Raw genomic sequence first — 57,671 nt, forward strand, 5'->3', positions numbered from 1 at the left:
ACCCCCACCCCCACGGGCCCACGGTTGGCATAGCAGGTCCCTTCCCGCGCATTACGAACAATCCGTTTTTTGGAGGACATAATGACACCCAGAAAGCCTGTTTCGGCAGGTCGCAAGCTCCGCAGGGAGCTCGACAAGACCCTCAGAGAGGCCTCGAAAGACGGCGAAAAGTGGGAATGGGACAGCCGAGAAGTGGCATTACTGGCCCTGATCGAGTCCCAGGCGGACACCATCGAGAAACTCGATCAGACCATCACCGAAGACGGATTGACCGCCACAGGCTCGACCGGACAGACCAGACTGCACCCCGCAGTGACCGAAGTCCGACTTGCCCGCTCCGCCCTGGCGAAGCTCCTCGCGCAGCTGCAGCTCCCCGAGGATGCAGCGGCCGGCGGATCCCAACTGTCGGCGAAATCCCGCCAACACCAGAAGGCCGCCGACTCACGGTGGAATCGGCAGCGCTGGCAAGCTAAGAAGTCGTGATGGCACGCGCAAAGTCTGTCGGCCCTCGCACCGGCACCGAGTATGCAAGGCTTCTTGCGCGGCGCTAGTCGCGGCACGTCAAGTATGACGACAAGCGTCCGGACTCACCCCGCGGATACGCTCGTCTCGTATCAGCGTTTACTCCTTAGCTTCGCAGCGAAGGCACTGACGACCAGGTCACCACCACTCGCGCCGCACTCGGGACAGCTAACCTCCCGGCGTGTCGGAGCTCGGGCCGGGCGTGCATCGATCCCTAGAAAGTCATTGCGAAAATCGCAAGTACAACCTATCGTGACTACATGCTCTCCAATGATGTGTCCGCACGCGTGCGTGAACTGATTGCACGGAGCAATCTGTCAGATGCTGACTTTGCAAGTCGGGTCGGCTTGGACGGCCCGAAACTCTCAAAGTCTTTGTCCGGCGATCGCAGGTTCACGTCTGTCAATTTGGCCAGGATTGCCCAGTTCACCAACACAACTGTCGATTGGATCCTCGGTCGTGATGACGAATCGCCTGCACTGGCGGCTCGCCACGATTCCGGCGGCGTTACCTCCGAGGAAGAAACCCAGGTCGCAATCGAGAAGGCGACAGAGTGGGCGAAAGTTCGCGCTGACCTGAAACGACTGGGCTACCCGCAATCGGAATGCGCGTTTCAGTCTGAGAGCCGAGGCAGGAGCTATATCACCGATGGTGAGAAGCTGGCAGCGGACGCTGTCTCATACCTCAGATCGAAGAACATTGACCACACCAGCGATCGGAACCTAATCGACATCGTCGAGGATTGGTTCGGCGTAGATATCGCAGTTGTCCCGGCAGGCTCCAAGTTTGAAGGTTTGACATGGAGGGACGGTTCATGCCGTCTGATAGTTATTGGAACCTCGAGCGTTCCAGGTCGACGACGCTTCACACTTGCACATGAGCTTGCGCACCTACTGGCCGAGGACAATCAGAAGCTGACCTTGGACAAGGTGGGGGGCGAGCGTGACTCCTCCGAGATTCGGGCCAATACTTTCGCCGCTTGTTTCCTCATGCCGGAAAAGGTCATTAGGGAGAAGCTCGCTAACGAATCGGTGGATAAGGACCAGTTTGCTGCGCTGTCATGCGAGATGTTCGTGACACCCACGACACTGGCGTGGCGATTGTTCAATCTCAAATTGATCGATGGTCAAAAGCGCCGAAATTTGTCCCAGCTGACCGCGATGGAGGCCGCAGTCATCGCCGGACAAACCGCCGAGTTTTCCTCCTGGATCAAGAATAGTTTGACACCCAGGCTTCCGAGGAAACTTGTCGAAGACGCAGGTCGGGCCTACTTGGACGGGCGGACCACACTCAGGCCGTTTGCGAATCTAGTTGGTGTCGACACAAAGGAGCTTCGCTCCGCTCTCGAAGCGGAGAGAAGTGAGCTCGACATGGAGATGGACAACGAGAAAGTCACTGTCCTCGCGTGAGTCAGTGTTGGTTTCCGGACAACACGGTGCTATGCAACTTCGGTGCCGTTGGGCAACTCGAACTCCTTGAGAAGATCCTTGACACCCGTGGCCGATGGACAGAAGCAGTGGAATACGAGGCACAGCAGTCGAGTAGATATCTGCCGGCACTTGGCGGCTCTGGGCTCTCATTCATGGGCGATTCCATCGCCATCGAAGAAGTGTCGGACATCGAGCGGGTTTCGCACTTGAGACGAGCAGTGTTCGGCGGCACTGATGCGAACCCACTCCAGCACCTCGGTGAGGCGGAAACGTGCTTCCTCATTTTGAACCGAGATCAGTACGCTGGATCGAGATGGATCACTGACGATCGGGATGCGCTCGAATTCGCGAAGGCAAATGGCATCCTGACGTGGGAATCATGGCATCTCATGAGCGAAGGCGTGGCAAACTGCTACGTCGACGAACATGAGGCGTTTGATCTGCTCGGTGACATGCGAGCGAAAGGCCGGGGGCTGTGGATTCCCCCTCGCCCGGTAGATCTACGTCGGTGATTGCAGTGAAAATTCCCCAATCGCCTTTGCTGGCAAAGGTTGATTTCCTGTCGATTCAGCCCCATCTCGACCTACCTTCGAGTTCAATTAACTCGGCCGCATCGACGGAGCGCCCGATACAGGTTCGCTGAATAAAGCCTTGGGGCGAGTAAGTAGCCACTACAAGTCTGGATGAGTACCTTTTCCCAGACGCTTCGTTCAATACAATCAAGACCATATTGCCGATCACAGTGCAGAATTGGAGAGTAACGTCATGGATTTTGCGACATGGATCCCAGTATTCACAGCCCTGATCGGCGGTTTAGCTGCTGGAGTGATCGCTTATTTCACTAACCGTCAAACCTCGCGCGATGTGAGAACAAATCTTCGAACGGATGCCGAGTTGATGCAATTGCTTCCCGAGGGAAACCTGGGACGCGCTGCTCTGAATGACCATATAAACAATAGAATCACAGCCTTATGTCAGTATGAATCCAATGCTCGTAGAGACTTCGGCAAGTTTATTGCCGGAATGTTCTTCGTAATCGTGGGTGCACTCTTCGCCATGCCAATTGTTTACAACGATGGAGGATGGACCTGGATGTTCGCTCTACCGGCTGCGATGTTCGTCATCGTGGGCGTTATCGGCGGCACGCCTGGTTTGCGAAAAACAGTCCGAGAGCAGCCAACGCCTACGTCCTAGCAGAAATATGATTGCTGTTCTCATCGTCATTGGGGTGACGTTCAGGCGAGCGCGCTTCGGATCTGCGAACAAGGCCAGAGCTCCGCGCACGCGACGCACGGGACGTCTCGCTCCTCACTGGCAGTTGTGTGCTCACGCAGAATGCCAAGGTTCACCCTGACGACTCCCTCGTACCCTGGACCCTTCTTTGCGAGGTCATTGGCGCGCTCGCGAACACCCTCCCGAACGTACTCATAGGGACCGTCGATGTTGTAATGAGCCATAGGCGGCAGGATACCGACACGGCAGTGACGCGCGTACAGACCCGGTGCCAGCGCGTTCAACCGTGGTCATTTGACCACGGTTGAACAGCAAGTCTGGAGCTCACTGATGACTCCCAGACTCGAAACGCCGTCCGTATTCAGCGCCCACCGGGACGGTATCGACAAGCATTGGATTTCTCCGATACAGCGCGATAAAGCCCGATAAATCGGCATTTCTGAACCAACTGTGACGGTATTCGTCACGGTTGGCGCACCTGAGGTAAGTACTACTGACCCCAGGTCGTCGTCTGCCGAGCTGGTGTGAGCCAGACTCACAGCGGATGATCATCGGTGTTCAACACTGATCAGGTCCGGCGCTCTGGCTGGTGTCGATACTGCCGACCCCAGACCTGATCATTGTTAGACACCCATCAGGTACGCGAAACGACGCAGGGTTGTACGACTGGTATGAATTGCCAATGGGATTGACGCTTGTAATCATCGGCTCGGGTCTCCAATTTCTCGCCCTCGCCTTCACTCTGTCCCAGATCATGGGCGTGATAGGCATCCGCCGCACCTTGATCCAAACAGTGGCCGACGGATATCGACGCCTCCGTGGCACGCGATCCGCGGAGGTGCATGTTGTGGCAGCGCGTGCGTATGGACACGGCACGGACCATGCGAAGGTCATCGTCGCGGGGGAAACCGATATTGACCGGCTGAACCGAGTCGTCAATGGTCTCGAAAGCAGGGTCTCTGATATGGACGCTCGAATCGTTGACCTCGGCATCCGAACAAAGTGGGAGCTCGATGATCGTTTGTCCCAACTGCAGATCGACAGGCGCAAACAGGCTGAGAAAGACGCGACATTGGCATGGTGGGGCGTCGTCTGCGTCGGATTGGGAATCGTTTTCCAGGTAATCGGCTCCGTACTTCAGTGATCAACAGATACCGGACCGTATTTCAACTACGCTCAGCCTGAGAATGGGGTATGCCAGACAGACCCCATCCGCGACCTGCCCTCATCAGCAATGAGGGCAGCCGTCTATCGGGCGGACACCAGATGCAAGGGTGTCCGTACTACTTACACCCTTTTCCGAGCCTCCTCGGGAAACTTCCCGGCGCCGGGAAATTCTCCCGGCCCGAAACTTTGCCCGATCCCGCAAAGTTTCGGGCTCTCGGAAGACTTTCGCCGCGTCGCGAAATTTTTTCGGTGACCGCCGATGAACCCTCGCCAACGCTTCCCAACCCCGGGAAGCGATACGGGATCCCGTAAAAGATTACCGGCCCCGGGGACCTTCTTAGGCGGCCGCATGGAAAGGGTGTACACGCACTGGACACCCTTTTTCCTGGAGCCACGAAAAAGGGTCGTAATCAGATAACTACCCTCGACCTGATCGGTGTTGAACACCGATCAGGTGTCTGCCCGTTGGGCGCCAGGAAACTGGGGTGTGTCTGACATGCCCCATCGGCCGGCCACTTCCTGGCACTGGGAAGTGGGCACGCAGCCTTCCGCCCGCCCAGTGGTACTCACTTCTGAGTACCCCTCTCCTTGGCGATGTCACAGCGATGTCACTAAAGGGTTGAATTCGGCCCGGATCACTACGTACTGCAACGGACCATATCCGCACTTCGACGGCATGATCGCAAACGTGCGCGGACTAGTGAAACCGGGTCAGGCCGACTTCCCAAGCTGAATACGCGGGTTCGATTCCCGTCATCGGCTCCACAGATTCTCCGCAGTTCAGAGTCCTTTTTGGGGCAGACGAACTTCGCTTGTTTGGGTCCCAAATCCTGTGACAGGTACACGGCAGGTACACAACCTCCTCCATTCAGTGATCAGTTAACGAGTATCCAACGCAAATGGGGGTGCTAGAGGACCGGATCTCGGAATTCTGCAGTTCATCGATGCCGTCCGACTGGTCGTGCCCCGGCCTAAATCGGTGTCCATTGCGCGCACTGTCAGGAGAGTGCTGTCGACCTCGAAGCCGATGGTCGCCGGTACCTCGGTTCGTTTGCCGTCCATCAGTGATTCGAGCGCGACTACCAACCGATGGGGTTGGAAACTGTCTCTGCTCGGGCACCGCGCGCTTATCAGTTTTTAAAACCGATCTGCCGTAGCGCACCCGGACACCGGGGACCACAACTCACGCAAGAATGCAGGTCTTCTCACAATCACAACTGTGAAAATACCCAAGTCCGTCAAAAATCACCTTCGAAAAGCATCAAGTACGTATTCTTCCTCAGTACCGGACAGCCCTAACCGTAAGCCCCAATGCACGACCATCGGTCTGCACATTAAAAACCCTCACCAACCTACATCTTGTGCATGCTCGGATCATCCGTGGATCGACTCATACACTCCGGATCCGGAAGAGCCGGATAAATCTCGAAGAAATACCCCAGTTTGGAGGACTGTCACATTAGCGCCACGCTACCTTCCCGAAGATCTTAAAAAACCGGCAGGTTGGCCCCAATTCGATAGAAGGCCGTAGGTGTCCAGAGTCGAAACCTTATTACTCGCAAGCATTGCAGCGTCTTCCCTGGTTATGACGTTCGGAGCTACGGCTTCTCACGCAACTCCCAAACCGGGCAACTTAGGTGGAGGCAATTTTGGTGGACCTTGGTTGGTGGACTAAAACTCCTCGAACGGCCTCGGATATCAGGACAGTCACCTCATTCGGTCCAGGCTCGCCCGCTTACATTGCAGGTCCCAATTTCGATAGCATGGCCTCTGCCCTGTATGCAGTAGCGAATGCTGCCGGGTTCTAGGCGGAGAGAGGAGGTGAATTTGAAATGAATAGCGTTCTCTTTGCTATCGTCAACGTGATCGTGGCGATGGCGAACGGTTCCACGATCCCCTTCTCATTAGAAGGCGCAGGGCCACTAACCGCCCCCGACTTGTAGGAAGATCGGCCGACCGCATGTGAATGACAGTTTCAGCTCTGCCTGAAACCTGCATATCAGCAGATGCGTGGATCGTGCGGTGGTCACAAACACAATCTCCCCTACCTGTCCGGGAAGGGGAGATTGTGTTTGACAGGTCCCATGCCACGGTGAGGCAGCTACCGATCTCGGACGCGAGCGGGAGCTGTCTCCGATGTTGACCACGATGGACCTGTACCTAGTTGGCACAGAACCTAGTTGGCACAGACCACTTTAAGTCGTCGACCAGGTAGCCGGTGGAAGCGCTTCGGTCTTCGGCCTGATCACGGGCGGCCGCACTATTTGGTGAGAATCGGTCGGTCGCCTCTTGAAATGTAATTGGCGAATCGCTCAATTCCTGCTTGTGAGAAGCTCCCTCGGCCTGCGCGTTTCAGTGCGGCTTCGACGAATGGGAGCGGTTTCCTGCGGTATGTGCGGTAGATGCTGTCGAGTACTGGTTGCAGTGCCCGGCGTGCGAGGTCTGCTGTTTCCGGGTCTGAACCCCCGAACTTCACTGTCACATTCGGCATTGATACCCCTGTTGGTCGAGTGTCCGATTCCCTGGCCGGAAGCGTACGTATCGGGATCGCGAATCAGTACAGAAACACCAAAACGAGGCGCTAAGTCCCTACTTGCGGTGGATGCGATTCCGTCTTTGGGTTGACGAAAAACAGCCCGACCGCGGCGTGCGGTCCGGCTTCTGTTCTACGACTCCGGGTTACGCCCCGAAGCCGAGGCCGCGGGTTTCGTCTGTTCACGTTGGGTGGCGAATTGCCGATGCTGACGGGTGTTTCGGTCAACCCCGTCCCGTGGTCGACCACCTAGATCGGCGGTTCCACGGTTCCGCAGAAGCTCAATGCCTGTGCGCAGCGCCCCCGGGATCTGGAAGTCGTAGCTGGTCTGCATCCAAGCTGTTCCATCAGCCTCTGCGATGAATATCCCGATGGGTAGCGCTCGGAGACCCAAGGCATCGGTGCCAGATTCCGCGATCTCATTGCCAACATGCCCCACGACGTTCTATGGTTCATTACATGAGTAATGAACCAGTGAACACCGGGCGTCGATCATCGTGATCGACGACGGACGACCACTGTTCCAGCAGATCGCCGAGCAGATCGAAGGCTCGATCATCGACGGCTCACTGCCGGAAGACGGGCAGGTGCCCTCAACCAACGAACTGGCGGCGTTCCACCGAATCAATCCGGCGACGGCAGCCAAGGGCCTCAATCAACTCGTAGGCGAGGGGCTCCTCTACAAGAAACGGGGAATCGGAATGTTCGTCACCGTCGGCGCCCGCGACGCACTCAGGTTCAGACGACGAGAAGCGTTCGCGCGCCAATACATCGAGCCGTTGGTCATGGAGGCCGACCGCCTTCAGATTTCCCTCGACGAACTCAAATCCATGCTGGACGACAGGAAGGCGGACCGATGAACTCAAGCACGACAACGACCAAGTCGCACGTCAGGCGTTTCGACGAAACTGAACTCGTCGCCTCGATGCGAGCAGTGAACAGAAGCTACGGGGACGTCGATGCGCTCTCGGACGTCTCGTTCGAGATCGGCCAGAACAAAATCTACGGCCTGCTCGGACGTAACGGCGCAGGCAAGACCACGATCATGCAGATACTGACCGGACAGGACCTGCACACCAGCGGCGACGTCGAGGTATTCGGCGCTGCCCCTTTCGAAAATGCCGACGTCCTGGCGAACGTGTGCTTCGTCAAGGAAAGCCAGACGTACCCCGAGGACCTCAAGGTCAAGCATGTACTCGTCGCCGCCGGCCATCTGCTCCCGAATTGGGACCACGCGTTCGCCGAGACACTGCTCGACGATTTCCAACTTCCACTGTGCCGCAAGGTGAAGAAGCTCTCGCGCGGCATGCGGTCAGCGTTGGGAGTGATCATCGGACTTGCCTCCCGTGCACCGCTCACGCTCTTCGACGAGCCGTATCTCGGCCTCGATGCCGTTGCACGCCAACTCTTCTACGATCGCCTGCTTGCAGATTATGCCGAACATCCTCGCACTGTAGTGCTTTCGACTCACCTTATCGACGAGGTAGCCAATCTGCTCGAGCACGTGATCGTCGTAGACAGCGGCCGGATTGTCGTCGACGAGGACGCAGACGCACTGCGAGGTCCCGCCGTAGTGGTATCCGGCCCCCTTGATGCGGTGGATGCTGTTGCCGCGTCCGGCAGGGTCCTGCGCCGGGAGACACTAGGCTCCCACAGCCGAATCATGTTGCAGGCCGATGTGACCGAGACCGAGCGAATCCGACTGCGGGAGGCCGGAGTCCAAGTGGAACCGGCATCTTTGCAGGAACTTGTCATCGCGACTTCGACGCAGCGCAAGGAGATCACCGCATGAGCATCGCAACGACAGCGCCACGGACGGTCCCGAAGGCGCCCACCCGGTCCAGGATCGGTTCCGTCCTCCAACTGCACACGGTCGCGTGGCCGTTGCTGATCGCCTGGCCGGTGGGCATCCTTTTGATCTCTTTCCTCGTCAGCTTCACCATCTACGCGATCGTCCGGAACGATGAGGGTGAGGGATTCACCGGCAGTGTGTTCTCCGTTTACGGTTTCGTGCTGGCGTTCTACCTCCAGTCGATGACCCAGACGTTCCCGTTTGCACTCGGACTCAGCGTGACTCGCCGCGAGTTCTTCACTGCCACCACGATAATGGCGTTGGCACAGTCCGCAATCTTCGCAATCGCCCTACAACTGCTGTCAGTGGTGGAGTCCGCCACCAACGGCTGGGGCGTGCACATGCGCATGTTCGGCATCGCACGCTATTTCACCGACAGCGCAGCCGTTCAGTTGCTCGCGCTGTTCGCGACGCTGCTGCTGACCAGTTCGATCGCAATGCTGACAGGTGCGATCTACCAGCGATGGAGGACCACCGGTCTGCTCGCCTCTCTCACCGGTCTCTTCGGTGTGCTCGGCCTGTCAGCGATCGTAATCACCTGGGCCAACTGGTGGCCGGCGATCGGTTCGTGGTTTGCCGATACTTCCCGAGTGGTGCCGATGGCACTACTTCCATTGGCCCTGGCCATCGCCTGCATAGCCGGAGCCTGGGTCACTTTACGTCGAGCAACGCCCTGACCGAGTAATCATGTGCGACGCCAGATGTCGCACCGTCTCCGAGTGCCCCTCGGATCGACACCGTCCAGGCAGTTCGACCCCCTCCCTATGGCAGGAAGGGGGTCGAACTTCGCAACAGTACGCGACTCGCTCCCGATTGGATGGCCCTCGCTACTGCCGAGCCACTCGCTCGACAAAACTCGAAGCACGCAGCACCAGTTCATCTTTCCGGTCCCGGCGCGCAGCGGCGGCATCGTAGCCGGCATACGGGAGCGGGGGGTCGTTACGAACATTGGCCGAGCACTGGAAGTCTCGGCAGATCAGTGTTCCGACTGTGCTGCCGCGTCGACCAGCTGGCCCGGCCAACTTGGCGCCGTAGAAGACGACCTCGTTGGGAAGGCGCGTGTCACGGCACCAGGAACACTGGGCACGCGACCGCGGAGTGGCTTGCGCTTGAACGAGCAAGACTCCGATGATCTCCCCGTCGAGTGTCGGGACGATCGCGTAGGCGCGTCGGCCCATTTTGGGATCTCGCCAGCCCAGATAGTCGAGAGCGTCGAAGTCGATGGTGTCGAAGCCATCCGGCAACGTGAGATCAGTCTTCTCCTTACGGCTCGCGTTGACGAGGCTGGAACGAACAGATGTATCGGTCAAAATGATCATGGGTGTATGCCAATCGTGGATCGGTGAAGGTGGGTACAGCTCATGGCCCGACCAGCACCTAGTGCTGTCGGGTCCGAAATGCGCTATCTGCTGCCGGCGAAGACGACGCCGACAACCCCCTCACGCCCATGGGGCATCACGATGTCCACACCCCGATGGTAGCCACAGGTCCTCGACACGGGCCACTCGATTTAGCATCGAGCTTTCACACGGATCTGTCCGAGCCACAAATGTTCAGTACGTCGGGAGCGTCGTGTCGATCTGCTGCGCCCAGGCGATAACGCCTCCCTGCAAGTGCATTGCATCCGAGAATCCTGCGTTCTTGAGCAACGCCAGAACTTCAGCTGACCGGACGCCGGTCTTGCAATGCAACACGATTGGACGGTTTTGCGGAAGGTCGGCCAGAGCTTGACCGGACAGGAATCTATCCTTCGGTATCAATGTGGCTCCCTCGATCCGCACGATGTCCCACTCGACCGGCTCGCGGACGTCGATCAATTCGATGTCCCCACCACCATCCATCAACTTCTTGAGTTCGTGCACGGTTATCGTGGATCCCACTGCTGCGCTTTGTGTTTCCTCCGACACCGTGCCACAGAACTGTACGTAGTCGACGAGTTCGGTGATCGGCTCTCGGCTCGGGTTGCGACACAAGGCAATTGTCCGGTAACTCAGTTCCAGAGCGTCGTACACCACAAGTCGGCCCAGCAAAGAGTCACCCATACCTGTGATGAGTTTGACAGCTTCCGTCACCATGATCGAACCGATCGATGCACAGAGGACGCCAAGAACTCCGCCTTCGGAACACGACGGCACCATTCCAGGCGGCGGCGGCTTCGGGTACAGGTCACGATAGTTCAGACCACGGCCGTCTGGCGCATCCTCCCAGAAAACCGAAACCTGCCCCTGGAAACGATAAATCGAACCCCACACGTACGGTTTGTGCGCCAGCACCGCCGCGTCGTTGACCAGGTACCGCGTGGCGAAATTGTCTGTGCCGTCGACGATCAGGTCGTAACCGGCGAACAGTTCCACAGCGTTCTCAGGTTCCAGCCGAAACGTATGTAATTTGACGACGATTCCGGAGTTGATCTCGGCGATCGAATCTCTCGCACTCTCGGCCTTGGGCCGACCCACGTCGGATTCTCCGTGGATGATCTGCCGCTGCAAATTCGAAAGATCGACGTCGTCGAACTCGACAATTCCCAGCGTACCTACGCCGGCTGCAGCGAGGTAAACCAAGGCCGGCGAACCGAGACCACCGGCACCGACCACCAACACCTTGGCATTCTTCAGTCGGCGCTGACCTTCAACGCCAAGATCAGGGATGATGAGATGGCGACTGTAGCGCGCGATCTCCTCCGTGGTCAGTGTCGCGGCCGGTTCGACCAGCGGCGGCAAGGAATGCGGCAGAGTCATGCCCGTTCTCCCTACATCGTTTGCGATACCACGCAACTCTCCCGGCAAGACACAGAGATCAGCTATTGCGCCTGTATGGCGGATGACTATTAGACGCCTACTGACTTCATGTTTCCACAGCTACCGCGATGGCGTCACCGTTTCGATACTTTGATTTAGTGAACCAACTTCCAATAATTCGCCCGTCGGTAGCTGGTGAAAATCAAGTCCAAACTATTGATCACCCAAGATGCAAGATATACGCTTACGGTGATTGCAATTGATTCCGATACGTGAAAACAACCACGGAAAATGGAGTGCAACCGTGATCGATGTCGACGCTCGCCGTGCAGAAGTCGCAGAACTTGTCCAGAGGCGTTGGGGAACTCTCCTGACAGAGATCAGCAGCACGATAGTCGAGCGAGATGATGCGAGAAAGCCTCCACCTGCAGATTTGATGGCTGCAACCGGACAGACGGGACTACAGGCGTTGTCACTGCCACCCGAGGTTGGCGGGGAGGGTGTCGACGCGTTGACCTGGGGAATGGTCCTGGAGCAAATCGGCTACTTCTGCAAAGATTCTGCACTTCCGTTGATCATCAATCATCAAGTCGATATCGCACGTCTCATTTGCGAGTCAGGACGCAACGATTTGATCGAAAGGTATGCGCGTCCTGTCGCCGAGGGCCACTGCGGCGCCGGAATCGCATACACGGAGAATGCCGATGCCTTCTCATTTCGAACTGTGCTCCACCAAAAGGAGGACGGATACCTACTTAATGGCTACAAGTCGTATATAACCGGCGGCCAGATGAGTGACTATTTCTTGACTTACGCACTGGACCAAACCGGAGATATGCTGGCGTGCCTGGTACAAAGCGATGATCCAGGTGTCACCGTTACCCCAGCTGTTCCGATGGGAATGAAGACAGCGGGTGCTTCCTCCATCTCCTTTGACAATGTCATGCTTCCGACCGAGCGAATTCTCGAAGCGAGCGACGGGCTGACACACGCCCAGCGGTTCCTCGGAAATCAACGGCTGTGGATCGCCTGTGCGCCCCTAGGTCGAGCACAAGCAGTGCTGGACGAGTGCGCAGTGCAATTAGCGGGAACGACTCGCTATGGAGAACCGGTTACGGACTTGAAGAACGTGCAGGCGTCGCTGGGTCGGATGTACATAGCAATCGAGTCAGCCCGCGCCATGCTCTATCAAGCGCTGATCCGCGTTTCAGAGGGCAACACCGAGCCGGTTTTCGATCCGATGGTCTCAGCCGCCAAAGTCTTTGCCGTCGAGCAAATCCGATTCGTACTCGAACGCGCGCTCGGAATCCTCGGCGGCTTCGCGTTTTACGAATCGCCTCATCTCGGCAGATACATGCGTGATTTCGCTGGTCTGTCTCTGGCAGCCGGCACACAGGATATCTTGGAAGTCAACCTCGGCGCGGGGGTGGTGGCGCGCGCTGGTGGTATCCCAAACCTGTTCGCAGCCAACCACGGCCAGGCTTCTCCTGAGCCACGGGTGGGCGCAGACGTTGCATGACAACTCGCGCGCTCGGACTTCCAATCGGCAACTGCCACAGGAAACTCGGACCTGAGCAAGTCACTGGGAACGGAGAACAAAAGTGATATTCGAATTCAGCGGCATTCTGCAACGTGCGGCCTCGACTCGCACAGTGTCCATACCCGCGACCACTCTCGAGAGTGCACTGGCAGAGCTGACATCCCAAATGCCAGAGGTCAAGCGAATCCTCCTTGACAATCGAGGAAAACTGCGTCAAGCACACCGTATTGTCCTGAACGACAATCTCATCCAGGAACCAGAGGCGACCATGGCTCTGTGCTCGGATGATCGGGTCGCTTTCTACACCGCTGTGGCCGGCGGATAGAACCCGACGGGCAGGCGTTGTCCTCTCAATGTATGGCAGAGCGGGGTAGTTGTGGGTGAGGCAGTAGCAAACGACGGTTGGTGGGGTGTCCGCGCGGCTGATTGGGCGGAAGTCCAACAAAAAACGATCAGACCAGCGTCTCTAGCGGTGCTCGAGCAACTGAGACTGCGACCCGACGATCCGATCCTGGACATCGGTTGTGGCGAAGGTAATTTCAGCCACCTTGCCAGGGAGCGAGGTGCCAGGGTGACCGGGGTGGATGCTTGTCCGGAACTTGTCGAAATCGCGCAACAGAACACTCCGAGCGGGGACTTCCGCGTCGGCAACATGGAAAATCTCCCCTTCCCTGATAGCTCTTTCAGTAGTGTCACGGCCTTCAACAGCCTGCACTTTGCAGGTGATCCGATTCGCGCAATCGCAGAAGCGGTCAGGGTGATGCGCCCCGACGGCGCTATGGCTCTCGCGGCGTGGGGTCCACCGCACGAGTGCGACTCCATCACCTACCTGGTCGATCTCGGTGGACTGATGCCACCTCCTCTGTCGATCCCGCAGGTCGATTTCGACATGACAGATATCGAAACGCTCGGCGATCTCGTGGTCAGGGCCGGGTTAAGTCGCTCCAAAACTTATGTGGTGGAATGTCCTTGGGAGTATAGCGACATCGACACGGCCCTACGCGGATTGCTCTCGACGGGGCCAGCGGCGCAGGCGATCAACTACTCAGGGTTGGCCGAGGTCGTCGACACGATCACGGAATCGATTGCGCCATTTCGACGCGATGACGGGTCGTATCTTATGGAGAACACCTGTCACTATCTCTTCGCGCACTCCAAGCCCGGAGTTGGTTAAGCACCGAGACCGCTTCGAGCCGAGATCGACTCTTCTTCGCGGTGGAGTGCAGCGATCTGTCGAAGCCTACGAACATGCGTGCATGACAATCTCTCGAGCGCTCCGAGCACCTCCCAATGTGTGGCTGTACCGCAATGGACACAGATGGACAAACCTCACAATCCGCAGATTCAACGTGCCGATCATGCGACAATCGGACGGTGAACGAGACCGCGAGTGGAGTTTCGCACCCGTACCGATCGCGACTGTCGACCGTCGGCATCCTCTTCGCCGCCGGCCTGCTGTGGTCCACTCCCCTCTCCGCAGCCACGCCGACCGAAACCGGGCCGGCCAGGTGCGTACCATTCGGAACCGCCCAACTGCCACCCGGCGCACCCTCGGGAGGCGGACGAGTCGGGTTGGAAAACCTTCCGTTGTTCAACGGCACGGCCACCCCCTCTTCCATCGAGATTCGCACGCCAACAACCCAATTCAATCGATTCTGGGACTTTATACTGGTCGACCACGACTTACTCACTCGTCCGCGGGCGCCCGGCGAACCAACGACCGAGCCATGGCGTTTCGTACCGATGCCCGAATGCCTACGTGGACGACTGGTCGGGATATCACTGGACGACGACGAACTCGTCGCAGTCGACGACAACGGCTGGATTTACACGATGGACAACGCCTCCCAGGACCCGCTCGTGTGGAACTGGACTTCCGCGTGGGGTGCGCCCCTGTGGAGCGGCACAGGCCGACAACTTCCGGGAGACCGGCCGAACGGGTGGGCACTGAGCGTCTCGTCGCCTTGGGATAATCAAACTTTCACCGACATCGCAGGACGGATTCACTTCGTCGGACTCGCCAAGATGACGATGATCCCCACGCTGACCGCGGACGGCAGCCGAATAACCTACGCAGACCCGTGGCTGCCCAACGACGACAGCTACGAGATCGGCGGCCCGCTCGGCGGGCGATTCCAGGCGGACTCGCTGTCGGCGGCCGGATCAACCACTTTCGTGATGAACACGTACGGCGACATGTACACCCGCACATTTGATTTCGATTCTTCGGGATCGGACTCGATCTTCTTCCGCTACAGCTGGGAAGATCAGTCGGACAAGCCGTCGGCACCCAACCTCGTGGCCGAAACACTGGACCGCAGCACCGCCGCGATCCAACTTCCGGCACCGGACTGGGTGCACCAGCCCAAGATTCCCGGTGAAGTCACATCCGCGATCAGTGTGCACTCACTCGGCCCCGGCCCGAACCGACGGGAGTTGCGTGTCGAGGGCCGCCGCGGCGCCGAATCCGGTTTCTGGCACAAGGATCTCGTCGGGGATGCTTGGGAGTTCACGCCGACTGGCGCGTCCCTCCTCGGCACACTGATCGAAAACGCGCCGACAGACCGGTCGACGGATACCCTGTCCCCCGCTGCCCCCTGGCACTTGTCCACGACCTTGCCCGCCCGCGACGGCGCCATCGACGGTCAGACTCTGATCGACATCGGGTTTCCGTACTCTGTGGTGGATCCGCGCATGCTGGACGCGATCGGCCAGTACGCACAACCGTCCGGATACCGACTGGACGTGGACCATTTCGACCCGGTCGCCACCACCCGGACCGCGACCGTGACTGCACCGGATGGCACGGTTCTTCCGGTCGTCCTGCACACCGCCGACGGACTACGGATGACTCCCCGCGCATCCGGCCTCGATGCCGATCCGCGCCACCTCGTCGGGGCAATCGAGATCCCGTCGGACGCGTACGCGGATCGGGCATCGAACCCCGCTCTGAACGCGTTCGTGCAGGACTGGATGCGCGGAAACCACATTGCCGCGATCACGCTCAGCGCCACCGACCGTGACTTGGTGATCCGCTAGCCGAAACCAGCGTCGTCCACCGTGTCGCCTCGATTAGGCTCAGCAGATGGTCGACACCACACCCGACGTGCCGATATCACCCGTCGACGCTGCGAGCTTCCAGCTCGGTGTGGATGTCCAGCCGTACCTTGTCACGATTGCCGGTCTGCTCTCTCCGGGCGGCTTTGTCGACAGCGACGGTCGACCGGATCTAGCGCATCTTCACCGAACACTCGCCGCGCAGATCGCGCAGGAACCGTTGTTGCGGCAACGACCGATTATGCGGAATGGGTCATGGTGGTGGACGGAAAGCAACATAGAGGTCGACCTCCATGTCTCACTGGAGGAACGCGGCCCCACCGAACCCGACTTCGAAGCAGTTTGTGGTCGACTTGTGATGCAACCCCTTGACACCACCCGACCGTTGTGGCACATCGCATTGATTCCTGTAGCTCGAACTGGTCAGTGCGGCATCGTCATTCGAGTGCATCATGCGGTTCTCGACGGCGCCAGGGCCAGCGACCTTTTCGAGCGCTTGTTCGCCTCGCCTGATTCGAAAAAACCCGACCCAGGGGCGCCACCAACGGCGAAAACCGGCCACTCCCCCGAGCCACACATCCCCCAGAAGGCCAGTTCCCTGGACCTCCTCCGATTTCGAATCGGGACGTTCCTACATCGGCCGATCCGATCACGGGTACTGCTCGGCACAATCGGCACCACGAGATCCATCGCTTCCGTCAGCACCCGGACCGCTCCGGTCGTGCGCGGTGCGCAAAGTGCGGGAGGCACATTGAACGATGCCTACCTCGTTGCAGCGGGCACCGGACTGCGATTCATCCTCGAAGATCGTGGCGAGTCCATTCCGAAAACGATCGCCGTATCGGTCCCCGTCGCAGTCACAGCAATCGGAGACGCACGCAACGCCGTCGGATTCATGATCATCGACCTCCCACTTCAAGAAACAGACCTGGAACGTGCCGTCGCAATCGTCGCGAAGCAAACTGCGGCCGCAAAACCGTCCGCACGTGCGGCAGGAACAACATTTCGGTCGCCGCGTGTAGCCGGCATCTTCGACAAATTCGCGAAGCGACAGCACATGATCGGTGCAGTGGTGTCCAATGTTCACGGACCACGCGGTCCGCTCACGCTCGACGGGGCAGCGCTCGTCCAACTCTGGCCGCTCGGCCCGTTGGCGGGCAATGTTCGAATCGGCTTCACAGCAGCGTCCTACAACGACAAATTCTGGATCGGAATCCAGACCGATGCCGAGCATCTCCCTCCGGCAAGCAAGATCGCGCAAGCCGTAGAACGAGCTCTCGACGAAATAGCCAGCACCACAAGCTGACTGGCACTTCATCACACTCGTTCGAGGCGGATCGAACCGAGGCATCTGCGGATTCTTGAACCCAGGTGTCCTGATCCAGCAGGACTCGAGTGATCGCGTGATCACCGAACAGCCACGCCCCCCAGATGCTCCCGAAAATCTAGCCGAAGTTCAGTCGAAGAATCTGGCACTCAAGGTTGCAGAGTGCCAGATCGGTTGGTTATCATGTTCTCGCACAGTGAGTTCGGTCGCCGTCGAGGTGACGGTGGCCTTTCTTAGACGATACGGGAGGTGTGTTGCTGTGCTTCGTTTCGATCCCTTCACCGACATCGACGCGATCACCAAGTCCTTGCTTGCTACCGGAACCGGCAGCAACCGAAGTCCACGTTTCATGCCGATGGACCTCTACAAGATCGATGATCACTACGTCCTTCACGCCGATCTTCCCGGCGTCGACCCGGGATCGGTGGACGTACAGGTAGATGGCTCGACCCTGACCTTGACCGCGCACCGCAGTGCTCTCTCCGAAGATGGAGTGACGTGGCTGGCCAGTGAGCGTTTCACGGGAACGTATAGAAGGCAGCTGTCCATCAGTGAGGACATCGACTCCGAGCGGATCGTCGCCTCGTACGACAACGGCGTGTTGACCGTGAGCTTGCCGATCACAGAGAAGGCGAAACCGCGGCGGATCGAAATCGCGTCGGGGCCGCCGTCCAGCACTGCCAACTCCGAGGCAGAAACTCAGGGACAGATCGAAGCCTGACCTGAACGGCTTGGCACGAAATCGACTGTACAAGAACCTTTCATCCAGGAGGTCCACTATGCCCGCGCCAATCATGGCCCCCGCCGCAGCTCTGGCTGAACCGGTCGTCTGGAACGAAGATCCGCAGCGACAAAGGTGGTGGACGCGCATACTCGCGGCCGGCTCGCCGGAGAATTCATCCAACGACGAATTTCAACCCTGACAAGACCCGACCGCGATCGCCGAGTGCGTTCACCCGCAACTGAATTGAGGTCTTCCGTCCGTCTATTCGGGCGGACGGAAGGCCGTATTCAGTCGTCAAGCCCGGGCGAAGCCTGAGGATCGTTCCACGACGCAAGCCGAAGATTCACCAACCTCAGCTAGATGAAGAATCGCCCGAAATGGGCGGAGCGGGACGAAACACTCACACAACAAGGACGAAGCGCGCCGACACCGGCCACCCGTGACACGTACGGTTACAACGTATATACACATCGTATAGCCGGAATGTCCGGATTCATTGGGCCCACCGCAGTGTTTGATGCCAGAGAGCGACAACAGCCTGACGAATTTGGGAGCGCAGCATTTGTCATTGCCATCACAGCTTTGATTCGCGCTCGCCACTGTCATCGAGGATCAAGAACTCGATCTTCGCCCGCTCCCCGTCCGCATCGAAGTCGTTGTCGCGGTCTGAGACACGCGCGATCAGTTCCGTCAGTGCCACATGGATCGTCGTGTACAGAAATGCACGCGGGTCGGACACCCCCATCACGTCGTCAGTGTTCATCTGTACCTGCGCCGTAGCGGTGCGCCGGCCCAGAAACACACGTGGAAGCCGGATCCCGGTCGGATCGGTCACCACGGTGATGTCGCCACCAACGACAACAAACAGATCGAAGTCGTACTGCATCGCGATGCGCCTCAGCCGGTGTCTGAGCCGAGTCAACTCCTCGATGAAGTCGAGCGGCACCGACGGTCCACCGAACACTGTTCTGAACGTGACCCCGCGAGTCATCGATCTCCCCCTTTACGAATCATCCATTTCAGGATCGAGGGCCATACCCTCTGTGTCGCCCATGCCAAGTGCTCGGGCATATCGACCGGCATACCGCTCCAGTGCGACTGCTGAATCGGCCTCACCTGCCCATTGATCCGGAATCGCGGCGCCGTCACCCGTTGTTCGCGACACTCGCGCCTCGGAGAACTCGACAGCGGTCCGGGTGAAGGAACACCGCACAAAACTCGTGGCCGCCGAGAATCGTGAGCCGCCGAAAGTGCACTCCACGAAAGAGGTATCGGCGAACTGCGCACCAGGCAGGTCTGTGTCGTCGAATGCACATCGTTCGAACACAGTATTGGGCACGGAGCGGAGCCCGCGTGCTTTGGCTCCAGTGAAATCGCAATCGACCACCCTCGGTCCGAGCGCCAGACGCGAGAGCGTGGCACCCCGGAAACTGCACCGTTCGAATCGGCGATTGAAACGGGGCTGTCCGGTCAGTGCCACGAAATCGAAACGGCAGTCGAATAATTCGGATTCGAAGGCGGAGATCGCACCCCGAGCGAAACTCAGATCAATCCGTTCCAACGTGAGATACCGGATGTCCAATCCACCGCTACCCGCTGTCAGGCCACGCACATCGATCAGCCCGTCATCGGTCTCCGCCCATGGGGAGACGAGAGTGTGGGGCGGCTTGACGATCCGCGACTGATCGAGCAGCTGCGCCCGTAAATTGTCGACGCCCTCATCTGACCAACGTCGACGTAGGGAGGTGATCGCGGACCGGTTCACGGGCTCAATAGTATCGGCAAGATCCCCCGCGATTGGCCGTGGCTGCCCAAGAAGCGAACCGCCACGCATCAGCACTTCGGTAGGAATCACTTCTCGGAGCGCGCAAACAGCCGGACCGTGAAATACACGGCCCGGCTGCAGCGCTCACACGCACCACCTGGAACTCGGAGTTAACTCGGGTACTGGAACCGGTCGTATACGAATCTTTGACTCATCCCAGGATCAGTATCGAATTATCCACTCTCACAGATTGATTACGTCGCCCACAAAGATCTGGTCGGGATCGGCGATCTGTGGATTGATGTCCCACAGCTGCTGCCAGGTGAGACCTCGTTCTGCTGCGAGGCCGAACAATGTATCACCGGCCGCAACGACTACCTCTTCGCCAGACACTGGAGCCTTCGACTCCGGAATGCTCTCTACCGGTGCAGATTCGGCTGCCTCAGAGTAGACAACGGGAACTGGCGCCGGTTCCGGTGCGGATTCGGGTGCTACTTCCGGCGCGGGCGCGGGTGCGGGTGCTGGTGCTGGTGCTGGTGCTGGTGCGGGCACGATACTCGACCCGGTATCGCACGCCCCGATCGAACTCAGGAAGGACATGGGATCGACGGCGCCACCACTGTGAATGCGGAGGTGCAGATGTGGACCGGTGGAGCTACCGGTGTTACCCGTTGCCCCGATCTGGTCGCCTACCTCGACGTGCTGCCCCACACCGACCCAGGTTTCGGAGAGGTGGCCCATCTGAATCTGCTCGCCACTGTCCGCTTCCAACTGGATGTACGTTCCGTATCCACCCGGATCATTGGGTCCGGCAACAGAAATCGTGCCCGATGTCGGCGCGTGAAGCGCGGTGCCGACGTTGACAGCGAAGTCGACTCCGTCATGTCCCGCGTGGTACCCCTGCGAAAGTGATCCGCTTACCGGCCACTCCCAACTGCAACTCGCCGACCAGCCCTGCGCACCGGCGGTACCTGCATTGACAACTGCTCCGGCCCCCACAAGGGCGCCCAGTCCTGCAGTTACGGCGATGAATCGTTTTGTGCTGGAAGGCTTGTGTTTTCTGTGCTTACTCATATTTTCCTTGACTGATGTGCTCGGAGCCGGCGCAGGCTCTACCGCCAGACAGCACTCAGTACGTGCTGAGCTACGCGGTGCATCGCACCGAGACTCCGTTGGAGTGAAATTTTCGGATTGCGCCATGGAGAGAAGTACGGTGACCACTCTCGAACGCGATTGCGCGCATAGACCCGCAGGTCTGTATCTCCTGGTGACAGCACAGGAGATACGGGTTCTACATCGAGGCAGTGCCTGAATCGATCGTTGATCGAGGACTACGAATGCCGGACCGAACTGAGGGCATTTCGTTCGAAGATCGACAGGGTGGGTGTCTACCCGGATGGTCGGAAATGGGGTGGAACATGGAGATCCTTGCGTTGCGGATGAGGAATCACCTCATACGCTGTCGCTTCACGACGCTCCACGCCACGGTTGAATTACCTGGGTACGTACCTGTTTTTGCGCTTTCGACCCGACCGGTCGATATCAGGCGCCACTTCATTCCACGGCATCTGGTGAAAAAATCAGTGCCTCACATCACTTCTGGAGACGATACCGCGCCTCGGTCACCCGGCACGTCAGCGTTACCGAGATGGGACATACAGCTGGCATTGCTGCTACACGCCGAACGGGAGACCAGTGCACGTTCCGGCATCGGAAACGCGCGCTGATCTCCCGTCAGGTCGATCTACTAGCTAGTGCATCTACGGTTTGAGCTACTTCTCTGCTGCGTGATGGGCCGCGATGTATCCGTAAACCAGCCCCTGGCCGATCGTCGCGCCGGCGCCTGGGTAGGTGTGACCGAATGCGTTGGCCGCAGTATTGCCGATCGCGTACAGGCCGTCGATGACGCTGCCGTCCTCACGAAGCACGCGTGCATTCTCGTCCGCCTGCACACCGCCGCAGGTGCCCAGGTCGCTGAGCGTCATCTTCACCGCATAGAGGGCGCTCTTGTCGAGCTGGCGCAGATTCGGGTTCGGAGACACTGTCGGGTCGCCGTAGTACCGATCGTATGCGCTGCCGCCGCGACCGAACTCCGCATCGCTACCTGCAGCAGCGGCCTCGTTGAACTTCTGGAAGGACTCGGCAAACGCATCCTCGGGGAGACCGACCTTGCGGGCGAGTTCGGCCGGACTGCTCGCCTGGTGCGCGATGCCGGACTCGAAGAATGCCTGCGGAAGGGGCTGACGGGGGAAGATACCGCCTGCGAACACGTAGCTGTTGCGGTACTCCTGGTCGAAAACAAACCACATCGACTCGGCCGGATCGCCAGCCTTTTCCCGTTCGAGCACGCGCTGGCCGAACGACATGTAGTCCGTCGCCTCGTTCACGAATCGACGACCGGTCTGGTCGACGATGAAAGAGCCGGGCAGCGCACGCTCTGCGAGCATCACCATCGGCGGGCGGCCCTTGATGCTTGCCACCGCGGGGAACCACCAGGACTGATCCATCGATCCGATACCTGCACCGAGCTCTTGTGCTGCCTCGATCGCTTCGCCGGTGTTGCCCTCTGCGCCCAGGCTCTCATGCTCACCGAGGCTCTCCGACTGGTACTTGTGGCGCCACTCCATGTTGTGGTCGAACCCGCCGGCTGCCAGGACGACACCGCGCCGAGCGGTCACCGTCACTTCACGTCCGTCTTGCACCACAACTGCACCCGTTACGCGGCCATCTTCGGTGATGAGCCGAACCAACGACGTTTCCGTCCACACCGGGATACCGGCCTGGACCACACCGGCGAACAGTCCGGCGGCGAGCGCCTGACCGCCCGCGATGTATTCACGCTTGAGGACGTACTTGCCGTAAACGCCTTGCGCCAGGCGGCGGATGATGCGGGGAAAAGCCTTGCTCGGCTTCTTCACCATCAGGTTCATCCACTTGTAATCCGCACCCGTCACCGGCATCGGCAGTCCGGCTTCCATCAAACCTGGGCGCAGGCGACCGCGTTCCGCTCCCAGTACCGACGCGTCGAACGGCAGGCACTCGCAGGTACGTCCGGCGGCGCTACCGCCCGGCAGTTCGGGGTGGTAATCGGAGTATTCCTTGGCCCAGAAGAACTTCATGGGCGTCGTGCGGTAGAGCATGTCGACAGTGGCCGCACCGTTGTCGACGAATGCTTCTCCTCGTTGGGCAGGGGCAGTATCACCGACCACCGAACGCACGTATGTCTTCGCTCGCTCAACGGTGTCGCCCGCACCGGCTTTCGCCAAGATCGGGTTGGCAGGCATCCAGAACGCCCCACCGGACCGCGCCGTCGAACCGCCGACGTACTGCGTCTTCTCCACGATCAGCGTGGACAAGCCGAGTTCGTTCGCGGTGAGAGCGGCAGCCATGCCGGTACCGGACCCGATCACCAATAGATCGACAACGATGTCCTTGGCTTGTGTCGCGGGGGGTGCCTGATTCTTAGCCATTGAACAAATCCCTTCACGTGGTTATCGACGTAGAACGCTAAGGCAGTCGCGGCGCAGAAGGTTCCGGATGCCCAGTCAGCGGGACATTGCGAGTGGATTGGCGAAAAACAGCTCCTGCCACGGTTCGGACGTTGTGGCCGTCTCAGCAGAACTACGCCTTGCCCTCGTCAACCTTTAGGCTGCTCTCGTGACGACAGACTCCGGCTTCGGCATCACTGACGAAGCGCTCGGCACCCTTGTCCGCGGGCACTACATCTTGTCCGACGGTGAGCGATTGGACGACGACTACTACAGCCTGACCTGCAACCTCGACGGGCGAGCCGTCGGATTTATCGCCCACTCACTCGAGCCTGACACCGTACGCGGCATGCTTCCCCGCCTACGCCACGTCGTCGACCAGCACCAGGCTCTTCATCGTCTGGCCGTCGAAGCGATTGTCAACGAATTCAGCGAAGAAGCTCCGTCACGAGGCGAAGTGATCGATGCACTGCGCGATTTGGTGCTCGAGTCCGTCGAGGTCTTTCCCGACAACTGCGATCCTCGTCTCGGACTATCTGCTGACGTTCCTCGGCACCGATGAAGAATAATCATCTACATGAAATGGAACACCCCTACAGAGACCGGCTGGTTCGTGAACCTTGCCGAAGGTGGTTCGGCCGTATCGATATTCGATCCGTCGGGGAGCGTCCAAGGCGAACTGATTCCCGCACCAGACGACGAATTAGTAAGCGTTTCCGGCGGGCGGAAGAGGAAATCGTCAACAGCCGAGCAGGATCGACCAAGGCTCACATTCCGCAAAGGCCGACCTGCATCACTTCGGTTGTCCGACGGAACGATCGGGACTCTGATCGACCAGAGACCCAAGGCCATGCGCCGCAAGAACAAGCTGTGCGAAGTCGATATCGCGGGCAGAAGATACCTCTTCGTTCATTCCTCGGGCCGAAAGGCAACAGCCCGGCGTGACGGAATCGTATTGGCACACATGGAACGTGGGCGATGGTCCGGTAGAAGTATCGTCACCAGAAGAACCCTCACGGCAACCGACGCCCTTGACGAATGTGTCCTGACACTGTTTCAGAAGGTAGTGACACCTGGACGTACCGGTGCCTTCGATCAGGTACTGACCGACCTCACCAACATATGACGTACGCCACATTCGGTGGATCTCAACCGCACTCGAGATACTAACTTTCAACTCTTAGGTCCACGGACATGCCCTGGACACAATGAGTTTCACATCTCGGATCGGAAGGCTGAAGCCAGATCATGGTCAATGTCGACGCTTTGAACACGCTCGCCCGACGATTGTCGCCGGGTGCGATGATCACAGATCCAGATCTACTCCAGTCCTATCGTCAGGACTGGAGTTTCGATCCCGCAGCCGGCACTCCGATCGCCGTCGTACGTGCTTCGACGACGGCAGATGTCCAGGAGACCTTGCGCTTCGCCAACAGTCACAATGTCCCGGTCATTCCACGGGGCGCCGGCACGAGCGTCGTCGGCGGATCCACCGCCGTCGACGGCGCTATCACCCTCAGCCTCGAGCGAATGAAATCTATTCGAGTGGACGTCTCGTCACGAACCGCGATCGTCGAACCAGGGGCAATCACCAATGACGTCAAGGCGGTTGCCGCGCGCGAAGGTTTGTACTATCCACCAGACCCGTCGTCTTATGAAATCTGTTCCATCGGCGGTAATGCCGCCACCAACGCAGGCGGACCGTGCTGCATAAAATACGGCGTCACCAGTGATTACATCCTGGGTATGACGGTTGTGCTGCCTGATGGATCCGTCGCCGAACTGGGCGGAAAACGGATCAAAGACACCCCAGGGCTTGCATTGACCAAGCTATTCGTCGGTAGTGAAGGAACGCTCGGTGTGATAACCGAACTGACGCTGCGACTCATCCCTCAGCCTCCGACTCCCCACACATTGGTGGCCTTCTTTCCACTCATGGCCGACGCAGTTGCCGCTGCCCGAGATATCACAAGTTCAATACGCCCTTCAGAACTCGAAATCCTCGACAACGCAGCGATCAAGGTGGCGGAAGAATTCCTCAACATGGAACTGGACACCGATGCCGGAGCACTCCTGATCGGGCGATCCGACGCCGGTAACGGCGCAGAGACAGAGATGAATTTGATGAGCACTCTCTGCGAAAAGCATCGAGCCACAGCTACATACGCTACCGACGACCCTCACGAAGGCGAACTGTTCATCCGCCCCCGCTATGCCGTTTACGAAGCCTTCGAGCAGAAAGGGGTGGTCATCGGCGACGACGTCGCGGTACCCATCGACAGACTCCCCGAGCTCACCGACGGTATAGCCGACATCGCGAAGCGCTACAGCACCACCATCGTCAGCTACACCCACGCAGCCGACGAGCTCACGCACCCAGTCCTCAACTACCCCATCGGAGACGTGGCCGCCGCTGAATCCGCCTCCGCGGCGCGACAAGAAATCTATCAACTCGTGAGCACTCTGGGCGGATTCGCAGCAACAGAATATGGTGTAGGACAAGATAAACGAGATCGCTTGTCGAACTCGCTCGATCCCGTCGTCAGCAAACTGAACAGGACCATCAAGAACGCTGTCGACCCCAACAACATCTTGAATCCGCGCGTTCTGATCCCCTCGAGCGGTTCGACGGACGGCATCTGAGGCCGCTACAGGTATCGAATAGCGACGAGTACCTGAATTCTCCTGTGCAACCGGATATGGTGAGGCTGTCGTCTTCAATGCGGCGGTGCAAGAAGGGAAGTTACGACCAAGACGTTATGTCGGGGAATAAGCAAATCGCCTGGATATGGCTGGAGGCCTCCGTGATGAATCTCGTTCGCCGACTGAGCGCCTGCACATCCGTCGTGATCACGTCGGCTCTGACGTCGGTAGCGCTCGCATCCGCTGCGGTGACCATTCCATTCCAGATCAACCCTGCGCCGTACGGCAACCCGAACGGCAGCTTCGACGCGCCGGCGGTCCGCTGCGTAGCTGTAGTCGGCGAACTACCCGGCACAGTGACGATCACCGGGGGCAAGGAAGACCGCTGGGGATGCCTGCTCTCGTCCGAAGTGCGCTGGCTGAACCTTTCGACCGGGGTCTCCGGCTCCGCTCGTCTCTCGGACGGTCTGAACGGAGTCCCGGCAGGGGCGATCGTGCAGACCGGGACCGGTCAAGTCGCTGTCGCCGTGACGTCTGTGGCCGGATCCATCATCACCCCAGGTGTCGCATCGTTCTACGTGCCGTAGCACCAGAACTCCGCATCGCGGACGCGGTGGGGCCTAAGGTCCTGTTTACCGACCCGTCATCCCGGTTAGCCTGAAAAGACGCTACCGAGAGGACTCTCATGACCTCGTCAGTGCACGAAACGATCGCAGTGGATCTGGATTTGATCGACCTGTACAAAGACCTCCACGGCAACCCGGAACTTGGATTTCACGAGCATCGAACATCCAGTCTGGTGGAAGGACATTTGACAGCACTGGGATTCGACACGACTACCGGCGTCGGGACAACCGGAGTCGTCGGAGTCCTGAAGAACGGAGCGGGCCCCACAGCGCTGCTGCGTGCGGACATGGACGCCCTCCCGGTTCGGGAAGAAACCGGATTGGACTACGCCAGCACCGTGACAACGACCGACGACCAGGGGAAGACCGTCTCGGTCAGCCACGCGTGCGGCCATGACCTGCATACGACCTGCTTACTCGGTGCAGCCCGGATCCTCTCGCAGGACACGACGACCTGGTCCGGCACTCTTGTCCTCGTCTTCCAACCGGCGGAGGAACTTGGCGCGGGTGCGCAAGCCATGGTCGACGACGGACTGTTCGAGCGATTCCCGAAGCCCGACATCGTTCTCGGCCAACACGTATCGCCGCTACCGGCAGGCACGATCGCCGGGCACGCCGGCCCCTCGTATGCGGGATCGGACTCACTTCGTGTGAGACTGGTCGGAAAGGGCGCCCACGGATCTATGCCGGAGAACTCGGTCGATCCCGTGGTCATGGCGGCCGAAACCGTGTTGCGTTTGCAAACTGTCATCTCACGCGAGGTCCCGAGTACTGCAACAGCTGTCCTCACCGTCGGCTCCATCCATGCTGGAGATGCCGCCAACGTCATTCCCGGCGAAGCAGAACTGCAACTCAACATCCGCAGCTACGACGCAGTTGTGCGTCAGCGCATCCTGGATAGCGTCGACCGCATCGTCCAGGGCGAAGCGGCCACCGCCGGCGCTCCCACCCCACCGACCATCACCGAGACGGAGCACTTTCCGATCGTCGTCAATGACCCGGCGGCGCTGGACAAGACACTTGATGCGTTTGCCGAATGGTTGGGGACGAACAAGATTCTCGATCCCGGCGCAGGAGCAGGTAGTGAAGACGTCGGCATTCTCGCGACCAGTGCCGGTGCGCCACTGTCGTACTGGTTGTTGGGCGGTACCGACCCTTCACTGTTCACGACAGGTGACATGACCGATCCGGCTTTGCGAACCGTGCCGTCGAACCACTCCCCGCACTACGCTCCCGTGATCGAGCCGACCCTGACCATCGGTGTGAACGCCTTGGTCGTCGCGGCCAGGACGTGGCTCCCAACTCCCTAGGGTGTTGCGGGTCCGCAATCGATCGACCGTCCACACGATCAAGGCTGCAAACGCGTAGGCGCCGCCGAGAATACTTGCAGCGCCCCACCCTGCCGCGTCGAAAACCATAGTGGTGGAAACCGCCCCAGCCGCGCTGCCCAACGAATAGAACACCATGTAACTACCGATGGTCCGCCCGGCCGATTCCGGTTCATCCGCGACGATCAGGTTCTGGCTCGAGACATGAACAGCCTGCACAGCGAAGTCCAACGCAACAACACCGACTACGAGTAACACCAGCGAGTGCGTCGCCTGCGCGTTGAAAACCCACGACAGCAAGAGAACGACCAACGACGCCCCGGTGACGCGTTGGGCTTTGCCTTGATCGGCCCAACGTCCGGCACCGACCGCGCCCAATGCTCCGACCAATCCGGCGATTCCGAAGAGCCCGATCTGTGTGGTCGACAATCGCCATGGCTCCTCGCTCAGTGGTAATGCCATACCGCTCCAGAGCGCACCGAAGGACGCGAACAGGAACAGGGTGATCAGAGCCCTCGTGCGAAATAGTCGGTTCGTAAGAGTCAATGTCACGACCGATCCCATTGCACCCACGTACGAACCCCGATCCGATTGCGAACGAAGGTCTTTCGGCAGCATCGTCAACGCGAGAGCCGCGATGAGGACCGAAATCAAGGTGGATCCGGCGTAGACCGCCCGCCAGCCTGCCAGATCCGCAACTGCGCCGGCGACAGTTCGAGCGAGGATGATGCCGACGACAACGCCGCTGGTGATCACACCGATGTTTGCGCCGCGCTCATCTGGGTCGCTGATTGCCGCAGCGTAGGCGACTACGACTTGAACGACGACCGAGAAGGTGCCTGCGACGGCCATCCCGATCAGCAGTTGCAGATTCGTGGCGGCCACAGCAACAAGCATCGTTCCTGTTGCAGCAGAGACGATCTGGATTGCGATCAATTTTTTGCGATTCACGAGATCGCTCAGTGGCACCAACACGATCAACCCCACCACGTAACCCATTTGGGCGAGCGCGACTACGAAGCCGAGGCCGGCCGGAGGGATGGAAAGATCTGAACCGATTTGCCCGAGGAGCGGCTGTGCGTAGTAGATATTGGCTACCGAGACACCGCAGAGCACCGCGAGCAACAGGCGAAATCCACGCGGCATTTTGAACTTGTCCCGTGCGTTCTCGACAGATTGACGTGCAGTCACTTCCACCTCAATTTGGTTGCGTTTTGATACCATTTGAAGACTATGTCAATACAGTTTTAAAACGCAACCAATGAGGAACCCGATGCCTGATCGCACGCAATGGACGGACCCACACTGCCCGACGGCCCGAGCGGCCGACATCATCGGCGACAGATGGTCGCTGTTGATCGTGCGAGACGCCTTCGACGGGTCGTCGAGGTTCAGTCAGTTTCAGCGAAACCTGGGCATCGCAAAGAATATCTTGACGGACAGGCTGAAAACCCTTGTCGAGCAAGGAATTTTCGAAGTCCGGCCGAACGAGCAAGGTACCCGCAACGAGTACATCCTGACCGGACGCGGTATGGATCTGTTCATCGTGATCACGAGCCTGCGGCAATGGGGAGAGCGCCACGCCTTCGATGACGATGAGCCACACTCGATCTTGATCGACGACACCACGGGCGATCCGGTGCCCAGGCTTCGACTGATCAACGCACGGAATATCGACCTGGACCCGGCAAGTACACATGTGGAGAAGGTCGAGGAAGGTTGACCCGCAACTCGCCAGATCGGTAGATGGGCGCACAGGATTCGAAGTTCGCGCATACTCCGATCATGACTGTCGATCTCGAGTTTTCCTGGCCGCAGTTTCTCTGGATTGCATTCATCTTCGTCGGCGTACCCACAACTATCGGCGCAAGCATCATCTGGACAATCTGGCGTTCGGAACGAACTGGCGTGGAGCACTCCACGACCGCCCTCGACGCCGGGCGCACGGGATCGGGCCCACTCGGACTGTGGCGCACCGGTCTGTTGGCCTTTGCGCTGGGCTTTCTGTCTTGTGTGGGCTGGCTCAGCTGGTCAGCCGACTACAAAGGCGGATTCCGCGGCCCCGGCCTGCCTGCCCCGACGCAGTTTCCTCCCTGGCAGGTGTTTGCCTGCGGATTAACGGTGATCCTCGCGTGTTTCGTTTCCGCGCATCGGTCGCGATGGATGAAGGCAGGCGGCCTGACTGCAGCTGCCGGCACGGCTGCGGGATTCACCACAGCATTCAGTATCGACGCCAGTACTGATGTCACCGGACAGGCAGGCGTGGGCGTCGCACTGTCCACGATCGGATGGGGCCTCACCCTTACCGCACTGATGCTTCTGCGCGGCAAGTGGTCGCGACGAGAATGAATCTATTGCTCAGTGCGGTTCACCCGCGGCGCGTTTCAGTGGCGCGGGCAGTGTCGTCGAGGTGGCAGTCGAATCTTGACGGAGGAATTGACGTGATGCCCAGGCGGATCAGTATCGCGAATAGTGCTGCATCTCCTCACGATCGGCAGCGCAGATGCACTTTCGATCGAGACCGCGGTCGGCTGTCACTGCGCAGAACCGAACGCCGAGCGGATCGTGGGATTCCATACTGTGCTGACACGCAGGGCAGATGGACGGCGTGTTCTGATCCGCGTCTGTCGACTCGGCTTGCCCTGGTGCATTCGACACATCGGACGGGTTCGACGCCATACAGGCGCTCCAGTTCTCGGCCGTTCGACCACAGACCGGGTTGGCGTCGAGGACGACATGGCTTGACCGCGCATATACGAATGACCCTCGACGTACCCCCACGCTACTCGCTTCGGCGCACCGGTTTGTACCAATTTCTGCCACGCGACAATCACCGTCGAGCAGGATAGAACTACAGCACGCACCATTTCCGTGCAGCGTTCGAATCCGTGCAGCATCCGAAGCGAAAGGGCTTCTTGTGAACACTTTCCAACGTGTATCCGCCGCCGTCAACGTAGTGGTCCAACCACTGATCGGCGCTCCGATCGTGGGCAAATTACTCGGCCGTTCAATGACCGTCATCACCTACGTCGGCCGCAAATCGGGACGTACCTTCAGCGCGCCCGTGTCCTACAAAAGAAAAGGCGACCATGTGACGATCGGAGTTGCCATGCCGGACAAGAAAAGCTGGTGGCGCAATTTCTATCCGGAACAAGGCCCCATCGTTCTCCAACTGGACGGTATCGATCGTCCTGGCGAAGCCCTCGCACATCGAAAAGGCAAGGGAGTTTACGTTTCGGTCGAACTCGCGCCTACGGACTGAAACGATCGAAACGGCACCGGCGCAATCACATTCACTTCACACTGATCGCCTAGCCGTACCTCGGTGATCCATATCTCGTCGCGATCGGGACCTTTGACTCTGTGCAATCGACACTCGGTCTCGCACCGTTCGACGCGGGTTTTTTGTCGACCGTTTGACGAACAACCCGTCCTTGCCAGTACATTACCGTCCGGTAACATCGATGGCAGGCGCGAGCTGGAAGAGGTGACCACCGTGACGATCGGCATCTATCTGGTCGACGACCACGAGATCGTCCGTCGTGGATTGGCAGACCTGTTGAATCAGGTATCGGGATTCAACGTTGTGGGCGAGGCGTCGTGTGTTCGCGAAGCTTCGGATGGAATACCCGAATGCCGACCCGACGTGGTCGTCATGGACGTCAGACTTCCCGACGGCAACGGTGTGGAACTGTGCCGGGAACTGGCGTCGACCTGTCCGGAAGCGGCCACGTTGATGCTCACGTCGTACTCCGACGACGACGCCCTACTCGACGCCCTGATCGCCGGCGCACGCGGATTCGTCCTCAAGAACATCCGCGGCCACGACCTGGTATCCGCGATCCATACGGTCGCCACCGGCAAATCGCTGTTGAACACTCAGGCGGTGGTCGGTTTGGTCCGGCGCATCCGATCCGAGCAGGAGTCGGGCACTGCGGCAGCACTGTTGACCGATCAGGAACTGTTGATCTTCGAGTTGATCGGCAAGGGGCTGAGCAATCGAGAGATCAGCACGCACGCGGAACTCTCGGAGAAAACAGTCAAGAACTACGTCTCACGCATCCTCGAAAAACTGGGTCTCGAACGTCGAACGCAGGCTGCAGTTCTGGCGACCAAGATTCGTGCGGGCACTGCTTACCCGGATCCATCGGGACAGGCGACCACACACCTACTGACGCCGTCCGGTTCACCATTCTCCGCCACTACAGGCACACACCATGCCAGGTAGCCGCGACGCACTCATGCTCAGCCTTTTCGGCGACATCGCCGGAAGCGCAGAGCTGACTGCCCTCAACCCGACTGCAATTCCCAAGCTGCTCAGTGCCGTATTGACTGTCGGGTCCACCCTCCAACTCGACGAAACGCTGCAACAGATAGTCGACGTAGCAAGACATGTGCTCGAAGCGGACTACGGTGCGCTCGGCGTGAAGTCTCCCGACGGCCGCTTGTCGCGCTTCATCCATTCCGGTTTGAATCAGGGGCAGGTTGCCAAGATCGGGCATCTTCCCGAAGGTCACGGACTGCTGGGCCTGGTCGTTCAAGAACCTTGTCCGGTTCGAACCGACCGAATCGCCTCACACCCGTCCTCGGCGGGGTTTCCAACCAATCACCCACCGATGGACACGTTTCTCGGTGTTCCGATCTTCGTCAGGGGCGAGGTGTTCGGCAGCATCTACCTCGCGGACAGCTCGGAACGGACTGCATTCGACGACCGTGACGAGGCCGTACTCCAGATTCTGGCAAACGCTGCGAGCATCGCCATCGACAATGCGCGTCTGTTCGAGGAATCCCAAACGCGGGAAGCGTGGCTCAAGGCCGTCGCCGCCGTAAACGCACGCCTGCTCAGTGGAGGATCTCGCGACGAGACACTGGCCGAACTGGTTCGCACGACGCGCCGTCTCACCGACGGCAATCTGGTGTGCATAGTTCGCTACGACCTCGGCGAAGGGCCGGGTGTTCACGTCGCAGAATCCCGGACTCGCGGGATGACCGTCTCGGACGGCACAGTTCTCGATCTTTCCGGAACCGTGATCGACGAAGCTGCCCGCAGCCGGCGAACGATTTCCGCCCCCAGCGCCAGTGCTGTTCCGGCACTGCATGTTTCCAGCGAGGAATCCGTCGTCGCACTCCCATTGTCGGGAACCTCGTTCGGCGGCGGCGTCCTCTTCGCGTCACGCCGCAGCGATCGTCCGTGGGGCGTCGACGAGATCGAGCAGCTGACGGCAATGGCCGACATCGCCGCTGTCACTGTTGAATTCGCCGAACAGCAACGAAAAGAGCGACTGGTCGACGTCCTCGAAGATCGAGACCGAATCGCGCGTGATCTTCACGACCACGTCATTCAGCAGTTGTTCGCCACCGGATTGAGTTTGCAGGGGGCATTGCAACGTCCCGGCGACGAGGAAACCATTCGCACGGTGTTGGACAACTCCGTTGATCAACTCGATCGAACGGTCCGCGAAATCCGCACCGCAGTCTTCGACCTCCACACGAGTGAGATGTCGACTCCCACAAGCCTGCGACGCCGATTACTCGACGCCGTCAACGGTCTGTCCGGTCACTCGTCGATCACTCCCAGCGTCACTTTCGAGGGGACCATCGATAGTTCCGTCCCGGCTCGACTCGCCCCGCACGCCGAAGCCGTTGTGCGAGAAGGGTTGAGCAATGCTCTGCGGCACGCCCATGCCAACGCCATCGACGTCACCATCCGGGCAACGGAAGATCTTGTCATCAGCATCGTCGACGACGGTGTGGGAATCGACCAGGCAACCAGAATCCACGGTCTCGACAACCTGGCGACCCGCGCTCGTCAGTGCGGCGGCTCGAGCAACATCACCAGCGAGAACGGCGTCACCGAATTGGTGTGGCGAGTTCCGCTGAGCCCCAGGCGAAGTCCGTTGTCAATCCAGCACCGTTGAGCGTCAGAGCGGATCCAGTTGGGCCTTGAGCAGGCAGAACTCGTTACCTTCTGGATCGGCCAGGACATGCCATTGTTCCTGCCCCGTCTGGCCGATGTCGGCCGGCCGCGCACCAAGACCCAATAGGCGTTCCAGTTCGGCTTCCTGATCGCGGTCGGTGGCGTTGACGTCGATATGCAGGCGGGGCTTACCCTTCTCCGGTTCGTCTCTGCGACTGAGGATGATCGTCGGCTGCGGACCGCCGAACCCTTCGCGCGGGCCGATCTCCAGAGAACCGTCGTGCATTCGATCGAGCACGACGAAGTCCAGGACCTCGCACCAGAACCGCCCCAGAACCTCAGGATCCCGGCAACCGAGCACCAATTCACTGATACGACATGCCATGACAACTCGCTTTCCATCCGCAAGGACAATTGTCTTTCGACCGTACCGGACCACGTGAGCTACGCCATGCCGCCCTGTCCGATCCTCGGGACCTTTTCCCCTCGTCCGAGGTCGTGGCCGCCGCGATCATTGCGTTTATGTTCCACAGTCCCAAGAATTCTCGGTATTTCGTCACGTCGATGCGCACAGGCGGCCGTCGTGGTTGATCTCGCGCCCCGGCCGGTCGACGAGGTCGATATCCACCTCGGCGCAACTCCCCGGACCGCTCCGAAGGGTTCGAAACTGGTCGAGATCCTGAGGACCACCGATCACAAGATGATCGGGCTGATGTACATCGTGACATCGTTTGCCTTCTTCCTGATCGGCGGACTGATGGCGCTGCTCATGCGCATGGAATTGACTGTCCCGGGAATGCAATTCCTGTCAAACGAGCAGTACAACCAGTTGTTCACCATGCACGGCACGATCATGCTCTTGCTGTACGCGACCCCGGTCTTCTTCGGATTCGCCAACTACCTCATGCCGCTGCAGATCGGCTCGCCGGACGTGTGTTTCCCGCGGCTCAATGCGTTCAGCTACTGGTTGTATCTCTTCGGCGGCCTGATCGCCTCCGCCGGGTTCGTAACACCCGGTGGTGCAGCAGATTTCGGCTGGACCGCTTACGTGCCACTCACCAGCGAACTCCACTCCCCCGGTATGGGTGCCGACCTGTGGATCATCGGGCTTACTCTCGGCGGCGTCGGCACCATCCTCGGCGCAGTCAACATCGTTTCGACGATCGTCTGCCTGCGGGCCCCCGGGATGACGATGTTCCGCATGCCGATCTTCACGTGGAATGCGCTGGTCGCCAGCATGCTGATCCTCCTCGTTTTTCCGCTGCTCGCTGCTGCCTTGATCGGGCTGTGGGTGGACCGGCACCTGGGAGCGCATTTGTTCGACCCCGCGACAGGTGGAGTCATGTTGTGGCAGCACCTGTTCTGGTTCTTCGGCCATCCCGAGGTCTACATTCTGGCGCTTCCGTTCTTTGGCATAGTCTCCGAGATCTTCCCTGTCTTCAGCCGCAAGCCGATCTTCGGATACACCGGATTGGTCTACGCAACACTGGGAATTGCAGCTCTGTCGATCGCTGTGTGGGCGCACCACATGTACGCAACCGGCGCCGTTCTCCTCCCCTACTTCTCGTTCATGACCTTCTTGATCGCAGTTCCCACCGGAGTCAAGTTCTTCAACTGGATCGGCACGATGTGGAAGGGGCAGTTGACTTTCGAGTCGCCGATGCTGTTCTCCGTCGGCTTCCTGGTCACATTCCTGTTCGGCGGACTCTCCGGCGTAATTCTCGCAAGCCCGCCCCTGGACTTTCATGTCACCGACTCGTACTTTGTTGTCGCGCATTTCCACTACGTCCTCTTCGGAACAATCGCGTTCGCGACATACGCCGGAATCTATTTCTGGTTCCCGAAAATGACCGGCCGGATGTTGGACGAGAAGCTCGCCAAGATTCACTTCTGGTTGACTCTGATCGGCTTTCACGCGACATTTCTCGTCCAGCATTGGCTCGGCGCTCAGGGTATGCCTCGGCGGTACGCGGATTACCTGCCGTCGGACAATTTCACTCTTCTCAACACGATCTCGACCGTCGGCGCGTTTGTGCTCGGAGCCTCGACGATTCCGTTCATCTGGAACGTTTTCAAGAGCTATCGGTACGGCAGGATCGTGACGGTCGACGATCCCTGGGGATTCGGAAACTCACTCGAATGGGCGACGTCCTGCCCGCCACCACGACACAACTTCACCGAACTCCCCCGAATCCGCAGTGAACGGCCGGCATTCGAACTGCACTACCCCCACATGGTCGAGAGGATGCGCGACGAGGCGCACGTCGGACTGCTTGGCCACAAGCCGGTTTCCACGGTAAGCACAGAGGTGAAACGACATGAATGACGGCACGAAGTATCGAGCTTGGGCGGAAAGTCAGCAAGTTGAACGCCGAGCGAAACCAGGCCATCTCCTGATGCCGTTGCTCGTCCTCATGTTCGCAGTCACGACGCTCGTGTGGTTGCCTCTGACAACTGCCGCTTGCTCGATGGTAGTTGCAGGATTGCTGTTCGGCACTGTCCTGCAAGCCAGTTCGCATTCAACAGAACCTTCGACAGACATAACGCGAGGAGCTCGGAATGACCTCCCAACGTTCGACTGACGTCTTCACCTCGGAGTGGTCCGCAGACGGAGCGGTCGTCGTGTGCATCGATGGATCCCCGCTGCGCACCGACGTGATCACGTGGGCGGCCGAGTTCGCGCATCGCCACAGTCTCTGGATGCGAATAGTTTTCGTAGCTCCGAATACTGGCGATCCGAATACCTCGGCATCACCGACCGGCCTGTTCATGGAAGCCATTCAGATCGCAGAGTCGGTGTCGCCAGATCTTCGGATCCGGACCGATCTGATCTCCGGGGAGAACACCGCAATCCTCACCGCGTTGACGTCCGAGGCTGCCTTGATCGTCAACCCGTTGATCGTCACACCACAGGACGATCTCACTGCACCCGCCCCGGCATGTTCATTCGCAACAGTCGGAACTTCGTGTCAAAGCCAGGCTACGGCTGATCTTCCCGTTGTCGTCGGTTTGGACGGAAGCGCCTACAGCGAAAGCGCTTTGGCCATTGCATTCAAGGAAGCCGAGGCGGCGAGCACCGAACTGGTCGTCGTGCACGCCGCCCCGCCCGAGGCCGAGCTGAGTCGAAACTTCGCAGCCGGGCACGCGCCCCAGCATTCGACGCCGCTGACGTGGCAACTGTCAGGTTGGGCCACGCTCTACCCAGGCGTCACCATCCGACAGATCGAGTACGACGGCCCCTCGGTTGCCATTCTGGAACAACTCTCCACCGAGGCACGGCTTCTCGTCGTGGGCCGGCGCGGCCGAGGTTCGTTCGACGACACCGCTCTCGGCACCACGAGCAGTGCAATGGTTCGAAAAGCTCACTGCCCGGTCATCGTTGCGAGCGAAGCCTGAATTGGATCCTCGCTCGGTCAGAACCCGTAACTGTGGATGGGTGCGAGCTGACCGGCGTGGTGGGCTTCGATCACGAAACGCTCGTGGTCAACAAACTCTCCGGGAGTTCGTCAACCGGCCACCACCGCAGATCTGCAGATTTCAACGGCTCCATCCGGCGTGGTTCACCCGACCACGTGCGGGAAACGACGGCGCCCCGCGAGAACAAAGCCCGCGGGGCGCCGTCGGCTAATCTGCTGAATCAGTTGACGTCGAACCTGTCGAGGTCCATCACCTTGGTCCAGGCGGCAGCGAAGTCCTCGGCGAACTTCTGCTTCGCGTCTTCGCTGGCGTACACCTCGGAGAGTGCGCGTAGTTGCGAATTCGATCCGAAAACGAGGTCGACCGCAGTTGCCGTGTACTTCGGATCTCCAGTCGCCCGATCAACCCCGTCGTAGACGTTCTCTTCCGTCTTCGACGGCTTCCACTCGGTACCCATGTCGAGAAGGTTGACGAAAAAATCGTTGGTCAACGTCTCGGGACGGTCGGTGAACACCCCGTGGCCGGTCTTGCCGAAGTTCGCGTTCAGCGCGCGAAGTCCGCCGACCAGAACTGTCACCTCGGGCGGGGTCAGCGACAGCATGTACGCGCGGTCGACCAACAGAATCTCTGCCGGAATTTTCTCCCCTCCCTTGAGGTAGTTCCGGAATCCGTCGGCCCGGGGTTCGAGTACCTCGAACGAGTCGACGTCTGTCTGCTCCTGAGTCGCATCCGTACGTCCCGGCGTGAACGAGACCGTGATGTCTTGTCCGGCGTTCTTCGCAGCCTGCTCGACTGCCGCTGTACCACCCAGAACGATCAGGTCGGCAAGTGAAACCTTGGCTCCACCAGCCTGGTTGAATTCCTGCTGAACTCGCTCGATGGTCTGAAGCACCGCGGAGAGGGCTGCGGGCTCGTTGACTTCCCAGTTCTTCTGCGGCTCCAGGCGAATTCGAGCACCGTTGGCGCCGCCGCGCATGTCAGTGCTGCGGAAGCTCGCGGCCGACGCCCACGCGGTCGACACCAACTGTGAGACGGACAGCCCGGAATCGAGAAGTCGACTCTTGAGGATCGCGATGTCCGCGTCCCCGATCAGTTGATCATCGGCCGAGGGAACCGGGTCCTGCCACAACTGCGGTTCGGGAACCCACGGTCCAAGGTAGCGCGTGACCGGTCCCATGTCGCGATGCAGGAGCTTGTACCAAGCCTTGGCGAACTCTTCAGCGAATTCTTCGGGATGATCGAGCCAACGCCGTGTGATTTTCTCGTACGTCGGATCCAGGCGTAGGGAGAGGTCGGTGGTCAGCATCGTCGGAGTACGTCCGGCCGTCGAATCGAACGGATCCGGGATCGTGCCGGCCCCCGCGCCATCCTTCGGGATCCACTGCCACGCACCCGCCGGGCTCTTGGTCAGCTCCCAGTCGTATCCGTACAGAATCTCCAGGAAAGTGTTGTCCCACTTCGTCGGAGTGGGAGTCCACACGACCTCGAGACCACTGGTGATCGCGTCCTTACCCACGCCCGTACCGAAGGCGCTCTTCCAGCCCAGTCCCTGTTGCTCGACGGGTGCGCCTTCCGGTTCGGGTCCGACGAGGTCGGCCGGACCGGCACCGTGTGTCTTGCCGAAGGTGTGGCCGCCGGCGATCAGCGCGGCCGTTTCCACGTCGTTCATCGCCATGCGAGCGAAGGTTTCTCGGATGTCGCGGGCGGCCGCTACCGGGTCCGGTTGTCCGTTGGGTCCTTCGGGATTGACGTAGATCAGGCCCATCTGAACTGCGCCGAGCGGTCCGGACAGCTCACGGTCTCCGCTGTAGCGCTCGTCGCCGAGCCAGGTGTCCTCAGGACCCCAGTAGATCTCCTCGGGCTCCCAGATGTCTTCTCGGCCGAAGCCGAAGCCGAAGGTCTTGAACCCCATCGACTCCAGAGCGCAGTTGCCTGCGAACACCAGCAGGTCGGCCCAGGAAACCTGCTTTCCATACTTCTGCTTGACCGGCCAGAGCAGGCGACGTGCCTTGTCGAGGCTGGCGTTGTCCGGCCAACTGTTGAGCGGGGCGAAACGCTGAGCGCCTTGACCGCCACCGCCGCGGCCGTCTGCGATGCGATAGGTGCCGGCAGCATGCCAGCTCATACGCACGAAGAGTCCGCCGTAGTGTCCGTAGTCGGCCGGCCACCAATCCTGCGACGCCGTCATCAAGGCAATGACGTCGCGCTTGAGCGCCTCGACGTCGAGCTTGGCAAATTCCTGCGCATAATCGAAGTCGGCTCCCATCGGATTCGACTTGGACGAATGCGCATGCAAGACAGAGAGATCCGGCTGATTCGGCCACCAGTCCCGGTTGGTTCTCGGACGATTCCCGGTCGGTGTCGGAGACGGGATCGCGGGGTTTTCACTTTCGCTGGTGCTCGCGGTGTTTCCATCGTGAGCAACCGGGCAACTATCGGACACGGTAATCCCTCCATGAGCGAGTAGAACGGACTTCGATCACGGGTGTGATCGCAAACTCTGAGTTGTCGAACAGTCGGCACACAGGCCCCAGTAGATGACCTCGGCTTCATCGAGGACGAAGCCGTTGTGCGCCGACGGCGTCAAGCACGGTGCCTCTCCGACTGCACAGTCGACATCTGCAACGACCCCGCAGGACCGGCAGACGACGTGATGGTGGTTGTCACCGACGCGAGACTCGTACAGCGCCACCGATCCGGACGGTTGGATCCGCCTGATCAGCCCGGCGTCGGTGAGAGCGTGCAACACGTCGTAGACCGCCTGCCGCGACACCCCTGGCAGAACAGCCCGCACAGCATCGAAGACAGTCTCGGTGGCTGCGTGTGGGCGTGCATGCACAACCTCGAGCACCGTGACTCTGGGACGAGTCACGCGAAGCTCAGCGTTACGCAGTTGGGCTGCATAATCCGGCGTCGAAGGCACCTTTCCACTATTGCGCAATCTTCTGGACTGAACCCAGACTTTCGCGAAAATCCTCGCCTACGCGGATTTGCCGACCGATTCGTCAGCGCTCCGAACAGGACGAACGGGCCCGGGAATCATGGGAGATGAACTGGGGGTAGGTCTTGTTGCGCCAGTCGCAGTTCAGCGGCGGCGATGACGCCGGGGAAGTAGTAGTGCCCCTCCGGCGACTGAACAAGAGATGCAGCGTCGATACCGTCGACTTCCCATACGTCAACCGCGCCGCCGGTGTTGTTCATTCTGACAAACCAGTCCCGTTCGCCCTCGTCGCTGGCGAGGAAGCATCCCTCCTGCTCTGCTCGTAGACTTCCTGCGATTCCGCGAGCTGAGCCCATTCGGCGCCAGTCCAATCCATACCGCTGGATCGACGCACGGTTCAAGGCGGAGGTGACGTGGTAGCGGGTCGACATCGTCCAAAGGTAACAATCTTCCGTTTGTTCCAACTACGGTGAAGGGGAGAATCCGCCGAGGTCAGGAGTGATCGTGCCCAAATTGGAGATCAAGAGGAAGTCACAACTCTCACGGCAGGAAGTCGCCGACCGACTCATCGCCCTCGGCCAGGCCCTCGCCAGTGGATCGGAAGTGGAACTGGGGTCGGGTGGGGACTCGATCGAAATCAGTGTTCCGGAACAGGTTCGGTGGGAACTCGAGATCGAAGTCGACGGCAACGAGGTCGAGATAGAAATCGAGATTCACTGGCGCGACGACCCTCAGGAAGAATCAGAAGAGAAGTCTCCGCCGCCCACCAAAGCAGTTCGTCGCAGCCGACCGCGCAAGAGCACTGCCAAATAGGCCAACCCGGGTGCGGTTGTCAGGCAATTACGGAGACGCCGACACCTCGAGAGACACAACGCGCAGCAGTGCTCGGAGATCACTTTCGATCCGTCGAAACAGTTGATACACAACGATGAAGCCCGCGATCCCGCCCAGACACAGCGCACGGACGGTTGCGTTGAGTTCCTCCCCTGCCCCGGAACCGACAAAACTGAGTCCCGCGATTCCCACCAGTGGAACCGACGCCGCGACTGCGAGGTAACGCGTGCTGCTCCGACCCAACGAGCGAATATCGCGTCCGTCGTCGCTTCGTAACTCGCCGTGTGACAACAAGATCGGATACAGACATCGAACCGAGTAGTACGTCAGGATGAAGAACGGATACGCGACTGCGACGGCGCCGCACACTGCCAGCGACGACATCAGGTGCACGTATGCTCGTTGCGGAATACCTCCGGCGGCAATCTGCAACGCAACTGGATATGCGATACCGGCCAGGACCCACAGACCGAATGCGATCACCACCGCGCGGTGTCCGACGTTCAGCGTCGCGGTACGCGCTTTGTTCAAGACCTCCGCGCTGTACGTCTGACCGTGACGCAGTCCGTGAGGCACAGTGAGCGCAAGCCGGCACCAATACAGGATCGCCGCGGCACCGAGCGAGAACGCGGCCACCCCGATGACCAGATGAACCTGCTCGAGGTGCTGCTGAGCCTGGGGCGAGAGTCCCGAGATGATCAGCATCTTGTTGTAGTAGTAGTTGTAGCCTGCCGCCAGGAGATTCGGAATTCCGATCGCGGCCAGAAGAATCGGCAGTGCCCACTTCCACAACGTCGAACGCGGGCTCCCTTCCGGTGGGTCCACCAGGTTCCGGGCAGACCGGTCCAGACACAGTGCGAACTGACGGGCAAGCTTTCGTCCGCCAGACCACCTTCCGTCTCTCTCGGGCGAAAGAGACTTCACCAGTACTCGGCGCAGCGCCGGCGGGCAGTCGTCCGGTAACCGGGCCTCGGCCGCGGAATCCACTCCACGCCGGCGTGCCTCGAGCGCCTTCTTGGGCGACGGTGGGTTCTGCCCCGTGCCGTCGTCCGTGAAAGGCCTACTCCCGGTGAGGAGTTCCCACAGCATCACGCCGAGTGCATAGATGTCGCTACGGGTGTCGAGTGTGCCGGGAGACCCCACGGCACAGGCCTCCAACTGCTCTGGAGACATGTAGGCGAGCGAGCCTCCGACAAAGCAGGCAGCGTCCTCGGTCGAGACCTCCTCGCTCGAACTGACGTTGAAATCGGCGAGTTTGGGAATGCCTTCGACACTGAGAAGTACGTTCGCCGGCTTGATGTCCCGATGTAGTACGCCGTGCTCACGCGCGTACTCGAGGGCGTCGGCCAGTCTCATTCCCATCCAGGCCACGGTCTCCGGCCACGACATCGCTGCGATCTCGTTACGTAAACTCGTCTCGCTCGGTTTCATCTCCCCCTTCTTCGCCAGGGTCTGATCGATGGCGTCGAGAAGTAGTTGTCCGGACCGCTGAGCCTGCGGTGTCACGCGGACAAGTTTGACCACGTCGAGCAAGGTCCCGCCTGGCACGTATTCCATGAACAGAACTCGCAGTGCGCGTTCCTCGAGCAGCCGTTGATCGAAGACGCGAACAATGTTGGGATGGTCGAGTTGGGCGAGAGTCTGCGGCTCGACCCCGACGTTGCGCGAGATTTTCAACGCAACCCACCGCTGCATCGACAGTTGCCGTGCCAGGAACACTCGGGCGAATGCACCGTGCCCGAGTTCCAACACCAGTTCGAAATCATCGAGGCGCTGCCCGATCTCGAACTCGTCGAAACCCGAGAGCCCCAACATCATCACGTCTTCGCGGCCGGCCATCGAATCACGGTCGAACAACCGCTCGAAACCCTCTGCCTGCAAAGGGAACTCGCTGAGGTACTCGGCCGCTACGACGTCCTCCCCGCCCTGCTTCCGCAGCCGGAACTCCTCGTACAGAAGCTCGGCCGGTAGTGGCTCTTCGAGCAATTCCGGGTACTCGGCGCAATACTCCGTGAGTCGTTTCGGACCGTCATTCTTCAGCCAGCGGTACTCCATGTCGATTCCGACCAGTTCGATCAGCGCGCCCCGACGAATCTTGGCTGGATCGGGCAGATATTCACTCAGGTCGGACGGCGTTCGTCCCGCCTCCCAGTCCCCGACCAGGCGCCCGAGACCGTCGGCATCGTTCGATTCGCCACGTACTACTGGCAGTGCGGACAGGCGCAACTCGGTGACGGTGCCCCGTTCGGTCAGGGGCCCGCTCGCGACTGTCGCGTCACTGGCCTGCGCACCACGTTCATTCATGAGTTCTGCTCCGCACCTCGAGCACGATGAATCGAGGCGACTCATTTCAGCGTAACCCCGGCGGTACCTCTGACCCCAGCGAATCTATTCGGCGTGAACTGCCGACTTCGTGCCGATACGAACGAGTTCTTCGCGGTCACCGATCTTGACGCGTGGACGTCCGTGCTCGACACCGAGGTCCTTTTCGGCGGCATCGATACGAAGCCATCCTTCCCAATCGACGGGAAACAGATCGCCGGCCGCGAGGACCTCCTCGATCCGGCTGCGATCTGCTCGGCGCCCGCCGAACGAATCAAGTTGGCGCAGCATCGTTTCGACTGTTTGGCGGGCGTCTGGCCGCGCCGCACCGATCAGCCCCGCGGCACCGCGCTTCATCCAACCGGTCACGAACAAGCCCGCGATCGGTAGACCGCTCTCGTCGACCACCGCGCCGCTCCGGTGCGAAACTATGCCGCGCCCGTGATCGAAGGGCACCCCGGCAAGTGGCGTGCCGAGGAATCCGATTGCCCGGTACGCAGCTTGAACCGGATAGTCGGTACAGACACCCGAAGCGGTGACGTGACCGTAGCCGTCGGGGTCAGTCCGCTCGACGCGGAGTGCCTCGACTTTCCCGTTACCGAGAATCTCCACGGGCTGTCGGTAGAAGTGCAGGTGAACTCGACGCTGGGCAGTTCGGTCGGCAGGTGCAGTGTCCGCGAAACCACGGAGTGTCTCGACTGCCAGTCGGGCGTGCACCAACTGTTTTGTCATCCGCTCGATATGCCGGTCCGGCGCGACATCGGCAGCATCGACGACAACATCTACGCCGGGTAGTTCACCGAGAGCGCGCAACTCGTTCGGGGAGAATCGAGCGTCGGCGGGTCCGCGCCGGACAAAGATGTGTACTTCACGAACGCGACTGCCGGCGATCCCTTCCCGAACTTCGTCGGAGACGTCCGTGGCCTGCAGCGATTGCGCCTCTACGAGGAGCATCCGCGTGACATCGAGCGCGACATTGCCGCCGCCGATCACTGCCACCGACTCGGCGTGCAGGGGCCAATGTTGGGGGGCGTCGGGGTGATCGTTGTACCAACCGACAAAATCGGCGGCCCCGAATGAACCGGGAAGCTCGACGCCTGGAATGTCGAGTAGTGCATCCCGCGGCGCACCGGTTGCAATGATCACCGCGTCGTAGGAAGAACGTAGGTCCTCGACGGAAAGGTCCTTTCCGATCTCTACGTTGCAGAACAGCCGGAAGTCACTGGCGACCAGCACGGTGTGCAGAGAATCGACGAACTTTTCGGACTCGGCGTGCCCTGGGGCGAGACCGTAGCGCACGAGTCCGTACGGCGTCGGTAGACGCTCGAACATGTCTATCTTGGTGCCAGGAGCCAGTTCAGCGAGAGCGCCGGCAGCGTGGATTCCCGCCGGCCCCGCTCCGACGATCGCGACCCTGAGCGGTGGTGAGAAAATCCGGGGCGCCGCCGGCGGGGATACCGCTGAACCTCTAGCGTTGATCATGCCCCGAGGCTAGGACCTCAACTGCGCTGGAGATCAAGTCCGCTTTTCAAAAACCCTGCTCGGCCGGCTTGTGCTCGGTTGTGTAGCGGTAGAAGTCCGCTAGTTGGAGTTCACCGGCCGCTGCCTCGTCTACGACGACTGTCACGTGCGGATGCAACTGAAGTACCGATGCCGGGCAGAACGCCGACACCGGACCTTCAATCGCAGCCCGGACCGCGGGGGCTTTGCGCGCCCCCTCCGCAATCAGCACAAGATGCTTTGCATCACTGATGGTTCCGAGACCCTGCGTGATCACGTGATGCGGCACATCGGCTGGGTCTGCGAAGAACCGTGCGTTGTCGGCGCGGGTCCTCTCGGTCAAGGTCTTCACTCGGGTACGCGATGTGAGTGAGGAGGACGGCTCGTTGAAGCCGATGTGCCCGTTGAGACCGATGCCGAGAATCTGCACGTCGATGGGACCGTTGTCGACGATGGCAGCGTCGTAACGCCGTGCAGCTTCACTGGGATCCGCGGCTCCCCCATCGGGGCTGAACACTCGCGCATTGTCGATGTCGAGGTGATCGACGAGTTCCGTGCGGATGGTGTGCGCGTAGGACTGCGGCTGATCGGGCGTGAGACCTACGTACTCGTCGAGAAGATACGCGCTCATCGCCGCGAACGACACTCCCGATTCTCGATGCCGCTTGATCAGCTCCCGATACGTGTGCAGCGGTGACGATCCCGTCGCGAGGCCGAGCGTCCGCGCTCCTTTTTCGATTGCGCCGCAAACAATGTCGGCAGCGATTCGCCCGCCGTCTTCCGGACTGGGAACTATGACGATTTCCATTCAGGCTTCCTCTCTGCTCTTGCCGGCTCCGACGATGGCCTCGCGTACGGAACCCGAAGCGCGATCCAACAATTCGGTTGCTTCGGCGAAGTCGCATTCGGCCAACAACATGACGACCGCTGCCTTCACATGACCGTCGGCATTCTCGATGGTCTCCGAAGCGATCTCGGTATCCACTCCGGTGGCTGCCGCGACGATCCGGTTTGCACGATCGACCAGTTTGGCGTTGGTAGGCCGAAGATCGACCATCAGGTTGTGAAACGCCTTGCCGGAACGGACCATGCTTGCCGTCGAAAGCATGTTGCACACCATCTTCTGTGCAGTCCCGGCCTTGAGCCTCGTCGATCCGGTGAGGATCTCGGGGCCGGTCTCCACTTCGATGGCCACTCCGGCGTGCGAACTCATTGCCGCATTTCGGTTGCACGAGACTGCCACGGTTGCGGCGCCGAGTGCGCGGGCATGATCAAGTCCCCCGATGACGTAGGGAGTACGACCACTCGCCGCCAGACCCACCACGACGTCCGTGGCGTTCAACGAGATTGCGTCGAGGTCGGCCCCAGCCGCTCGCGGATCGTCCTCTGCTCCCTCGACGGCGTTCAGAAACGCTCCCGGGCCACCGGCGATGATTCCGATCACCTCGCCTGGATCGGTCCCGAAAGTCGGAGGGCATTCCACCGCGTCGAGCACTCCCAGACGCCCACTGGTCCCAGCTCCCAGGTAGATCAGCCGACCACCTTGTGCCCGAGCGGTGACGATCGAATCGACTGCGGCTTCGATGGCCGGTAACACCGCCGCGACCGCGTCGGCCACGATTGCGTCCTGCTGGTTCATCACCGTCAGCAGATCCGACACCGACATGACGTCGAGATCGCGGGTGAGAGGGTTCGGTCTCTCGGTAGACAGCATGTCCAATTGCATTGTGGCGAGTCCTCCTCGATCAAATTTCACTACGACGACTCCTCGTCAGTAATCACAGCGACGACTCCTCGTCAGTGACGCTTCGAAGCAATGGCATCATGACTTCGTTGCAGCGCAGACAGGGCGCTCGGCAGCGAGTGCGCGACCATCGCAAAAATTGTGTCGACTACCAACAGCTGGCCGGTGCGGCTTGCCATTGCTGCCGACCGGAAACCGAATTCTCTACCGGCAGTGAGTAGAACGTGGTGTGACTGCACAGCGAGCGTCGACCGCGCCCCGCCGGTGATCGCGGCCGTCGACGCCCCGGTACGACGGGCAAGGGCAAGCGGTTCGACCACATCAGAAGTCTCGCCGGAATGCGAGATTCCCACTGCTATGTCGTCCGGTCCGAGCAAACTGGCGCTGACCATCGCCGCGTCTCGGTCGAGATGAACCCGGCAGTTGACGTCGATACGCGAGAGCTTCAACGTGAGGTCTTGCGCGACGATGCCTGACGCGCCGATGCCGTACACCTCGACCCGGCGGGCGGATCGAATCCGCGACACCACTTCTTCGAGTGCAACAGGGTCAGTCAATTGTGCTGTGCCCTTGAGTTGTTCGGATTCGAACTCGGCGAGTTTGGCCATGACTTCACTGGCAGAGTCGGCGGCAACGATGTCCACACCGAGTGGAATCGAATCACTTGACGCGGAACCGCTGATGGCCGCCAATGCCAGACGAAGCTGGGGATACCCCTCGAATCCGAGCCTTTTGGCTGTGCGGACCACTGTCGCCGTGCTTGTCGACGCTCGTTCGGCAAGATCGTTGACCGTCAGTGTGGACGCCAGGCTGGGGTCGGCTTCGATGATTTCGGCGATCCGCAGCTCGGCAGGTGAGAGGCTGCTCAGTGATGCGCGAATACGAGCAAGCAGGTCGACGGACGCCGGAGCACTCCGGTCCAAAGTCATAACGCCTCGATTCGCATCGTTTTCGGAGCTGACGGCACCGATGTGATTCTAGGCAGGCCACGGCTTCCTGGCGTCAAAGATCCGAGCACACTGGCGTGACGCGCACCGGTGCACGAAGCAATACTGCCGGGCAATCCGTGTGCGGTGAGGAAGCCGAGAACCGCGAAAGCCAATGCTTCCTTGATGTCGGAGGTGACTCCGAGTTCGTCCGAAGAGACAAGCGCGATGTCGCCCAGTTCGTCACGGAGCATCGCCATCAACGTCGGGTTCTTGGTGCCACCACCTGACACCACCACTTCGGTGGCCGCGAGTGCTTTGACGGAATCGGCGACGGTCCGGGCCGTAAGTGCAGTCAGAGTCGCGACGATGTCTGCCAGAGACAACGACTCGTAGCCCCGCAGAGCGGCGAGCAGATAGTCCCGATGAAACAATTCTTTGCCCGTGCTCTTGGGAGCGGGCTGCGTGTAATACGGTTCGCTCAGTAGATGTGCGAGCAGATCGACGTTCGGCGTGCCGGCTGCACCCAGAGCGCCACCGAGGTCGAACCACTGCTCCCCCGCAGTGAATTCGCTTACCGCCGCGTCGATCAGCGCATTTGCCGGGCCGGTGTCGAAGGCAATCGGTACTGCGGGACCATCTGCCGTCGTACCGCCGCCACCCGGAGCAGTGACGTTCGCGATGCCACCGAGATTGAGCGCGACGGAACCCGAAGTTCTTCCGTTGAGCCACAATACGTCGAACGCGCTGACCAATGGTGCACCCTGACCACCCGTCGCCACGTCGCGAGAGCGCAGGTCCGACACGACGGTGCATCCGGTCTTCTCGGCTATCCAGGCCGGCTGCCCGAGTTGGAGAGTGCCCTTTACTTGCGCTCCTTCGACCCAGTGGAACATCGTCTGCCCATGTGAGGAGATCAATTCCGCACTGCCGCCACACAGTTCCGCGTTCGCCCGCGCAGCCACGGCCGCGAATGCCTGCCCGATCTCGGTGTCGAGTTGGCAGATCTGACCGACAGTGGTGGACGCAGGCGGTACCGCAGCGGCCACCGCTGCCCGCAACTCACCGGAATATGGTTCGCTGACCATCCCCAGTGGGGTCAGCACAAGAGTGTCCCCGTCGATCCGGATATCTGCTGCGGCAGCATCGATAGCGTCGTACGAAGTACCGGACATCAGGCCGATGACTCTCATGAAATTTCCCTTACTCGGATCGTTTCGGCATTCGGGCAAGCTGCGGTCAGTCGACGAGTGCCCGCTTGTGGGCATTTCCTCGCAAGGTACTCAAAGCGATCGCGCTGACGGCGCACGTTGCCATCACGAAGTAGGCCGGAATATCGAGATTGGAAGTTTCCTTGATCAGCCACGTGATTATCAGACCGGCGCAGCCCGAAAAGACCGCGTTGGACAGGGAGTATGCGAGTCCCAATCCGGTGTACCGGACCGAGGTGGGGAACATCTCGGAGAGCATGGCGGGTCCGGGTCCGGCGACAAGTCCCACTGCGGCGCCGGCGGCAAACACTGCAAATCCCTTGGCGGTCAGAGACGTCTGCTCATTCTGCAGGACGTTGAGCAGCGGCAACGCAGGGACCAAGATCAAAACGGTGCCGGTGAGCATGACCGCGCGTCTCCCGATGCGATCACTGAGCCCGCCCGCAAGCGGAATCGTCACTGCGAAGCCGGCATTGGCAAGTACCGAAGCAACCAGTGCCTGATGGAATGTCGCGTTGAGTGAACTCTGAAGATAAGTCGGCATCACGACGAGGAACGTGTAACCCGCCGCAGACCAACCCATCAACCGACCGATGCCGAGCAGGATCGCCCTGGCGGTCTCGCCGACGGTCGGCTGCACTACCGGCGTCGCATCAACTGTCGGTTCGGACTGGACTGCGCGGGCACGCTCGAACGACGGCGTTTCTTCGAGTCGGAGCCTGAGCCACAGGGCGACCAGGCCCATCGGAAGTGCAAGGAGGAACGGGATGCGCCAGCCCCAGTCGTTGAGCTGACCGGAGTCGAGAACTGTCGCGAGGAGCGCCGCGATTCCGGCACCGGCGAGCAATCCGAGCGCGACCGTGAACGATTGCCACGACCCGTACAGTCCGCGTCGTCCCGGGGGCGCAAACTCGGTCATCACCGACACCGCGCCGCCGAACTCGCCTCCGGCCGACAGTCCCTGAAGGATCCGAAGAACCGTCAAGAGCAGCGGTGCCAGAATTCCGACGCTCTCGTAGGTGGGGAGCACACCGATCAGGGTCGTCGCACCCGACATCAGCAGAAGAACGATCACCAAGGTGGGGCGTCGGCCGATGCGGTCACCGAGTCGGCCGAACAGCGCGGCCCCCACTGGGCGGAAGAAGAAGGCCAGCGCAAACGACGCGTAGGTCTTGATCAGGCTTTCGAGGTCGCCGGAGCCGTCGGCGCTGAAGAAGTTCGACGCGATGATCGTCGCGAAGAACCCGTACACACCGAACTCGTACCACTCGATGAAATTTCCGACGGAGCCGGCGACGAGCCCCCTGCGCCGTTTGAGCTGCGCACCATCGTTCCGTGTCTGCACTGTGATGCCCATGCCGTCCTCCGTTGACGAAACCCGAATATGCAACAAAGTTTCATCTGAACGGAGTAGAAATGTCAAGAAGTTTCACAATTGGGTTTTCGTGGGTCCCCGAATCCCTACGCTCCTGCGAACGTGAATGCCTCCGCCCGTTCGAACTGGTCGGTGGAGTCTCCGGAGTAGACCGTGCTCTCGTTCGGGCCCAGCCCGAGCTTGCGGACGGGCGTCCCCTCCCCGAGATCCATCGACGCCACATCCACCCAGAACGTATTCGGGGTCATCGCGGACTCGAAGAAATAGAGCGCGCGTTTGTGATCGACCACCGTACGCCAGCGGGTCGACGAGATGTTGGGCTCGTCTGGAGTCGAAATACCCAGCGGCACCGAGACATTGCGAATGACACTGAACGTCGACGCCAACGCGGACCGCGGATCGTCCGTCTGCGGTATCGCATCCACGTAGAACGACGCGCGGGCGAATCTGTCAGCGGCACGGTTCGTTCCGGGCAGCATCACAGTCCCGTTGATCTGCTTCCAGTACTCGTTGACCGCGAGTTGCTGATCGAAGATCGGAGAATTTGTCATCACCTGGTACTCACGGCTGTGATGAATAGTCGCGCGTCCACCGACGTATTCGATGATCGCACTGTCTCCCCTGGCGTCCGAGAGTGACATGTGAAGGGTAGCGAGACGGTCTTCACCGGGAACAGCAGCAGTCACGACGGTGAACGGTTCCGCTGCCAAGACCTCGACTGCTTCCTGAACTGTCGCAAAACAATCCAGAACATACTGCGCCCACGCTGCGATGGACAGACCCGGAGTCGAGCCGTCGTATGCCGGGTACTCGGACTCGACCAACCACAAGAGATTTGCAGACAGTCCTGCCTCGTTGACCCCATCGGTTGTGCACATGTCGTAGGCCGTTGCGACAACACTTCCGTATTTCGACGTCCACTGAATCGAGTTCAAACCCGCGCAACCCTCGCGCGTCATGCCCCGCGGAAATGCCCAGAGATTGGTTCCGAGATCGACCTTCCAATCCATCGATCGAGCAGTGATCACAGTGTCGTTGGGCCCCAAGTAGACCAAGCGTGTACACATCGAAAACTATCCCTTCCTCACGGCGTGACGATATTGAAACTGGGATCGAAGGTATCCAGCAGCCCTCCCAATGTCTCCAGCGCCGATTCGTCTCCGGTGAGCGAAATCTTCCCGGCTTTGGCAAGTTCCGCAGCCGCGCCCGGTTGCAGAAGTGCGCCGATCAGTGCAGCTTTCGGCCCGGACACCGTCAGTTGCGTGTTCGACGCCGCTCCCCGGCGGGCATTGAGGACGCCGCGCCTGACCCAGGCCGTCCAGGTCTCGTCGTCGTGATCGGTGAACACGAAATCGATGTGGAGGTCGACGTCAGTTGCCTTGTCTCCGATGAGATGCACTGCTACGAAGTCGAACAAGATATCGATGGGCATCGCGAGGACGCTGTCTTCGCTCGCAGTGATGTACGGCGGGGGTTGCGAGCCCTCACGCAATTCCAACGCTGCCGAAAGGTAGATACCTCGCCACTGAGGTCCCTCGGCTTGATACCCCATCTGCTCGTAGACGTCAGCCTGAAGGTTCTTCGCCTCGGTGTTCTCCGGTTGAGCGAACACCAACTTGTGCAGGATCTCTGCCGCCCACCGGTAGTCTGCGGCGTCGAATGCTCGCTTACCCTCATCCAGGATCTTCTGCGCGCCAAGGAGATCGACGAACCTCTTCGCCGACTCGACCGGTGGATGTGGATGAAGCGTCACCGGATCGCCGTCCCACATTCCCAGCTCCTTGGTGTACACGGCACGCACGTCATGATGCAGAGTTCCGTGGTAACCGCGGTTGTGCCACTTGCGGCCGAGTTCCTCGGGTAGCTCGATCACCTCGGCAGCTTCGAGCGGCGTGTATCCCTTGTTCGCCAGCCGGAGCGCCTGGTCGTGAATGTATTTGTAGGTATCCCTTTGTGATTCGATGAAGCCAACGAGGTTCTCGTTGCCCCACACCGGCCATGTGTGCGGTCCGTAGTGAACCGCCGCGTCGTCGCCCCACCGTTCCAAAGTCTCGTCCAGGTATCGCGCGAAATTACGGGCATCGCGGGTACGCGCACCGCGCAGGGTCTGGATGTTGTGGAGTGAATGATTTGCGTTCTCCGCACACGTCAGTGCGGCGAGTTCGGGGATCCAGATGTGCATCTCCTCCGGAGCCTCGGTATCGGGTGCATAGAGGAATTCGAACTCCAGACCCGCAATTTCTCGCTTCGTTCCGGTTTCGGTGATGCCGTCGGTGGGGGAAATATACGAGATCTGAGGGCCTTTGGTGCTGAGCACGCCGATCCCGCACGAGACCGCCCCTTTCGGACCGAGGTCGAGCAATCCGCCGAAGGCATAGAACGACCGCCTCGCCATGGCATTGCCGGCGACCACATTCTCGCCGATTGCGAACTTGTCGAACGATGCGATCGTGCCCGGCGCGATGATCGGCACCTTTCCCGATGCAACGTCCTCGACGTCGATAATGCCTTTGACTCCGCCGTAGTGGTCGATATGGGTGTGCGTGTAGATGATCGCTGCAACCGGCTTGTCGCTGATGTGCTCGCGAATCATCTTCATGCCCTGGCGCGCTGATTCGACTCCCGCCATGCAGTCGATGATGATCAGGCCTTCGTCACCCTCGACGACCGTCAGGTTTGCGATGTCGTTGTTTCTCACCTGGTAGAGGCGATCCGTCACCTGGTAGAGCCCACCCCGGCGAATTACCTGACTCTGGCGCCACAAACTGGGATTGACGGTGTCCGGCGCCGGAACGTCGTCACCGATGTACGCCAATGCCTCGGGGTCGAAGACCACATGCCCGTCGTCGCCGAGAACATTGCCAGGCAACGGTGCGATCAAGCCACGATCCGCGTCGACAAAATCTTGCCGGTCATCCATGGCGTACCGCGTGACCGCTTCGCGGTTCACCGCCACGGTGGCCGGTGTTGCGTCCTTAGGTGTCTGGCACATGGCTCTCCCCGCTCGGATACGACGATCAGATACCCCATAATCTCTATCCGGCGGCAGCGGCGTTGGAATCACCCGCGCAGGGTGAACTCACGCTCCTCACCCCTTCGTCTTCTCGGAACCTCCCGACGCCAGGGCGATGACAAGAACCACGAGCCCACAGGCGACAACAAGGATCCAACCCGCTCTCGATGCCTCGGCGATGTCTGATTGTGCGCTGCCGGCGATCATGCCGCCGGCCAGCGCCACACCGAGAGCAGCGCCGAACTGCCTTGCACTGGAGGTGATCCCGCCGGCAAGGCCTGCCTGCGATCTCGGTAGTCCGTTGACGGCGGTGTTGGTGATCGGAGCATTCGAGAAACCGAAGCCGATACCGAGGAACAGGTACGCGACGAGCAACGTCGAAGTGCCTGTGCTGTTGTCGAGAGAGACCAGGCACAGTCCGCCGAGCGCGGTGAAGCTTCCGGCGATCAGCAACGGCAATCGTGCACCGAAGCGCCCGACGAGAATCCCCGACAACGGCGCACAGATGGTTGCCGCGACTGCCATCGGTAGTGTCATCGCGCCCGCGGCGGCGGGAGTCATTTCACGCGCCTGTTGAAGGTAGAAGGTGCCCAGAAGCAGCGTCGCGTTGAGAGCCACGAACACCACGATCGCGCCGAGGACTGCCGCGGTGAACGGCCGGTGCCGAAACAGCGAGGGGTCCATGAGCGGCTCGCTCTTTCTCGATTCGACGCGGACGAACGCTGCCAGCGCGGCAGCGACGGCGACGTAACCCGCGATTGCACCGGAGGCCAGCCACCCGATTCGTGGGCCTTCGATGAGCAGAGCCACGGATCCGCCCACGACGACCATCAGAAGCACCTGCCCCGGTAAGTCGAGACGTCGAGGTTGTTCAGCCCGGGACTGCGGTACGAACACCGCGGTCAGCATGAGAACGACTGCGATGACGGGCACATTGATCCAGAAAACGGATCTCCAGCCGAAGCTCTCGATGAGGACTCCGCCGACTATCGGTCCTGCTGCCATGCTCAGACCGAAGACCGCAGCCCACACGCCGATCGCCTTGGCTCGCTCCTTCGGGTCGGTCATCACGTTGACGACGATCGCCAGGGCCACCGGACTGAGCATCGACCCACCGACTCCCTGCGCGATCCTCGCCGCAATCAGAACTCCCACCGACGGGGCCAGCGCGCAGACGATCGACGCCACCCCGAAAACGACCAGTCCGATCTGGAAGATCCGCCTTCTACCGAACCTGTCGGCCAGGGCGCCGGACGAGATCAGCAAGCTCGCCAAGACGAGTGTGTACGCGTTGACGATCCATTCGAGACCAACGGTTCCGACGCCGAATCCCTCCCCGATCGCGGGGAGAGCGACGTTGACGATGGTCGTGTCCAACCCGACGACGAACAAGCTCGTGCAGCAGATGGCCAGAATGCCCCACCGGCGGCGTGCGTCAAGTCCGATCACTTGCGGTTCGTCGATCCCGCTCGAAGGTTTCATCTCGGACTCCATCTCTCGAAGTGTTCTGCCGTGCTCGCCAGTCGAAAGGATCGTCGCAACCCGGCCTGCAAAGCCGGTAAGAAATTTGCAGAAACTGCAAAGATGAGGGCATGGACGCCGAACTCGAGCAGTTGCTTACCGATATCGGGCCGAGACTGCGCACACTTCGTCGGGATCGCGATTTGACCCTCGAGGCCCTGTCCGACGCCACCGGCATCTCCGTCAGCGCACTGTCGCGACTCGAATCGGGTAAGCGTCGTCCCACCCTCGATCTGCTGTTACCGCTCGCGCGTGCTCACCGGGTCGCGCTGGACCAACTCGTCGGCGCTCCCGCCACGGGCGATCCTCGGGTCCATCTCACCCCGAGCCGACGCAAGAACGGCAGTGCCGTCGTTCCGTTGACGCGATATCCGGGCCGGGTGCAGGTGTTCAAACAGGTGATCGGTCCACGTCCACCGAAGCTCGTCACCCACGCCGGCTACGAATGGCTCTACGTGCTCGCTGGGGATCTGCGTCTCATTCTGGGTACGAACGAGGTTGTCCTGCACCCCGGTGAAGTCGCGGAGTTCGACACCGCCGAGCCCCATTGGTTCGGGCCCGCCGATGAACAGGTCGTGGAGATCTTGCATCTGTTCGGCCCGCAGGGCGAAAAGGCGCACGTACGCACGAAGGCAAAAACTACTACTGCGCACGAACCGGTACCCGAAAGTTAGATCACTGCATGCGTTTTCAGTCGGTTCGACAGCGTATGAGCGTACTCGAGAAGTAGCGTTCCCAACTCGGCATGACGCGCGGGCCGAAAGCGGGTTTCCACTCCGGTCAGACTCAGCGCCCAGTCCGGGCGCCCGTTGCGGTCGAACACCGCGGCACCCATCCCCCAGCTTCCCTCGACGATGAGGGCTGGATTGACGGCATAGCCGGTGACACGCGTCGACTCGATTCGCTCGCGGATTGATGCCTCACTGTGGATCTCACCCCATTCCGACTCCAGATTCACTCGGGCGAAATAGTCGTCGACGTCCCGCGTCGGTAGGTGACTCAAGATGGCAAGCCCCGCCGACGCGACCCCCAACGGGAATCGCTTCCCCTCGTGCAGCACGTGAGATCGCAGCGGAAAACTGCCTTCCTGACTCAAGATGCAGACGGTCTCGTCGCCGCGACGTGCTGAGAGGAATGCACTCTCCCCCGTGACCCGGGCGAGGTCGTCGACGATGTCGCGAGCGCGGTCGGTGATGTCGTACCGATTTCCGGCCGCGGCGCCCAGGAGGTACAACTCCGGGCCGAGAGACCACCGACCGGTTCGTGCGTCACGGTCGACCAGTCCTTCGGCAGCCAAAGACGTGAGCAGTCGGTGCGCGGTGGGCCGAGCGAGGCCGGTGACCTTGCCCAATTCCGTGGTGGAAATGCCCGTTGGCTCAGAGGCGCCGAGGGCTCGCAGAAGTGCCGCCACCCGCGCGACCATGGCCGGTGATTGCTCGTGAGTAGACATGAGTTCATCCTAGCGTCCATTCAGTGAACGAATTTTCTTCAGATGGTCAGCAGTCGATCAGTTCTGTCTTGATATTCAAGATCCCTTGAACCTGTGAACTGGAGATAGTTCACTGGATAGCGAAGTGAGTGAGTGTCTACTCAATGAACGCTTGGCAGGGAGAAAACATGACAGCAAAGGTGTACGAGTCCGCGGCGGACGCGGTCGCCGACATCGTCGACGGAGCAACGCTGGCCGTCGGCGGATTCGGTTTGTGCGGCATCCCCGACGTATTGATCGACGCGATCGCAGCAACGAGTGCAACCGACCTCGAGGTGTTCTCCAACAACTGCGGCGTCGACGATCACGGTCTCGGAATCTTGCTGAGCGCCGGACGTATCCGACGGGTGACCGCGTCGTACGTCGGTGAGAACAAGGAGTTCGCCCGGCAGTACCTGGCCGGCGAACTCGAAGTGGAACTGACGCCGCAGGGCACGCTCGCCGAGCGTCTGCGCGCCGGCGGAACCGGAATCCCCGCATTCTTCACACCGGCCGGAGTGGGTAGCCCCATCTCCGACGGCGGAATGCCCTGGCGCTACGACGCCGACGGCTCGATCGCTATTGCATCGCCTCCGAAGGAGACTCGCGTCTTCGGAACCAAGCGTTACGTGATGGAAGAGGCGATCAACGCCGACTACGCACTCGTGCACGCTGTTCTCGGTGACACCGACGGCAACCTCGTGTTCGACAAGACCGCGATGAACTTCAACCCGCTCGCCGCGATGGCGGGACGGGTCACCATTGCTCAGGTGGAACGTCTGGTCGAGCCCGGTGAAATCGACCCGGCATCGGTACACCTGCCCGGAGTCTTCGTGCAGAGAATTGTGCACACCGGCCCTCAGAACAAGCGAATCGAAAAGCGAACCGTCAGCGCTTCGGAAGGAACCTCACGATGACCGCACCAGTGACAGTGACGGGTTGGACGCGCCAGCAGATGGCAGCGCGGGCGGCTGCAGAGATGATCGACGGCGAGTACGTCAATCTCGGAATCGGTCTTCCCACACTGATTCCCGGATACCTGGGCTCGGACGTTCGTGTGGTCCTGCACTCGGAGAACGGAATTCTCGGTACCGGACCGTATCCCACCGAGGACAACGTCGATCCTGACCTCATCAACGCCGGCAAGGAGACCGTGACCGTCAATCCCGGTGCGGCATATTTTGATTCGGCCCTCTCGTTCGGGATGATCCGCGGCGGCCACATCGACACCGCCGTTCTCGGCGGCATGCAGGTGTCGAAGACGGGTGACCTCGCAAACTGGATGGTCCCCGGCAAGATGGTCAAGGGAATGGGCGGCGCAATGGACCTCGTCCACGGTGCCCGGCGTGTCATCGTCGTCATGGAGCACAACGACCGCGACGGCAACCCCAAGATCGTCGACGCATGCACCCTGCCCCTGACCGGCCAGGGCGTGGTGAATCGGATCATCACCAACCTAGCCGTCATCGATGTGAGCGACGAAGGCCCACTCGTCCTGCGTGAACTGGC

The 57,671-nt window shown here is 60.2% G+C and carries 53 protein-coding genes and 1 pseudogene (1 of these 54 running past the window's edge); 31 read left to right on the plus strand and 23 right to left on the minus strand.

Annotated features, from left to right (window positions below):
• Positions 1-81 precede the first annotated feature (81 nt).
• The 8 genes from ABX74_RS27050 (at position 82) to ABX74_RS27095 (ending at position 9,414) form a co-directional block, all read left to right on the plus strand.
• Positions 82-483 (plus strand): hypothetical protein, encoded by a 402-nt coding sequence (locus tag ABX74_RS27050; protein WP_053062085.1) that lies wholly within the window; start codon positions 82-84, stop codon positions 481-483.
• Positions 484-782: 299 nt separating this feature from the next.
• Positions 783-1,931 carry a helix-turn-helix domain-containing protein gene (locus tag ABX74_RS27055; protein ID WP_053062086.1) on the plus strand — a complete coding sequence of 383 codons (1,149 nt, stop codon included), beginning with the start codon at positions 783-785 and terminating at the stop codon, positions 1,929-1,931.
• A gap of 173 nt (positions 1,932-2,104) precedes the next feature.
• The gene (locus ABX74_RS27060) at positions 2,105-2,464 is read left to right on the plus strand and encodes a hypothetical protein (protein WP_223258024.1); all 360 of its coding nucleotides are present in this window, start codon (positions 2,105-2,107) and stop codon (positions 2,462-2,464) included.
• Between the two features lie 253 nt (positions 2,465-2,717).
• The gene (locus ABX74_RS27065; protein WP_144419600.1) at positions 2,718-3,146 is read left to right on the plus strand and encodes a hypothetical protein; all 429 of its coding nucleotides are present in this window, start codon (positions 2,718-2,720) and stop codon (positions 3,144-3,146) included.
• A 697-nt stretch (positions 3,147-3,843) separates the two neighbouring features.
• Positions 3,844-4,329 (plus strand): hypothetical protein, encoded by a 486-nt coding sequence (locus tag ABX74_RS27075; protein ID WP_189637355.1) that lies wholly within the window; start codon positions 3,844-3,846, stop codon positions 4,327-4,329.
• Between the two features lie 3,053 nt (positions 4,330-7,382).
• Positions 7,383-7,745, plus strand: a complete 363-nt coding sequence (locus ABX74_RS27085; protein WP_019747490.1) for a GntR family transcriptional regulator — start codon at positions 7,383-7,385, stop codon at positions 7,743-7,745.
• The gene (locus ABX74_RS27090) at positions 7,742-8,677 is read left to right on the plus strand and encodes an ABC transporter ATP-binding protein (RefSeq protein ID WP_047890128.1); all 936 of its coding nucleotides are present in this window, start codon (positions 7,742-7,744) and stop codon (positions 8,675-8,677) included. The genes ABX74_RS27085 and ABX74_RS27090 overlap by 4 nt, the downstream gene beginning before the upstream one ends.
• Positions 8,674-9,414, plus strand: coding sequence for a hypothetical protein (locus ABX74_RS27095; RefSeq protein ID WP_047890129.1), 741 nt, complete (start codon positions 8,674-8,676; stop codon positions 9,412-9,414). The genes ABX74_RS27090 and ABX74_RS27095 overlap by 4 nt, the downstream gene beginning before the upstream one ends.
• A 150-nt stretch (positions 9,415-9,564) precedes the next feature.
• Here the strand turns inward: ABX74_RS27095 and ABX74_RS27100 are convergent, their stop codons facing one another.
• Together ABX74_RS27100 and moeZ are read right to left on the minus strand one after the other, a co-directional pair.
• Positions 9,565-10,056 (minus strand): FBP domain-containing protein, encoded by a 492-nt coding sequence (locus tag ABX74_RS27100; protein WP_047890130.1) that lies wholly within the window; start codon positions 10,054-10,056, stop codon positions 9,565-9,567.
• Between the two features lie 234 nt (positions 10,057-10,290).
• Positions 10,291-11,475, minus strand: a complete 1,185-nt coding sequence (gene moeZ / locus ABX74_RS27105; protein ID WP_047890131.1) for an adenylyltransferase/sulfurtransferase MoeZ — start codon at positions 11,473-11,475, stop codon at positions 10,291-10,293.
• Between the two features lie 304 nt (positions 11,476-11,779).
• Between moeZ and ABX74_RS27110 the strand changes: the two genes are divergently transcribed.
• The 7 genes from ABX74_RS27110 to ABX74_RS30505 all read left to right on the plus strand — a co-directional run bounded on the left by ABX74_RS27110 (position 11,780) and on the right by ABX74_RS30505 (position 18,322).
• Positions 11,780-12,994, plus strand: coding sequence for an acyl-CoA dehydrogenase family protein (locus ABX74_RS27110; protein WP_189637356.1), 1,215 nt, complete (start codon positions 11,780-11,782; stop codon positions 12,992-12,994).
• 133 nt (positions 12,995-13,127) lie between these two features.
• Positions 13,128-13,340, plus strand: coding sequence for a MoaD/ThiS family protein (locus ABX74_RS30985; protein WP_223258025.1), 213 nt, complete (start codon positions 13,128-13,130; stop codon positions 13,338-13,340).
• 147 nt (positions 13,341-13,487) lie between these two features.
• Positions 13,488-14,189: a class I SAM-dependent methyltransferase gene (locus ABX74_RS29745; protein ID WP_053062088.1), complete on the plus strand. Its 702-nt coding sequence runs from the start codon at positions 13,488-13,490 to the stop codon at positions 14,187-14,189.
• A 200-nt stretch (positions 14,190-14,389) separates the two neighbouring features.
• The gene (locus tag ABX74_RS27125) at positions 14,390-16,054 is read left to right on the plus strand and encodes a hypothetical protein (protein ID WP_223258026.1); all 1,665 of its coding nucleotides are present in this window, start codon (positions 14,390-14,392) and stop codon (positions 16,052-16,054) included.
• Between the two features lie 46 nt (positions 16,055-16,100).
• Complete coding sequence (locus ABX74_RS27130) at positions 16,101-17,378, plus strand: wax ester/triacylglycerol synthase domain-containing protein (RefSeq protein WP_029254671.1); 1,278 nt, start codon at positions 16,101-16,103, stop codon at positions 17,376-17,378.
• Positions 17,379-17,658: 280 nt separating this feature from the next.
• Positions 17,659-18,120 (plus strand): Hsp20/alpha crystallin family protein, encoded by a 462-nt coding sequence (locus tag ABX74_RS27135; protein ID WP_029254670.1) that lies wholly within the window; start codon positions 17,659-17,661, stop codon positions 18,118-18,120.
• 58 nt (positions 18,121-18,178) lie between these two features.
• Entirely contained in the window at positions 18,179-18,322 is a 144-nt protein-coding gene (locus ABX74_RS30505; protein WP_019747498.1) for a hypothetical protein, read from the plus strand.
• Between the two features lie 375 nt (positions 18,323-18,697).
• Here ABX74_RS30505 and ABX74_RS27140 read toward each other — a convergent pair whose 3' ends face one another.
• From ABX74_RS27140 to ABX74_RS27155, 4 genes are all read right to left on the minus strand, one after another.
• The gene (locus ABX74_RS27140; protein ID WP_029254669.1) at positions 18,698-19,114 is read right to left on the minus strand and encodes a hypothetical protein; all 417 of its coding nucleotides are present in this window, start codon (positions 19,112-19,114) and stop codon (positions 18,698-18,700) included.
• A gap of 12 nt (positions 19,115-19,126) precedes the next feature.
• A complete protein-coding gene (locus ABX74_RS27145; protein WP_029254668.1) occupies positions 19,127-19,888 on the minus strand; it encodes a pentapeptide repeat-containing protein in 762 nt (253 codons plus the stop codon).
• A gap of 243 nt (positions 19,889-20,131) precedes the next feature.
• A complete protein-coding gene (locus ABX74_RS27150; RefSeq protein WP_223258027.1) occupies positions 20,132-20,962 on the minus strand; it encodes a peptidoglycan DD-metalloendopeptidase family protein in 831 nt (276 codons plus the stop codon).
• A 698-nt stretch (positions 20,963-21,660) separates the two neighbouring features.
• A complete protein-coding gene (locus tag ABX74_RS27155) occupies positions 21,661-23,358 on the minus strand; it encodes a 3-ketosteroid-delta-1-dehydrogenase (protein ID WP_019747506.1) in 1,698 nt (565 codons plus the stop codon).
• 187 nt (positions 23,359-23,545) lie between these two features.
• Between ABX74_RS27155 and ABX74_RS27160 the strand changes: the two genes are divergently transcribed.
• From ABX74_RS27160 to ABX74_RS27180, 5 genes are all read left to right on the plus strand, one after another.
• Entirely contained in the window at positions 23,546-23,938 is a 393-nt protein-coding gene (locus ABX74_RS27160; RefSeq protein ID WP_020968699.1) for a hypothetical protein, read from the plus strand.
• A gap of 15 nt (positions 23,939-23,953) precedes the next feature.
• Positions 23,954-24,502 (plus strand): hypothetical protein, encoded by a 549-nt coding sequence (locus tag ABX74_RS27165; RefSeq protein ID WP_047890133.1) that lies wholly within the window; start codon positions 23,954-23,956, stop codon positions 24,500-24,502.
• A gap of 122 nt (positions 24,503-24,624) precedes the next feature.
• Positions 24,625-26,019 carry an FAD-binding oxidoreductase gene (locus ABX74_RS27170; RefSeq protein WP_047890134.1) on the plus strand — a complete coding sequence of 465 codons (1,395 nt, stop codon included), beginning with the start codon at positions 24,625-24,627 and terminating at the stop codon, positions 26,017-26,019.
• A gap of 164 nt (positions 26,020-26,183) precedes the next feature.
• A complete protein-coding gene (locus ABX74_RS27175) occupies positions 26,184-26,606 on the plus strand; it encodes a hypothetical protein (RefSeq protein ID WP_020968696.1) in 423 nt (140 codons plus the stop codon).
• Between the two features lie 98 nt (positions 26,607-26,704).
• Positions 26,705-27,955 (plus strand): amidohydrolase, encoded by a 1,251-nt coding sequence (locus ABX74_RS27180; RefSeq protein WP_019747511.1) that lies wholly within the window; start codon positions 26,705-26,707, stop codon positions 27,953-27,955.
• Positions 27,956-27,973: 18 nt separating this feature from the next.
• Here ABX74_RS27180 and ABX74_RS27185 read toward each other — a convergent pair.
• Positions 27,974-29,197: pseudogene (locus ABX74_RS27185) on the minus strand (MFS transporter); the annotation flags it as partial.
• Between the two features lie 49 nt (positions 29,198-29,246).
• Between ABX74_RS27185 and ABX74_RS27190 the strand changes: the two are divergent.
• Both ABX74_RS27190 and ABX74_RS27195 read left to right on the plus strand, forming a co-directional pair.
• The gene (locus tag ABX74_RS27190; protein WP_047890150.1) at positions 29,247-29,696 is read left to right on the plus strand and encodes a winged helix-turn-helix transcriptional regulator; all 450 of its coding nucleotides are present in this window, start codon (positions 29,247-29,249) and stop codon (positions 29,694-29,696) included.
• Positions 29,697-29,719: 23 nt separating this feature from the next.
• On the plus strand, positions 29,720-30,322 hold the full coding sequence (locus ABX74_RS27195; protein WP_021343150.1) for a hypothetical protein: 603 nt from the start codon (positions 29,720-29,722) through the stop codon (positions 30,320-30,322).
• 108 nt (positions 30,323-30,430) lie between these two features.
• Here the strand turns inward: ABX74_RS27195 and ABX74_RS30860 are convergent, their stop codons facing one another.
• Positions 30,431-30,994 carry an RGCVC family protein gene (locus ABX74_RS30860; RefSeq protein WP_310503999.1) on the minus strand — a complete coding sequence of 188 codons (564 nt, stop codon included), beginning with the start codon at positions 30,992-30,994 and terminating at the stop codon, positions 30,431-30,433.
• On the opposite strand from ABX74_RS30860, the gene ABX74_RS27205 reads away from it, so the two are divergent.
• The 3 genes from ABX74_RS27205 to ABX74_RS27215 all read left to right on the plus strand — a co-directional run bounded on the left by ABX74_RS27205 (position 30,891) and on the right by ABX74_RS27215 (position 33,891).
• Positions 30,891-31,235: a nitroreductase/quinone reductase family protein gene (locus ABX74_RS27205; protein ID WP_019747516.1), complete on the plus strand. Its 345-nt coding sequence runs from the start codon at positions 30,891-30,893 to the stop codon at positions 31,233-31,235. The genes ABX74_RS30860 and ABX74_RS27205 overlap by 104 nt on opposite strands.
• Positions 31,236-31,469: 234 nt before the next feature.
• Positions 31,470-32,201: a response regulator transcription factor gene (locus ABX74_RS27210; RefSeq protein WP_047890151.1), complete on the plus strand. Its 732-nt coding sequence runs from the start codon at positions 31,470-31,472 to the stop codon at positions 32,199-32,201.
• Positions 32,191-33,891: a GAF domain-containing protein gene (locus ABX74_RS27215; RefSeq protein ID WP_021343146.1), complete on the plus strand. Its 1,701-nt coding sequence runs from the start codon at positions 32,191-32,193 to the stop codon at positions 33,889-33,891. The genes ABX74_RS27210 and ABX74_RS27215 overlap by 11 nt, the downstream gene beginning before the upstream one ends.
• 3 nt (positions 33,892-33,894) lie before the next feature.
• Here ABX74_RS27215 and ABX74_RS27220 read toward each other — a convergent pair whose 3' ends face one another.
• On the minus strand, positions 33,895-34,275 hold the full coding sequence (locus ABX74_RS27220) for a VOC family protein (protein WP_020906510.1): 381 nt from the start codon (positions 34,273-34,275) through the stop codon (positions 33,895-33,897).
• Between the two features lie 198 nt (positions 34,276-34,473).
• Between ABX74_RS27220 and ctaD the strand changes: the two genes are divergently transcribed.
• On the plus strand, positions 34,474-36,216 hold the full coding sequence (ctaD, locus tag ABX74_RS27225) for a cytochrome c oxidase subunit I (protein WP_047890136.1): 1,743 nt from the start codon (positions 34,474-34,476) through the stop codon (positions 36,214-36,216).
• A 233-nt stretch (positions 36,217-36,449) separates the two neighbouring features.
• Positions 36,450-37,286, plus strand: a complete 837-nt coding sequence (locus ABX74_RS27230) for a universal stress protein (RefSeq protein WP_047890137.1) — start codon at positions 36,450-36,452, stop codon at positions 37,284-37,286.
• Positions 37,287-37,527: 241 nt separating this feature from the next.
• On the opposite strand, the gene katG is transcribed toward ABX74_RS27230, so the two are convergent.
• The 3 genes from katG to ABX74_RS27245 all read right to left on the minus strand — a co-directional run bounded on the left by katG (position 37,528) and on the right by ABX74_RS27245 (position 40,679).
• A complete protein-coding gene (katG, locus tag ABX74_RS27235; RefSeq protein WP_047890138.1) occupies positions 37,528-39,750 on the minus strand; it encodes a catalase/peroxidase HPI in 2,223 nt (740 codons plus the stop codon).
• A 36-nt stretch (positions 39,751-39,786) separates the two neighbouring features.
• Complete coding sequence (locus tag ABX74_RS27240) at positions 39,787-40,230, minus strand: Fur family transcriptional regulator (RefSeq protein ID WP_020906505.1); 444 nt, start codon at positions 40,228-40,230, stop codon at positions 39,787-39,789.
• 116 nt (positions 40,231-40,346) lie between these two features.
• A complete protein-coding gene (locus ABX74_RS27245) occupies positions 40,347-40,679 on the minus strand; it encodes a hypothetical protein (RefSeq protein WP_037119238.1) in 333 nt (110 codons plus the stop codon).
• Between the two features lie 73 nt (positions 40,680-40,752).
• On the opposite strand from ABX74_RS27245, the gene ABX74_RS27250 reads away from it, so the two are divergent.
• Entirely contained in the window at positions 40,753-41,061 is a 309-nt protein-coding gene (locus ABX74_RS27250) for an amphi-Trp domain-containing protein (protein ID WP_024487387.1), read from the plus strand.
• 27 nt (positions 41,062-41,088) lie between these two features.
• Here ABX74_RS27250 and ABX74_RS27255 read toward each other — a convergent pair whose 3' ends face one another.
• From ABX74_RS27255 to ABX74_RS27300, 10 genes are all read right to left on the minus strand, one after another.
• Positions 41,089-43,386, minus strand: a complete 2,298-nt coding sequence (locus ABX74_RS27255; protein WP_047890139.1) for a serine/threonine-protein kinase — start codon at positions 43,384-43,386, stop codon at positions 41,089-41,091.
• Between the two features lie 84 nt (positions 43,387-43,470).
• Complete coding sequence (locus ABX74_RS27260) at positions 43,471-44,886, minus strand: FAD-dependent oxidoreductase (RefSeq protein ID WP_047890140.1); 1,416 nt, start codon at positions 44,884-44,886, stop codon at positions 43,471-43,473.
• 46 nt (positions 44,887-44,932) lie between these two features.
• A complete protein-coding gene (nagB, locus tag ABX74_RS27265; RefSeq protein ID WP_047890141.1) occupies positions 44,933-45,712 on the minus strand; it encodes a glucosamine-6-phosphate deaminase in 780 nt (259 codons plus the stop codon).
• Entirely contained in the window at positions 45,713-46,630 is a 918-nt protein-coding gene (gene murQ, locus ABX74_RS27270; RefSeq protein ID WP_020968668.1) for an N-acetylmuramic acid 6-phosphate etherase, read from the minus strand.
• 71 nt (positions 46,631-46,701) lie between these two features.
• Complete coding sequence (locus ABX74_RS27275) at positions 46,702-47,577, minus strand: MurR/RpiR family transcriptional regulator (protein ID WP_042950990.1); 876 nt, start codon at positions 47,575-47,577, stop codon at positions 46,702-46,704.
• On the minus strand, positions 47,574-48,767 hold the full coding sequence (locus tag ABX74_RS27280) for an anhydro-N-acetylmuramic acid kinase (RefSeq protein ID WP_020906499.1): 1,194 nt from the start codon (positions 48,765-48,767) through the stop codon (positions 47,574-47,576). The genes ABX74_RS27275 and ABX74_RS27280 overlap by 4 nt, the downstream gene beginning before the upstream one ends.
• A 46-nt stretch (positions 48,768-48,813) precedes the next feature.
• A complete protein-coding gene (locus ABX74_RS27285; protein WP_047890142.1) occupies positions 48,814-50,142 on the minus strand; it encodes an MFS transporter in 1,329 nt (442 codons plus the stop codon).
• A 104-nt stretch (positions 50,143-50,246) separates the two neighbouring features.
• The gene (locus ABX74_RS27290) at positions 50,247-51,227 is read right to left on the minus strand and encodes a linear amide C-N hydrolase (RefSeq protein WP_047890143.1); all 981 of its coding nucleotides are present in this window, start codon (positions 51,225-51,227) and stop codon (positions 50,247-50,249) included.
• 17 nt (positions 51,228-51,244) lie between these two features.
• Positions 51,245-53,152, minus strand: coding sequence for an alkyl/aryl-sulfatase (locus ABX74_RS27295; RefSeq protein ID WP_020968666.1), 1,908 nt, complete (start codon positions 53,150-53,152; stop codon positions 51,245-51,247).
• Positions 53,153-53,248: 96 nt separating this feature from the next.
• Positions 53,249-54,655 (minus strand): MFS transporter, encoded by a 1,407-nt coding sequence (locus ABX74_RS27300; protein WP_047890152.1) that lies wholly within the window; start codon positions 54,653-54,655, stop codon positions 53,249-53,251.
• A gap of 110 nt (positions 54,656-54,765) precedes the next feature.
• Between ABX74_RS27300 and ABX74_RS27305 the strand changes: the two genes are divergently transcribed.
• Positions 54,766-55,368: a helix-turn-helix domain-containing protein gene (locus tag ABX74_RS27305; protein WP_019747537.1), complete on the plus strand. Its 603-nt coding sequence runs from the start codon at positions 54,766-54,768 to the stop codon at positions 55,366-55,368.
• Here the strand turns inward: ABX74_RS27305 and ABX74_RS27310 are convergent.
• Positions 55,365-56,144: an IclR family transcriptional regulator gene (locus ABX74_RS27310; protein WP_047890144.1), complete on the minus strand. Its 780-nt coding sequence runs from the start codon at positions 56,142-56,144 to the stop codon at positions 55,365-55,367. The two genes, ABX74_RS27305 and ABX74_RS27310, sit on opposite strands and share 4 nt — an antisense overlap.
• Positions 56,145-56,311: 167 nt before the next feature.
• On the opposite strand from ABX74_RS27310, the gene ABX74_RS27315 reads away from it, so the two are divergent.
• Positions 56,312-57,079: a CoA transferase subunit A gene (locus ABX74_RS27315; protein WP_153211317.1), complete on the plus strand. Its 768-nt coding sequence runs from the start codon at positions 56,312-56,314 to the stop codon at positions 57,077-57,079.
• Positions 57,076-57,671 carry the 5' portion of a 3-oxoacid CoA-transferase subunit B gene (locus ABX74_RS27320; protein ID WP_020906493.1) on the plus strand. 67 nt of this gene lie beyond the right edge of the window, so 596 of the gene's 663 nt are visible here — the first part of the coding sequence; the start codon lies at positions 57,076-57,078; its stop codon lies beyond the right edge, outside the window. The genes ABX74_RS27315 and ABX74_RS27320 overlap by 4 nt, the downstream gene beginning before the upstream one ends.

It is taken from the genome of Rhodococcus sp. ARP2, from assembly GCF_001029585.1.
Classification (GTDB): domain Bacteria; phylum Actinomycetota; class Actinomycetes; order Mycobacteriales; family Mycobacteriaceae; genus Rhodococcus_F; species Rhodococcus_F erythropolis.

What these genes read in the sequence shown, in the direction of transcription:
- ABX74_RS27050 (WP_053062085.1), top strand. Translation starts at nt 82, where the DNA reads ATGACACCCAGAAAGCCTGTTTCGGCAGGTCGCAAGCTCCGCAGGGAG.
- ABX74_RS27055 (WP_053062086.1), top strand. Translation starts at nt 783, where the DNA reads ATGCTCTCCAATGATGTGTCCGCACGCGTGCGTGAACTGATTGCACGG.
- ABX74_RS27060 (WP_223258024.1), top strand. Translation starts at nt 2,105, where the DNA reads ATGGGCGATTCCATCGCCATCGAAGAAGTGTCGGACATCGAGCGGGTT.
- ABX74_RS27065 (WP_144419600.1), top strand. Translation starts at nt 2,718, where the DNA reads ATGGATTTTGCGACATGGATCCCAGTATTCACAGCCCTGATCGGCGGT.
- ABX74_RS27090 (WP_047890128.1), top strand. Translation starts at nt 7,742, where the DNA reads ATGAACTCAAGCACGACAACGACCAAGTCGCACGTCAGGCGTTTCGAC.
- ABX74_RS27095 (WP_047890129.1), top strand. Translation starts at nt 8,674, where the DNA reads ATGAGCATCGCAACGACAGCGCCACGGACGGTCCCGAAGGCGCCCACC.
- ABX74_RS27100 (WP_047890130.1), bottom strand. Translation starts at nt 10,056, where the DNA reads ATGATCATTTTGACCGATACATCTGTTCGTTCCAGCCTCGTCAACGCG.
- moeZ (WP_047890131.1), bottom strand. Translation starts at nt 11,475, where the DNA reads ATGACTCTGCCGCATTCCTTGCCGCCGCTGGTCGAACCGGCCGCGACA.
- ABX74_RS27130 (WP_029254671.1), top strand. Translation starts at nt 16,101, where the DNA reads ATGGTCGACACCACACCCGACGTGCCGATATCACCCGTCGACGCTGCG.
- ABX74_RS30505 (WP_019747498.1), top strand. Translation starts at nt 18,179, where the DNA reads ATGCCCGCGCCAATCATGGCCCCCGCCGCAGCTCTGGCTGAACCGGTC.
- ABX74_RS27140 (WP_029254669.1), bottom strand. Translation starts at nt 19,114, where the DNA reads ATGACTCGCGGGGTCACGTTCAGAACAGTGTTCGGTGGACCGTCGGTG.
- ABX74_RS27150 (WP_223258027.1), bottom strand. Translation starts at nt 20,962, where the DNA reads ATGAGTAAGCACAGAAAACACAAGCCTTCCAGCACAAAACGATTCATC.
- ABX74_RS27155 (WP_019747506.1), bottom strand. Translation starts at nt 23,358, where the DNA reads ATGGCTAAGAATCAGGCACCCCCCGCGACACAAGCCAAGGACATCGTT.
- ABX74_RS27165 (WP_047890133.1), top strand. Translation starts at nt 23,954, where the DNA reads ATGAAATGGAACACCCCTACAGAGACCGGCTGGTTCGTGAACCTTGCC.
- ABX74_RS27170 (WP_047890134.1), top strand. Translation starts at nt 24,625, where the DNA reads ATGGTCAATGTCGACGCTTTGAACACGCTCGCCCGACGATTGTCGCCG.
- ABX74_RS27175 (WP_020968696.1), top strand. Translation starts at nt 26,184, where the DNA reads ATGAATCTCGTTCGCCGACTGAGCGCCTGCACATCCGTCGTGATCACG.
- ABX74_RS27180 (WP_019747511.1), top strand. Translation starts at nt 26,705, where the DNA reads ATGACCTCGTCAGTGCACGAAACGATCGCAGTGGATCTGGATTTGATC.
- ABX74_RS27190 (WP_047890150.1), top strand. Translation starts at nt 29,247, where the DNA reads ATGCCTGATCGCACGCAATGGACGGACCCACACTGCCCGACGGCCCGA.
- ABX74_RS27195 (WP_021343150.1), top strand. Translation starts at nt 29,720, where the DNA reads ATGGGCGCACAGGATTCGAAGTTCGCGCATACTCCGATCATGACTGTC.
- ABX74_RS30860 (WP_310503999.1), bottom strand. Translation starts at nt 30,994, where the DNA reads ATGACGGTCATTGAACGGCCGAGTAATTTGCCCACGATCGGAGCGCCG.
- ABX74_RS27215 (WP_021343146.1), top strand. Translation starts at nt 32,191, where the DNA reads ATGCCAGGTAGCCGCGACGCACTCATGCTCAGCCTTTTCGGCGACATC.
- ABX74_RS27220 (WP_020906510.1), bottom strand. Translation starts at nt 34,275, where the DNA reads ATGGCATGTCGTATCAGTGAATTGGTGCTCGGTTGCCGGGATCCTGAG.
- ABX74_RS27230 (WP_047890137.1), top strand. Translation starts at nt 36,450, where the DNA reads ATGACCTCCCAACGTTCGACTGACGTCTTCACCTCGGAGTGGTCCGCA.
- ABX74_RS27245 (WP_037119238.1), bottom strand. Translation starts at nt 40,679, where the DNA reads ATGTCGACCCGCTACCACGTCACCTCCGCCTTGAACCGTGCGTCGATC.
- ABX74_RS27255 (WP_047890139.1), bottom strand. Translation starts at nt 43,386, where the DNA reads ATGAATGAACGTGGTGCGCAGGCCAGTGACGCGACAGTCGCGAGCGGG.
- ABX74_RS27260 (WP_047890140.1), bottom strand. Translation starts at nt 44,886, where the DNA reads ATGATCAACGCTAGAGGTTCAGCGGTATCCCCGCCGGCGGCGCCCCGG.
- nagB (WP_047890141.1), bottom strand. Translation starts at nt 45,712, where the DNA reads ATGGAAATCGTCATAGTTCCCAGTCCGGAAGACGGCGGGCGAATCGCT.
- murQ (WP_020968668.1), bottom strand. Translation starts at nt 46,630, where the DNA reads ATGCAATTGGACATGCTGTCTACCGAGAGACCGAACCCTCTCACCCGC.
- ABX74_RS27275 (WP_042950990.1), bottom strand. Translation starts at nt 47,577, where the DNA reads ATGACTTTGGACCGGAGTGCTCCGGCGTCCGTCGACCTGCTTGCTCGT.
- ABX74_RS27280 (WP_020906499.1), bottom strand. Translation starts at nt 48,767, where the DNA reads ATGAGAGTCATCGGCCTGATGTCCGGTACTTCGTACGACGCTATCGAT.
- ABX74_RS27285 (WP_047890142.1), bottom strand. Translation starts at nt 50,142, where the DNA reads ATGGGCATCACAGTGCAGACACGGAACGATGGTGCGCAGCTCAAACGG.
- ABX74_RS27290 (WP_047890143.1), bottom strand. Translation starts at nt 51,227, where the DNA reads ATGTGTACACGCTTGGTCTACTTGGGGCCCAACGACACTGTGATCACT.
- ABX74_RS27295 (WP_020968666.1), bottom strand. Translation starts at nt 53,152, where the DNA reads ATGTGCCAGACACCTAAGGACGCAACACCGGCCACCGTGGCGGTGAAC.
- ABX74_RS27300 (WP_047890152.1), bottom strand. Translation starts at nt 54,655, where the DNA reads ATGAAACCTTCGAGCGGGATCGACGAACCGCAAGTGATCGGACTTGAC.
- ABX74_RS27305 (WP_019747537.1), top strand. Translation starts at nt 54,766, where the DNA reads ATGGACGCCGAACTCGAGCAGTTGCTTACCGATATCGGGCCGAGACTG.
- ABX74_RS27310 (WP_047890144.1), bottom strand. Translation starts at nt 56,144, where the DNA reads ATGTCTACTCACGAGCAATCACCGGCCATGGTCGCGCGGGTGGCGGCA.
- ABX74_RS27315 (WP_153211317.1), top strand. Translation starts at nt 56,312, where the DNA reads ATGACAGCAAAGGTGTACGAGTCCGCGGCGGACGCGGTCGCCGACATC.